The organism is Mastigocoleus sp. MO_188.B34 (assembly GCF_030065675.1).
Classification (GTDB): Bacteria; Cyanobacteriota; Cyanobacteriia; order Cyanobacteriales; family Nostocaceae; genus Mastigocoleus.
In genome coordinates this window covers 1-49181 of record NZ_JASJDK010000029.1, presented here as the reverse complement: position 1 = coordinate 49181, position 49181 = coordinate 1, and the positions used below count along the sequence as shown (strand labels likewise).

The window sequence follows — 49181 nt, the reverse complement described above, 5'->3', positions numbered from 1 at the left end:
AATACAATAAATTTGATATTGTGAAATAGTAATTTAATGAATATAGCTCAACTTTTGACAAAGCTTTTAGGAGTAAATTCTTCAACATAAGCTTTCAAATTTCAGTATATATTTGTGATTGAATTACTATCTTATAAGAGTTAAATATTGTGCAGATTCCAATTAGATTTTTGATTTTATTGGTTACTACTAGCTATCATGCGATCGCGACTATGTTTGATAACATAAAATATAAGCCTCCAGGTCAATTAATTGATGTTGGTGGTTATAAACTACATTTATATTCCCAAGGTGTAGGAAATGTTACCGTTGTAATTGAGCATAGTCTTGGTGGACTTGACGGTTATTTTCTTATTGAAAAAATTGCTAAAATCACGCGGGTTTGTATCTACGATCGCGCAGGGTATGGTTGGAGCGAACCCAGCCCCAACAAACGTTGTAGTGAAGAAATTGTCCGAGAATTAGATACTCTTTTGAGTCGAGGAGGGATTGAACCTCCTTACATTTTAGTTGGAGATTCTTTTGGTAGTTATAATGTTCGTCTATATGCCCATTATTTTCCAGAAAAAATAGCAGGAATTGTACTGACAGATGGGCTGTATGAAACAGAAATGCTAAAAATGTCACCCATGCTCATAGGGCTAAAAGTATTTTTCATCTCTGGGTTTTTGATGTCTATTATAGGTTCCATATTAGGCATCATAAGATTACTATCAAATATTGGTTTATTTGAATTAATGAAAAAAGAATTACGTAACTTTAATTATCAAATTTTACGAAAGGTAAAACGCTCTTTTTATAGTTACCAGCACTGGCTCACTATGTATCGAGAAATGTGGAATTTGAATCTAAGTGCACATCAGACCAGTAAAGCAAATAATTTAGGTAATATTCCTATTATTAGTATTAAAGCTGCCACATTTATTCGGCGAACTATCTGGAGTTTTTATATGCCGTTAAAAACAGCCGATCGACTACGAGAAAAAATGCACACTGAGCTTTTACAACTCTCAAATAACTCTATTCAATTGCAAGCAGCAAAAAGTAGTCATTTTGTTTGGGTGGATGAACCAGAAATTATAGTAAGTGCGATTCAACAATTATTACAGCATTAATGAACGGCATTTAGACATGTTTTTGTTAGTTATTGTCTGAACCCCGTTAAGTTACTTACAGGAATTTTTGATTAATAGTAATCTAAAAAATCAATACCAAAAACATATCTTGAGAACATCGGATATTTAATCACCATCTACTGTCACTACAATCATTTTGTCTGGATCAAATAGATTCTTTGCAACTTGATTGACTTCTTCCCAAGTAACTCTTTGGATGTCATTGGGTATTTGACGAATAAATTCAGGTGGATTTCCAGATATGTGGTTGTTAACAATGATGCTTGCTAGCATGTCAGGATCTGTTAAAGACAGTTTATAGGAACTGATTAAACTTTGTTTCGCAGTTTCAACTTCCCCTTTAGTAACACCTTGTTCTTGTAGATTTTCGAGCACCTTCAGAGTACTACTAATGACTTTCTTAGTATATTTTGGCATTGTTTGCATTCTGATAGCCAAAACTCTGCTATTCATTGTGGAGTGAAAATTACTTTGAACCTTGTAAGTTAACCCTTGACGATAGCGAAGTTCACTTCCCAAACGGCTACACAATGGATTTCCAGCAATAATATTATTAAGTATCAATGTTGCGTAGAATTGGGAATCGTTCGAAAGTGTAATGGGATAGCCTATGATAATCAGAGACTGAGTTTGACCGGGAACAACTTTACGCAAATGTAAGGCTTTATCGGGAGGTGAGACAGGAGGTAAATCCGACCTCAGTTTATTGTCACTACTTTGCCAGTATCCTAGTACAGTTTTCAAATGTGTTTTTACTTCTGAAGGGTTAAAATCTCCTACTAGAGCTAATATTGTTCTATCGGGTCGATAGTAAGTTTGGTGAAAATTGACAATATCCTCTTCAGTAATTGCCTTGAGAGTTGCTTCAGTGGGAACATGATGTAATGGATGATTTTCTGGGTAGATTGCTTGTGCAAAGGTTTGTTCGGCTACTAAAGCAGGATCGCGACTGATAGCGTTGAGAATAGTAAGATAAGATTCCCGGTAAAATTCTAAAGGTACTGTTTTAAACGTAGGATATTGCAAAAAATCTGCTAAGTTTTCCATTAGGAAAGGTAGATTCTCTGCGATACTTACACCATGAATTTTTACCCCTTCTCGATCTGGTTGTAATTTGAGTACTATTCCTTTTCTACTCTCAAGCTGTCGTATGCGTGAGATTGATGTGATAGATACCTTCATTGCTGTCAAAGTAGCTAAACCAACTTTTTCTCTGGGTTCAAATTCTTGTCCCGCGCGGATAAAACCACTTAGAGAAACAGATGGACTACTGGAGTCAGGTAACAGCAAAACTTGTAAGCCATTAGGTAAGGTAAGCTGTTCTGGAATTGGTTGTTGATGATTGTTACTTGGAGGTGGGAAAGATGGTAAATATTGAGCTACTTCTGCAAGAGAAAAAGGTTTTTTAGGAAGAAAGTCTTCAGTTGTGCGATCAAAGTTAATATTTTTCGGGTTACTTGCTCGTTTTGTTTTTTGAGTTGGTTTCAAAAATCCTACTGTACGATTGTTTGGATTAAGATATTTATTCACCACTCTTTGTACATCAGCTGTACTTACTCGATCTATTGCTGCTAACATTAAGTCCGGATAGCGATAGTCACCTGTAAGCGCTTGATTGTAGCCCAATAGAGTTCCTTGGCTGTGAATATCTCGGTATTTGAGGATATAGTTACCTTGGATTTGCCTTTTTGCGATGTTGACTTGTTCTGTTGTCACCCCTTCAGTTTGTAAATATGCGATCGCCGATTGAATAACTTTTTCAATTGATTCTAGCTGCCGATCTGAGTTTGTTGTTACCCACAATATATACGATCCTCCATCACTCCAGATAGTTTGATCCCCCATAACATTATCAGCCAAACCTAAACTGATTAAAGCTCTTCTAAGATAGGAATTTTGACCATAAGTTAAGATGTAATCCACCACTAATAATGCAGGTAAGTCGGGATGGTTAGGTTCTGGTAAAGGATAAACAACCCCGACCGAGGGAAATCCCCCAGGTTCTCGGCGAATTATAACTTTGGAAGAATCAGTATTGGCAGTTTTGGGAGCTATCGTACCTGTTATCCTACTTGATTTTTCCCCATTTATCTGTTTAACCGAAGGAATCTTACCAAAGACTTCTTGAATTTTTTTAAGAGTCGGTTCGGTTTTAAAATCCCCAACGATGACTAGAAAAGCGTTGTCTGGTCGGTAGTTTTGGCGGTAAAAATTACGTACTTGCTCAGCAGTAATTTTTTCAATATCAGACTTTGTGGCGCTCATACCATAAGACTGATTGGGAAATCCTGCTTTCATCAGAGAGTTGTATAAGCGGTAGTAAGGATTATTCTCCGTACCTTGGATTTCGGCTATGACAATTTTTTTCTCTTCAGCAAGTTCATTTTCATCAATTATGGAATTCTCCATGCGATCGGCTTCTAAAACCAACAAAGCATCCAGTTTATTCGACTCCACATTAGCAAAGTAAGATGTAAATTCACGAGTAGTAAAGGCATTAAATTCACTACCGAGGGCTGCGAACAAGTTGCTAAATTTAACTGGACGTTTTTTTGTTCCTCTAAACAGCATGTGTTCCAGGAGATGAGCTACCCCCTTTTCTCCAGGTGCTTCATCGCGGGAACCAACTTTATACCAAACTTGCATTGTAACTACTGGTGCGGAATGAACTTCTTTTGTCAGAATGGTCAGTCCATTTTCTAGCACTGTCTTACGGACTTGGGCAGTAAGATGGGATTGTTTTAATGCACGCGATCGCAGGTTTGATGATTTCTGAACCTCATCCCGAGCGGTACGATTTAATTGGGAAGAATTTACCGGATCTGAAAAAGATTCTTTAAGCTTTGTTAATGATTCTGCTTTGACTAGGGCTATAGGTGTTTGTGTTCCTGTCACCACTATTGCTGATAATAATACTGCTGTTATTCCTCGCAACAGACGTTTTTGAATTATTTTATGATTACAAAATAAGATTTTGTTTTGTGTTGTTATTTTCATTAACTTTACCTACCATAATTATTATTTTGAATAGTTTTTCCTTCATGAGTCGCAAGTAAGTTCTATATTTCGATAAAGTAAATTTTGCCAAACCAAAGTTTGACAAACAAAATATTCAATCTAACATTCTGGGGGAGGGGTGAAAGAAACAAATCATTCCTTCTTCCCCTCTGTTATTTATTCTCTCTATAAATTGAGAGTAATTTGGCTGTTGTTCAATGAAAATTTAAAAGTTTAATTTGATAACGAGCAGCTATATACTCGCTATAACCAAAAACTTTCATGTCCAAAGTTTTCTGGAAATATTCACGAGCTTTACCCTTATCACCTACAAGTAAATATTGATGTGCTATATAGAAAAATGCCTCAGATTTATGACATTTGTGTTTGGTTTTGCTAATCAATTCTGATTTAGAAAGTTTACCTAAATGGAAATTCAACAAATGTAATCGCCATGGTTTTTCTGCAAAGATTTTTGCATACTTTTTGAGAACTTTTTCTGCCTCTTCATCCTTACCAATATGCTTAAGAGCAAGATGATAATCTAAAATTGCATATGGATTGGGTGAATCTTCCTGTTCAATATACTTTTGATATTCTGGGATTGCTCGTTCAAATTTATTTTGCAAGAAGTAAGCAAGAGCTAGTGAACTACGTGCTAGCGGAGATGAAGGTTCTTTGTGTAGAGCCTCATTCAATTCTTTAATTCCCTGCTCGTAATCTCCAACATGTAACAATGTGGATCCTAATCTTGCACGGGTGTAGTGGGTATCATATAAATTTACTGCTTCTTTGCTTTCTTGAATTGCTAGGTTATATGCTCCCCGATGGATATACAAATTACTCAACCCTAAATGTGCATAGGGATGATTTGGTGCTAGTATCGTAGCCTCTTTATATGCTTGAATCCCCTGGGTAATCGCCCGATCATCCCAACAATTTTCTGCCCGGTGAATATTATCTTGATGAATATCCCCCAGTAATAAATAGTTATCGGGATCCCGTGGTTCTAGCCTAATAGCTTCTTTGACTTCCAGCAGAGCTAAATCATTCTTATTCTGGTAATAGTAAATTCTTCCCAGAAGTAGATGATAGATTGAGACATCTGGGTGGATACGAATAGCTTTTCTGAGTTCATTTATAGCTTGATTTTCGTATTTTACTTCTTCAGGAGTTCCAGTTTTATCTGCACTGATTCTATAGTAGACAAGAGCTGCTAAAAAAGAAGGATGAGGAATATTTTTTAGTTGTTTTGGTTTCAGAGAACTCTGCGAAATTGCCTGATATTGTTCATTAAGTTCGCTAAATAATGTTACATCTCGCTGTTGTATTGCTTTCTGGCTTAGCAACATATACAGAAGCATATTAGCAGGAAGAAATTCTGATTCGATCTGAACTGCCTTTCTACCCTTCTCAATTGCCAAATCTAAATAACGTATTTCTTTAGTATCACTATATTTATTTGCATATGCTGCTGCTAATCTAAGATTTCCTTCTAGGCTATTGGGTTTATGCTTTAGGAAACGTTCTATTTGCTCAATAGTTTCATTTACGTCCTCAGCAAGAGCTAAATATGAGCTATTGAAAGCAGGAGAAATCAGTAAAATACTAGTTAAAGTATAAATAAATATCTTCGTGAGATTTTTTCTGACATGAGTCCTTGACACGACCTTACCTCCACACTAACTGTCAGGACTAATATCAAGTCCGGTTGAATAATTACCACTGATTACAACCGTGGAGAAGTCAAGATACTGAAATTGGAAATAACTTTATGATTATCGCTCAAACGGATTTGATATAAATAGTTCTCTATACTTAAATTATAAATATGTATTTTCGTTTTGTTCGGTAAATGAAATAGTTCTTAAATACCGATATAGCTTCCTTATCAAAATGTACTGAACTTCTTTACACCTGCTTACAATTCATAGAACTTGACAATAATACTCTTACTTTTTTTCAACAAATAAAATACTAAAATAATTGCAGTAAAAACTTTAAGCAATAATCAATATTTCAGGATTTGTAAAATTATTAATTTGCATAATCTGGAAGTGTTCGGAATTCTTCCTTTAAGATATTAATCCCTAAAGTCTCACCGGTTTGAGTCCCATAAAAAGTTTCCTTACCAAACCAACCTTGATCGATACGGTTAGAGAGTACAACCACCAGGGTATTATTAGAATCGCCATACTTTATAAATATGGCATTTTGCGAATCAGTCGCACCATCATGGGAAATCATTTTGCCATATCCTGGCATTTCTTCGATCGCCCATCCATAACCGTAGTAGCTTTTTCCATCTTCATTTTCTTTGATATGAGGTGCAAACAACTTCTTAGTGGATGTTCGAGAAAGAATCAAATTCTTTTCCAGAGCAATATTCCATAAATAGAGATCCTCTACTGTCGTTAATACACCACCGAAACCAAGTAATCCCCAGTAAGGACCAGGTCGTTTTGCAGCAGAACCAAAATCTTTTCCATTTGCATAACCATTTGCTACTGTCACTTGGGACCATTGAGGATCGTTATAAAAACCCGTATTAAGCATATTAGCGGGCTTAAATAAATTATCTTTTAGATAATCTTGAAAAGACTTACCAGAAACAACTTCAACAATTATTGCAAGTAACCCATAACCAGTATCAGAATATAAATATTTTGTTCCTGGTGAAGTTTTTAATCTAGCTTTGAATACTAGTTTTTGTGCTTTTTGACGGCTAAGTTTAGCAAAATCACTGTTAAATGCATATTCTGGAAGACCAGATGAATGGGTTAAGAGTTGATGCAGAGTAATATTGGCTTTATCTGAAGGAACATCATCAAAAAATTTAGTTAATGTATCTTCAACTTTTAATTTTCCCTGTTCTTCTAGATGTAGAATAGCTGCTGCTGTAAATTGTTTTGAAAGAGAACCTGAATCGAAAACTGTTTTAGATGTAATAGGTATCCTGTTTTTCCGGTCAGCTAAACCATAACCATTTTCCAAAATGATTTTGTCATTTTGACTTACGAGTACTGCACCTGAAAAACCATTTTCTTTAAGTCGTTCCATATACGAACTGATTTGGTATTCCAGTCGTTCTGCAGTAGTTTTTTTTGTCTCAATACTGATAAATTTATTATTGTTTAAGCCAGTCTGATTTTTTGAACTAGTTTGATTCTCAAGCGGATTATTTTCTTGGAAACCACATCCATATAGCGGAGCAAAAAAGCTGAAAAAAATCACGAATACCAACTTAATAAAGTAGGATTTTAATGCCATTTTTATTCCAAAACCTAATTTACTTGGTAGTTATTACTGACAATATCAACGGACCATGCTTTAATCTAAATTCAAATTTATGTATAGTCGAATTTAAATAGTAAGTAAAATATGTATTTACATTATAAATATTTAAATAAATCCTCCTTAAAAGTAGGGTCAACAAGGAGCAAAAATATGAAATAGTTTATTACTCTAATTACTTGATTAAAAGTACTCAAGATGTAAATAGGTAATAATATAATTTTGCTTAAAAAGTTATTTAAAAATAACTAAAAGTATTAAAGCATAAATTTATTGGTTAGTATATTGTCTAAAGTAATGAATAGTTATGACCTTAGTCATACTATAAGCCCTATAAATTTATGCACGATAGCAATTAATAATTTAAGAATCCTGTGTTCTAGGTTTAGCATGATTGATTTAGTAAAAACACCTGACTCTATTCGTCGAACTGTACGCTATATAGAATGGACTTTGATAGTTGTATACTTTTTATTATTCTTACTAAATCGCCGTGATAGCAACTACTATTCCCAAATAATACCCACTTATGCAAATATTATTTATCTAACTTTCTGCTTATTTTTAAGTTTTATATTTCCCATTAATCACCCCAACTGGCAAAGATATATTTATATATTTTTAGAAATAACATTTATTATTTTAGCCAGAGTATTTGGAGCAGACTTTGAAATCTTACTTTATCTTGTATTAGTCAAAAGTTGTTTTCTTGTAAATAGAAAAAAAGTTATTGTTATTGCATTTGTATCAGGCATATTTTGGAATATCGCCCTAGGTTTGAGCTTACCTGATATATTAAAATTTCAGTTCAAAAATATTGACAAAATTCTCAATGAACTCTCTGACACTAATTTTATTATCATCAGGAGTATAATTAACAATACTGGTGTTTATCTAGCTGCGAGTACTTTTGTTATATTATTTAGTTTTGTGATATTAGCAGAACAAAAAAGTCGCCAACAGGCAGAAGAATTAGCAAAAAGAGTTGAGAGTCTGGCTGCAAATTTAGAACGTAACCGTATTGCAAGAGAAATTCACGATTCATTAGGTCATTCTTTAACAACTTTAGACGTACAGCTAGAACTTGCTCAAAGATTATACGAGCAAGATCCAATCAAAGCAGCCAAATCTCTAGATATAGCAAAAGAATTAAGTAGTCAATGTTTAGATGAAGTGCGACGTTCCGTGCAAACTATGCGCCAGTCAAATTTTAATTTGAGCGAAGCACTCAAGACATTAGCGCAAAAAATAGAACGAAATCAATCCTTTGTAGTGCGAGTAAATGTAAAACTACCATACTTACCCGTTCAAATTAGTCATCAACTTTATTGCATTGTTCAAGAAGGATTCACAAACATCCAAAAACACGCTGAAGCTAAGTTAGTTACTCTGAATGCAAATACAGATTCTGATGGAATACTCTTGGAACTAAGAGATGATGGTCGAGGTTTTAATGTTGATGCACATCATACAGGTTTTGGATTGCGAGGAATGCAAGAAAGAGTAAGCATTTTGGGTGGAGAATTGACAATTAAAAGTTATCCCGAACAAGGGACAAAAATTCTGGTTTGGATTCCTGTTTGAGGATTTTAGCAAGGAAGAGTAATATATGTCACCCTTATAATTCCTCAATAACTTTAGAATGGTTCAAAACAAAATAACTCGACTAGAACTTACGTACTTATCAGCAATTTTTAATGTTGGAATTTCTAATATTCGGAAGTTGTGATTTTATGTGCGTAAATTTTCGCTAATTTTACATCTTAATGACTGCAATTACCTTGTATGCAGACAATTTTTGTTAATTACAAAACAAATTCATATTGGCTGTGAGTATAAAGAAATATTCTCATTTTACCTGTACATTCATAAAAAATCTGGAGTATAAATGGGAACTACTAATGATACACAAACATTATTTCAGAAAGTCAAAGTCAAAAGCGATCGCTCACAGAATATATATTTGATGTTCTTCATACAACAAGGTTTCCAGAAAATACAGAAAAATGTATTTGTCAAGGGCTAAAGTTCTAAGGGCTAAAGTTTTGGATCTTTGATTATTTCAAGTTTTAAGTAACAAGGTTTGGGTGTCATCAGAGCCAGGTTTCCCATATTTCCCATAATTGAATTTACATAGGATTTATGAAAATAAAGCAGATTTTTGTCTCTGGGATTCGTAATACTCTTGCTTTGAGCATCGCATCGACCACAATCGGAGGAATAATATTAGGGATTGCAATCTCTTCCTCTGATGCACAAACAGCAGTTCTCACTAGTAAAAATCCTACAAGTCAGATAAATCTTCGTTTAGCACCTAGCACTCAATCCGATGCTGTTGACTATGGTAGATCTGGCGATCAGATAACCATCCGCAATAATACAGAGGGAACGGATGGTTTTATTTGGTACTATGTCAAGTTGCAGGAAACTGGTATCACAGGTTGGGTCAGAGGTGATTTAGTTGCAAAGGGAAAGCGGAATAAAAGTATTCAAAACAGAAGGAATATGATTCCTATCCCACCTGAAAATTACTATGGAATAAATAGACACGAAATAAATGTACAAGCAGCAAATAGTAGCTTTGGTAGAGGAGAAAATACTTCGAGATATACACAACCAACAGTAAGTATTTATAGAAACGAGCAAGATTATCAACAAGCTTACGTTACACCAAAAAGATATACAGCCGAAGAAATCAATTATTTTCTTGAAATTGCACTTGGAGCTGAATTTTCTGCAGGTTCTAACCTGATTAGAAAATGGGATAGGGATTTAAGAATCAAAATCACCGGTTCTCCAACCTCTGAAGACCTTAATACTTTGAGAAGTGTAATTTATGAGCTGAATAATTTAGTATCCGGAATCAAATTGAGCATAGTTGACGATAAACCGAATGTGAAGATCCATTTTGTTCCCGTATCTCAGTTTCAGCGATATGAACCTAATTATCAACCAGGAAACTATGGCTATGCTTGGACTAACTGGAATCAAAATCATACTATAAATAGCGCAAACATTTTGATTGCGAGTGCTGGAGTCAACCAAAAAGAACGTTCCCACTTAATTAGAGAAGAATTGACCCAATCTCTAGGACTTCTGAGAGATTCTTATAAATATAAAAATAGTATTTTTTATCAACCTTGGACTGATACAAATAGATATTCTCAAATTGATAAAAAAGTTATACAAATACTTTATCAACCACAAATTCGTCCTGGGATGAATAAATCACAGGTTATAAACTTTTTTAAAAGAACTTAAGAGTTGACAATAAAAAGAATTTAATAGGACTATTTAGTTGTTGTTATTACACTAATAGTTACTAATATCAATCCTAGCTTCATTAAAGATTTATTGCGAATAGCTTACAGATCGATTCGCACGCAAGGATTTTCGCTGGAAGATGGAGGATCGGGAAAAACAGCCATAGTATTGTATTCTGGCATTCCGTCTCCATAAATTACTCGGAAAGTATATAGTTTTCTTTTACCTCCTCCTTCCGTAATCACAGTTAATAGAGTTTTGGAATCATCAATTCTAGGGGGAAGACCGGGAATATCAAGTTTTGGGATCCGTCGCATGTGAATTACAGTAGCTGCTGAGTTTTCACAATTTCCTGTTTCTTGTCCAGCAATATTTACACACATGGGACCATCAAAGTCTAATGTGACCTGTGAGATGTCATCTATCCAAACTCTTTGGATAACTTCATTCGTAGGAATAAAGCTTAAGTTTGTACCATTTTGGTACCAAACTTTTACAGTGGGTATTGCTCCTCCCAAACCCTGTGCTTGACATGAGAAAATGGAGCGAAGGACAGCATTATTAGCAAATACGCGATTGGTAGTGCACAATCCTACTATTAAAAAAAAGAGAGATGTTAATGGGAGAAAATAAGAACTTTTGACTATATTCCGGCAAAAATTAATGTGTTTTTTCATCGGTGTGATCTAGATTCTACCCTGTATTTTTCTAGTTGTTATTTCCCAAGCATTTAAGTCAGTGAGGTAGGGGATAAATAATGAAAACCATATATCAAAATGTTTAACTCCCTATTCCTAGCTCTTGACTTTTGTTATTACGGCGTGACTGCAGTTCGTATTCTGCTGTGTTTTCTTAATAATTATTTTTTAAGCTAGAATTTTCATTAATTATTAAATCATTCCGTAGGGGCACACCAAAGTGTGCCCTAATTGGCAGCATACTTCTTTGTGTGTAATATCATGTCGGCTTGATTAGCAATAAAAAAATATTTGTTTGTAGTTGCGCTATGTCCTGACGGAAATGCTAGCTTCAATAGCACAAAAATAAAGCTATGAGGCTAAAGCTCAACTACCAACCTTACCGTAAATATTTTACTGGACATGATATGACTCCTTTATTCAGAATTGAACTTCCTTAGAGGATGTTTCAAAAGTCATATTATTTACCTAATATATCTTGGATCCCCCTAAATCCCCCGCTGTATTGGGGGACTTTTGCCCCCTTTTTAAGGGGGTTGGGGGATCTCAACAGTGAAAATTAGTAATAAACAATACTTTTAAAACATCCTCTTAAACAATAAACCCAAATTGCCATAGCACTACAAACTACAACGAAACTTCTTGGTTGACATAAACCTCAACTTCTTTACCTGCTTTGAGAAACCAGATATCACTTTTTCGACTCATGCGCGAAATTGCTTGTTGGTTGCGACGAGTAACTTGGGGAACTAAACTTCTCATCCCACCTTCTAAAATCCCAGCGGTGATGTTGGGATCGTTATTGTTAGTTTCTGAAAAAACAGCACCTTCGTCACGAACAATTCTAGTTTCAGTACGGTTAAATAATTGAGCTGCTCTTCCCAATCCACCCAAACCAAATGTTAGCGCATCCCTTCCAGCAATTGATGAACCCTTGTTGGGATAACTCTTAGCCATTAAAGGTTTACCTTCAGGAGCGCGAATTGTTAGAGCATTTGGTGGTAAGCTTTTTTCAATTAATTCATCTTTATCCTTAACTAACAATTTGGTGACATTAAGTCGCATTAAACCTCTGTCTGATATAGAACTCACTTGAGTGAGAATTTCGCTACCTGCGGGTACTACAACCTCACCATCTCTTGCTTTTAGTGGTTCTTCTAAACGTACAACAAATACATTGCTGTCTGTACTGGAATTATCATTGTTTCTGCTGTTTCTACTTCTTCTGCGGGATTTTGTTGTTTCGCCAAAAATAGCAGTTGCAATTACACCTTCAGCACTACTACCAACCACTGTACGTTTACCACTTCCCGATCTTCTTTGACTTGCAATTGATGTGCTTGGTTTTGGCGTTACATTTGATTTAGGACGACTTACGAGGGGTTCAACTTTTCTTTTTGGTGCAGATGCTGTTTTGACAGTACTTTGCTTGCTAATATCTTGATTTACCATCCCATAACTACCCAACTTCGCCAATTTTTGCCATTTCTGCATTGGATCTGGTGTTGCTTCTGGTTCTGGGGGTGGAGGTTCTGGAAGTGCAGGTTGAGTTTGATTAATTTCAACTGGTCGGGGTTCTCGTATGATTCGGGTAATAACTTCGGGTGGAGAAATATTTTGTGTGGGTTTGGGGGGAGTTGGTGGTGAAGGTTTATTTACAACTTCAGATTTTGGTTTGCTTCTTCTAAGTTGTTGCTGTGCATTTTTGACTGCTTCTGCTTGTTTTGCAAGTGCAAGTTTGGTTTTGAGTGTATCTACTTCTGTTTCCAGTTGTTCAAGACGATTTGGGGTTTTAACTGGAGGTGGTTGAACAGTAACATTTTTTTTAACTTGGTGTTTTCCACCCCCACCCATAATTTGTGATAAAAACCCTCCAGCAAATAGGACAGCAACTAAAGTACTAGCACCAACTAAACCAGCTTTAGCAAAAGGATTTGCAGACAGGGGTTGTTTGGTACGAACTGAGGTTGGATCTGGAGTTTCTTTGCTGACTTCTATTAATTGGTTTTCTGATATCCCTTCTGTTGGGGATATTTCCTTGATTTGGGAACTGGGTGGTGTTACTTCTTCTTCTAACCCAACTAATTTTGCGATACGCGATTCCCATTCAGAAATATCTGTATTTGAAGGAGAATTATCAATATCGTTCACAGCTGAATTTCGGGAAGATATAGAGGTAGAGATTTGATTTTTTTGCTTCATAATGAGTTCTTATTGATTTATTTAATTTCTTATTTGCTTGCTTTATATTTTTTTACTCGTAGAACATTTTTTATCTTTTAGTTCGCAGATGTTATAAATTTCTAGTCTTGCTTCCCGTAAGCCACTAATTGCTAACTTAGCTGGTATCCCTGATTGATCTGCAGCGACTTTAGTTGTTTCTATTGCTCGTACAAAAATTTGTTTATTAAAAGGAATAGAAGTACCTGTTTTTTCTGCACCTTTAAAAGTTAAATGATTTGCATAAATATCGACTTTCCAGTTCCCCTGACTAACTTCTTCTGGTTGGGATATTCTTGCGATCGCTAAAACATTTTCTGTATTTCGCAAATTCCTATCTAACCCATAGTCAAAGCCTATATTATTATTCTTAGAATTTAATTTTTGCCTCAAATCTTTACTTAGTAGTGGAGAAGTTATTTCTTTAATTAAGCTTGGAGGTAAATTATTGGAAGAAGTCAACATTAAAGTCATAGCTTCACCCACAAAGCGACGAATAGTTTGTTGATTGCGTTCTAAGTTACCGGTAGCAGCTACCGCAATTGTTCGACCATCAACTAATTGAACTAAAGTTTCCGGCAAGGTTTTACGTTTTACCTGCTGCAACATTGTGTTATGGAACATTAATATTAGCACCGTTAACAAATGTAAGCTAAAAGTTCCAATTACAAATAAAGGGATAAGATTATTGTTATTTTTTTTAGGATTTAAAGAACGCATCTGATATACTCCTATCGACCCAATTTTTAAGAATTTATAGTAGTAAGTAGTAAGTAGTAAGTATATGGCTAGGAGATTAAATTTTACTGAGAATAGAACAGGAAACAGGGAAAAGGGAACAGAGGTAAGTAAAAATTATCTAGAACAAAAACTTAGTAATAATCTTAATAAGAATAATCATATTAAACAAAATGCTTTGATTTTCAGTGACTCAGATTTAAATAAATAAAACTTCAGTTAAATAAAACTTCAAGTAAAACTTAAACTCAAACCCAGAATCAAAATTTAAATATTGATGGTAAATTTGAAACTAAAATTTCAATTTACAGCGCAACCATCTTTGTTTAGCGGTTTTATCATATTCATCAGTAAGACATAAATCGCGAATTTCATAGATTTCTAAACTATCCGAACGCACGCTATAAATAGCTTGTTGTAAATCCGTAATTTGTTGTGTCAAAGGATGTTTAAAACTATCTATTGATTGCACTATTACATCTTTATTAAAAGGAACTATAACTTGTTTGCGATCGCTACCTTTGGTTTGGATTAAATTTGCAACAATTCCTACTCGCCATTTATCCGGTGCAATTTTTTCTGGAGGATAGATTTGAGTAATATCTAACTTGGCTGACATTTTTCGTTCTGGTCGGTCGGAAAAGACTTCAGGTGGAGTCATCTCAGCAATTTGGCTTAAAAAACCTTTACGAAAATCCTCTGCGAATGCAAAACTAGCTAACCAACTACTAGTCGCAACTCTTTTAACACCTCCAGATGGTGTCTTAATTAAAATTCCCGAGTCAGATTGAGGTCTTGAAACTTGTTCAATGGTTTGGGGAGGTAAATTTCCCGACCAATTAAACATTGATACCATTGTTTTGCTAACAAATTGGCGGATTGCTTCTGGTTCCCTAACCAGAGGGTCGATAGTTTTTATCGGCTTTCCATTGACTAATTGTACGAAAGTAGGCGGTTTTTGTAGACTTAACTGTCGAACAGTCAATCCTTGCGAAATTAAAATAAGTAAAGTCAATAAATGTAAGCTGAACGTTGCGATCGCAAATACAGCCAGAACATTTACTACTTGTTTTTTTTGTTTTAGTAGTTGCACCATTTTGATTTGGAGTTGGGGACTTGGTACTAGGGATTGGGGATTGGAGATTGGGGACTGGAGATTGCTTAGTTCCTTACTTTTAAATGTTGAATGTTGAATGTTGAATTTTGAATGTTGAATTTTGACTTTTTGTTATCACTTGGTGGTAACCTACCTTGGGTATTACTATATTGAATTGCAAATGAGTAACTAATTACCTAATCGCTAATCCCCAATCCCTAAGCTCTAAACTTTCTCACTAACCCAAGAACTTGTATTACTAATTGCGTTAAAAACAGCAAATCCCCCTGACGCTGCAATTAACAAAGATAAAATCGGTGCTAAAACTCCCAGGAAAATCATAAACCACATCAAGTCTATATTGGTATTGGGATTTGAAGATGTTCCATTTACAATCGCACTTGAAGTTAAAATAGCAATAATATTGAAAGAAATTTTGGCAATCCCCATAGCGATAAATCCTGTGATCCATGCAAAGATTGGTTTTCCAGCGACAGGTAATAATGAACCACCCACAGCTAAAGGACCCAATGCTGCTACAAGTAACATTGTAACTTCTATCAAGTTTTGAAAGGCAGACTGTAAAGAAATCAAAAAGCTTTTTATACTTGGTTGAATAGTGGAACCAAGGAGAGAGTTAAAGGCAAATTCTGAAACATTATTGGGATTTAAGATAATTTGATTAACCTGTTCTTCCAACCTCACAATCCAAGGGCGATCGCCATATAAATCCCGGTATTCTTGCCAAAGAGTATCAGTTTTTTCAGTAGCTTTAGCAAAACACTGAACTCTCTGTTCGCCAGATAAAGATTGACAAGGACGCAAAAAAGAAGCTACAACCTCTTCGGCGACGCTCATACTTAATGCTTGTTGATAATATTGATCTGAATCTCCAATTCTTACCACCTGTTGATTAATAGTATTGATGTAATTTCTAACACCTAAGGTTAAGCTAGAAAGAACTGAACCGTTACCAGTATTAGTTAATAATAGAACTACAATAAACGGCCAAATTAAACTCGATATAGGGCGGGAATATTCGCTGTAAATTAAATCTTTAAGCCACTGCATCATAAAAAATAGCAGGGTACCCACCGCAAAAAATACACCAAGATTTGTTAAAGAACCATATAAATTTTCACTGCTATTATTTTGCAATAAATTTAACCATTGTTCGTCCCAAGCCTCAGCGATACTACGTGCAGTTGTTGCACCATCACCAATAATTTCATCAACACCAGTTTGAGCCAATATCTTGATATACATTTTGGGGAATTAGGGTTGAGGACAAGTCAAAAGTCAAAAAAATAATTGACCAATTAACCATTACTCCTTACTTCTTACTTCTTACTCCTTACTTCTTACTCCTTACTTTTTACTTTTTACTTCTTACTCCCTACTCATTCTCTACCAAATAAATCTGATTGGGAACTAGCTCTTAAAAGTCTTGCAACAGATGCAGCTGAGTCCAAGCGACGCGCATTATTTGCTTCTTCTACTTGTTGGGAAATATTTGCCAAGTTTAAATTAGAATACTGTAGATATTGATTTTGTTTAATATTTTGACCTAAAGATTCTGCAATCATTCTTGATTGCTGTCTATTAATTTGTAGCTGTAGATTAGTTTGATTTGAAATTAATCGTCCTAGAAAATTTTGACCGGTTGCTGCTTGACCTAAACCTGCTAATTGATTGAGGATATTCTGATTACTTTCACGGGCTTCATCAGCTTCGCGATTAATATTTTCAATGAGATTTTGAACAGTTTCGAGCTTTATTTGTAATCTTTCTTGTCCTTTTGCACCAAAGTATGATTCTGTTGCAGCACGGGTTAGTTGACGTTCGATTTCATTTCCAATTAATTTACCTTGAACTGCTGGATTATTTTCAAAAATATCAGAAAGTGAATTGTCTGTTATGTCTTGAATGACCTGTTGTCTTACATCAATTGGGTTGGGTAAATTGAGTGCACCTGTAGAATTATTAATTGCGGTAAAACTTCCTTCTCCTGCAGGATTTACAGTTTCGTCAATATTATTTGTTAAGTAATCTTGAAAATCGACAGCGTAGTTTTGAAAATCTGTCCATATATATCCCAATCGCGCCATCGCTGGTAAGCTGACTAAAAATGTAAAACAGATAGTTAAAAAAGTAGTTTTTCGCATAATTTATTAGTATTTATAGTTTGTTAATTTTTAATGGGTAATTGGTAATTGGTAATTGGTAATTGGTTACTCAATTTTTCATTCCTAGTCGCCAATCCCTAATCCCCAGTCGCCAATCCCTAATCCCCAATCCCCAGTCCCTAATCCCTAATCCCTAACCTCCCCGCAAAGATGCAACTAGTTGACGTGCAAAGGTGGAAATCGCTTCATATTTATCTTCATACTTTTGCATACTTTTTTGACGAGCGCTTTGTTCGTCAGGGTTATTTGCTACCACTGCAAGTTGCTCGTAACCTGGATAATACCGACAAAAAGTGTAAATTCCGTTGTCATCAAGTAACCATTGACTGTAAATACCTTCTTTACGGGGAAAAAAGCTTTCTGATGCATTACGTCCAATAATTTGACGGGGATATTTTAAAATATCGACAAAACTATCCACTGCGACTGGTTGAATCCTTCCAATTAACCTAGTAGTTAAGTTTTGCAAAATTTTCGATGCTGCTTTTGATTTTGCGATCGTATCCGGGTCTTGGGCTGATAAAATTACCCTCACACCTGCTTTGGCTCCGTTGGCGCAAATTCTTCCCACTAAGTCAGAAATTTGGTCGAATTCAAATAAAATTGGTGCTTCATCAATAAAAAATATTGAAGCCGGACTGCTAAGGGCGCGGCGTAATGCGGCAGAATAAGCACTTAACGATAGAACTGCTGCATCTTCACTATCCGATAAGTTTCTCAGAGCAAATACCAAAAGCTGAGCATCAGTAGGAAAGCTTGAAGGATAGGAAATAGCTTTACCCACACGACTTGATAACCAAAATCTTAATCTGAGGTGAATTTGACTCAGAGCATCTTCTACTCTTCCACCTAAGGTTTCCATATGTAAATGTTCGGGAGAACAAAATATTAAAAAGTCGTGTAATGTGGGTGTTTTATCCCAAGCATGACTTCCGAAACCACCCTTGATCGCATCTCGGTATCTTTGATTGATTCCCGTATCTTGAAAGAAAGCTGTTAGAGCTAAGTTGAGAACCGAACGTACTGTTTGTGATAGCAGTTGGTCTTGGTTCGATGAACCTAAAACCATGGTCATCAAAGCTGATTCTAAAAAACCAACGTAATCTTGAAAGCGATCGCGTTGTTCCTCAGGACTCAGGAAACGTAAATCTGGTTGTTCAAATAGGTTATTTGATTGCTTTGAGATATCAAAATAAGCTCCCCAACCTGACATAAATTCCGTATAGTCGGTAAAAGTAGATGTACCATCAGGCTTGGGAAAATCTAAGGCGATGACCGGAATATTATGCGCTAGGGCTTGGGTTAAAATTCCCGATACTAATACTGATTTTCCCGCACGGGTAGTAGCAAATAATGCTAAATTTTTATGTTGCTTAAATAAGTCTAAATGTACCGGCGTTCCACCTTCTTCAGCAATCAACTCAAACCCTTGGCGATCGCCCCCGCGAGTATGGACTAGAGGTATTAGTCCCGGTACTTCATTTGTTAAATATAGTTGGCGACGATTAAAGGGTTTTGCTAATAAAACTTCCCAAACTATAGGTAAAGTTTGCAACCATATTTTCCAAGCATATTCTGTTTCCCTTATTACCTGTGCTGGACGTTGAAAGCTGTTCTCAATATATTTTGTTGCTTCGTCTAGCTTTTCTGTACTGTCTCTGTGTACTAAAACCGTAATTCCGGTATAAATAGGCACTGCGCCTTCATAAATTTGTTCTTGTGCTGCTAAGGATTTTTTCAGTTTTAACTGGGCGTTAACATCGATAGTTTTACTTTTCGATTGCGCCATCGTAGCAGTCATATTCGATTGTTTGAGGACACGTTGTAGTGTATTTTTAACCAAGCTCGGATTTGCTGCGCTCAACTGACAAAAAATTTCTGTGTCAACAACCGCTTCCCGGGCGAGTAACTCCCACAAATAACGCAATTGGGATTGTTTATTTTGCCAACCTCCGGGTTTCTCTAGAAAAGTTAATACGCCAATATAACGATTTTTTACATGCACCCAACGGCGATCGGCGCAAGGAATGTGGGATTCCATCAGCAAAGTTGTACTGTGGGGATTATCTATCAGTAACTTGCTGCTAGCTAGATCGGAATAAACCTCTTCGTGCAATCCTTCCTCATTTAAGGTTAGTAATTGGGGAATCTCAATTGCTGATCTATGGTTAAACCGGTACCAAATTTCTTCCCATAGCTCACCTGCATTCATGGCTTTGACATCCAAGCCCATTTTATTGGATAGGATCTGTTCCCAACGGCGAAAACCTTCTTTATAAGCATTAAGGATAACCGTTTCCAAATGCTGGTTTGCTAATACTGTGGCGTCCCCTTTAAACCTCAGCCACCAATCTTCACCCTTTGCAAGTAACCTCTCAATCCAATCATCTGTTTCAGCTGTGTTGGGTTCAACTGTATAGGTCACATAAATTCGTAAAAACTTGGGTTTGCGAATACCATCCCGGGTTAATTCTCTCACCCTGGCACGCTCCGCCATTAAAAGATATTTGATGTCAACTGAAGCCGCATCCTTAACTAGAGATGATAATTCCTCTTGACGCCGAGTTTCCGAGCTAAAGGAGCTTAAATGAAACGTCAGCCTTTCCCCTGCAGGAATATCTTTTAAGCCTGCTTCGATATTATTACAAATCGTATCAACTTGCTCTGGTCTGAGGGTTGTATGAATACCCTGACAATCAAACCCGAAAACAAAGCAAAATCTATCTTTTTGATTACCCTTGGTAAGAACATAAGCTCCCACTTCCCTACCATCCAAACTGACTTGCAGCATGGTAGCAAGATGGAGAGAATCCTCAAAAGGAGTTAATCTAACGTCGCTTCCTGCGAGACCGACGCTTTGTTTTCCGATTTTTTCCTTCATGTTTTACTTCCAGAAAACTTCGATAACGGGCTACACCTCTAGTCCAAGTCGGAACACCAATAAACTTGCTAAGAAACCGCCAACTCCTTCCACCAGTTAAAATCCACCATGTTCCCATACCCCAACCGGTAATTAATGAAGTCCACAGCCATTTTTGAAAATCATCCTCAAAAGCTCCTCCAAAAACTCCATTGACGACAAAATAAGAAGCTAAAGCAATAACCGTCCAAGGAAATACTTGATCTGCGGGTAAGGGTCCTAATGATGGTTGAGTTCCCAATATCCGGTTTACAGGTCGAAAATCCTTATCTCTTTCTTCAGACATTTAGTGTTAATGGGTAATGGGTAATTGGTAACTGTTAACTGTCAACTGTCAACTGGTAACTGATTCCTCAGCTACCACTGGTATCACCAATGATAAAGCCCGTGAGGACGTCAGCGATTGTAACTGCAACAACAACTAGTAAAGGTGTTCTAGCAACAGTTTGCCAATCTTCATCCTTACGAACTGCATTGACCACACCAATTAAAGCAACTGCAATGTATAGCAAGTAAAGGGCTCTTAAAACATTAAACACCAAACTGACTGCGGGTTGCGTGTTTCCTGCATCGGCACCTTGAGTTAAGGTATTTTTAAAAAAGTCTTCTGCCTTACCAAAGAATTGTGCTTGTGCTGGTGCAGCAAAATAATCCAGCCAAAATGCGCTTAAAATAACTGCAACTGCTAAAATTTGACATATTAATAACCATTTTTTGGGTAAATGCACCTGATTTCCAACTTGTCTGATAATGATGACGAGTAAACTTCCCATCAGCAAACAAAACAGCAATATTGGATTTTTAAGACTAACCGCAATTAGAAATACGGCTATCGTTAGTAAAAATGGGATAGATTCTTGCCACCTCATACTTGCCGTTGATTGTATTTTTTATAACTTGGTTTTACGATCTAAATTATTTACTAGTTAAATAATTAATATGTAACTAGGAATTGTCAATTCTTTATATTTAAGAACAGCTTTAGAAATTTTTACCTTCTGTATTTAGATCTTTTTCAATTTAACATTACTGTCAATAAATTTTCGCGTTTCCAGGCGGTATATCGATCTTGGAGTTATCCAAATACACCACCTTGAATTCTCTATCTTCAATGTACTATCAAAAACACGTAAAAATAAATACTTTATATTGAAGGTGTAGTATGTCTAAAATAGTTATTTTTTCAACTGCAAACCGACTACAAAAAATCATCAAAGTATCATTTTTTGCTTGTTCTACCCCTGATTTCAGAAAGTTTATTAATTGAAGATAGAATATCTTTGTATACGGATGGATATTGATGTGAATTAAATATAATTATTTTGGTGAACTTAATTTAATTGTTGTTAACAACCCTAAAGAATTTTATCCTCATATTATCCTCAAAATTAAAGTAGTGGATTTTTTGGTTGTGGATTTACTTTGTTGCACTCATATTTATACTTTGTAGAAAAAATAAATATAGACGGTATTTATGAAACTGCAAGTACCCAAAGCTGAAGCCCAATGAAAAACTGTATCTAACCAACTGTGTGTAACCACACAGGAGAACCAAAATAACTATAATTTATTAATTTATTAATTTATTAATTTATTAAACTATTAAACTTAAAAAACCCACTCCAACAGCTAAAAATAGCCATAATACTTGATGTTGATTATCGCTCCATAATGCAGATAAACGTCCTTTAACTAATAACTAAAGGATGTTTAAACTGATTTGTTTGTAAGTTTTAAGACTACGGCGATAAAATTATCTGGTTCGACTGGTTTGGCGATGTGAGAATGAAACCCGACGGATAAAGCTTGTTTGCGATCCAATTCTCCTGCATATGCAGTCAGGGCGATAGCCGGAATATTTCCTCCTGCTTCGGGTTGTATTTTTCTAATTTCGCTAAGTAACATATATCCATCCATTTCTGGCATTCCGATATCACTAACTAAGATATCTGGTTGTATATTGGGGAATATCTGCAATGCTTCAATCGCAGATGGAACTTGGATCACTTCAGCACCATCTTGTTCTAAGACAAAACTAATAAATTCCCGAGAATCTAGCTCGTCATCTACAACTAAAATCCGAAGACCTTCTAGATTATGTGATTCGATTTCATATGCTGATAAATTATCATCTTTAGATTTAGTTTTATCAGTTTCTAAGAGTGGTACAGATACCGTAAAAGTTGCACCTTTATCTTTACCTAAACTATCAGCTTTGACAGTCCCACCATGCATTTCGACTAAATAGCGGACAATTGCTAATCCTAAACCCAAACCACCAAATCTTCTAGTTGTGGCGCTATCAGCTTGACGAAAATAATCAAATACATGGGGTAAGAATTCTTGAGTAATTCCCTTACCAGTGTCGGTGACTGTAATTTTAGCCTGACTTTCAATCGCTTCTAGTTTAACTGTAAGTTTTCCACCTTTAGGTGTAAATTTGACGCCATTAGAAAGTAAATTCCAAACAATTTGCTGTAATCTTGCTGAGTCACCTAATACTAAATATTTAGGATAATTCGATTCAATTCCAGTTTCCCATAACCCCAAATCAGTATCGATAACTTCAGTGAGGTTGTTTGAATTTAGCTGCTGTGAAGTATCAACTAAAAATTTCAAATCAATGTTTTTAGCTTCTACGGATAATCTAACCGTTTCCAATGCTGATAATATTACATTAACTAGGCTGACTTTTTCGGCTTCTAATTTGAGCTTACCGCGTAAAATGCGAGAAATATCTAATAGGTCTTCGATTAACTGGGACTGAACTTTGGCATTTTTCTCGATAATTTGTAGAGCTTGCTTTTTCCTTTCTTCGTTGAGTTTGCGGTCTTTTAAGAGGATGTTTGACCAGCCTAAAATTGGATTGAGGGGAGAACGTAATTCATGGGAAAGAACAGCTAAAAATTCATCTTTAATTCTATTTGCTTTTTCTGCTTCTTCACGTAAAAACTTTTCACGCTGCAATGAACTTTCTAGCGCTTGCTGTGTTTGTTTGCGCTCATTCAATTCAATTTTTACTCGATCAAACAGCAATGATTGCTGAATTGCAATTCCGACTTGAGTTGCTAACTGTTTTAATAAACTAATTTCTAAATCTTGCCATTCCCGAGGTTTAGAACATTGATGTGCAATCAGTAGTCCCCATAAATTTTCAGCTTCTAAAATTGGTACTACTAAATTAGCTTGAACCTGAAATTGTGTTAGTAAATCAACATGACAAGATGTTAACTTCCCATCATGAATATTTTCTACCTTTTGAACTCTACCTTGTTTATATTTTTCTACCCAATTGCTTGCAAAGCAAGGATCGTAAATCTCTTTTCCCAATATTGCTAACCAATCTAAACCAACTGACTCTGTAAGTACCATACCGTTCCAATCTGGAACTGTAAATTGAAAAATTACTACCCGATCGCAATTTAAGAAGAATCGAACCTGATTTACAGTTGTCTCTAATATTTCTTTTAAATCAAGAGATTGACGCACCTGTTGAGCTATTTGGTACACTAACCTTTCTTGTAAAAAGAACTTTTGAATCTCCTGTTCTTGATTTTTTGCTTCAGTTATATCCGTGAATGTTGCGATCGCTCGCAGCAGTTCATTTTTGCGATCGCAATAAATTTTTCCTCTGCTCTCAATCCAAGCAATGCTACCATCTCGACGGAGATGACGAAATTCTAATTGATACTCACTTTTATGAGAAATTGCGTATTTTATCGACCGGTCAACAATGTCTCTATCTTCTGGGTGAATTATTTGTAAAAAGCTTTCATATGTTGCTAAACAACTATTTTCGGGTATGTCTAATACCTGCGCTAACAACTGGGAACAAACAAAGGTATTTTTTTGAAAATTCCATTCCCACGTACCCATCCCAGCTGTATCGAGTGCTAACTCAAGGCGATCTTGACTTTTCTGTAATTGAGCGCGCAAATTGAATTTGTCAACCGCTGAATTAATAGCCAAACGTAATTCTTCGGCTGTGATTTTTCCCTTTACAATATAGTCTGAAGCTCCCGCTTTCATTGCTTTAACTGCAATTAATTCATCTCCCTGTCCTGTCAACATCACTACAGGAAGATTAGTTGATTGAGTTTCTCTTTGTAATTCTTCAAGAAATTCAATACCGTTAATATCAGGTAATAAGTAATCTAACAAAACCCCATCTAATTGATGATTTAGCCATAGTTCTAAACCTTCAGAACCCAATTCTGCTTCCAAAATTGTGTAATCGTAATTTTTGTCTCTGGTTAGATAACGGCGATAAGTTTCTCTATCTTCTAGACAATCATCAATAATTAGAATCGTCCGTTGTGTAGTCTTACTCATGCTCTGAAGTTATTAATATATTTTATTATCTCGCATACCGAACAAACGTATTATCTTGCATCCCGACCAAAATAATTTCGATTAAATAACAGAAGTGAGTTTTTATCTCAACCTATAAATTCCAAAATCAAAAATCCCAAAATCAAAAACAATTAAGAAAATATTAAAATTGACGCAGGCAAAGAATATTAACATTAATATACATATATATATACCATAGTAAATATTATTAAAAATAATAACAATAATTGGGTACGCAGACAGCTGATGATTAGAAATTAATAATCATCTCGAGGCTATACGAGTTAGAGGATATTATTAAATCGAAAAAATAACTGTAACAGCTAATTCTAAAATACATGAAGAGGTGGTCGATTGATATCAAACCAATATTGACCTAAAGTTTTGACTGTTTCCATTAATTTCTTTACATCAATAGGTTTGATAATGTAGCTATTAGCCCCTTTTTGATAGCAAATCTCCAAATCCTTCGGGTTTGAAGAAGTTGTGAAAATTACTACCGGGATGCTCCTCATGTTCTCATCTGTTTTAATTTCCTCCAAAATTTCCCTTCCATCGGTTCCAGGTAAATTGAGGTCGAGTAAAATTAAGCATGGACGAGGAGAGGAAATTGTATCTGTGTATTCACCGCGATGATAGAGAAAATCTAAAGCTTCGTCACCACTTTCACATCGATATAGCGAGTTTGTTGCACCCGATTTGCGCCAACCACGACTAAATGCTTCAAAATCTTCATCACTGTCTTCGATTACTAATACTGGACAAGTTTTATTTTCCAACTCTGTAATCAATAGATTTGTCATCTTAGAACTTCCATAAATTCTACAACTTACATAAATCTTACAAATTCGATATTTAGACGGCTTAAACTGGTAAGCTTAAATAAAACGTCGTGCCTACTCCTACTTCTGATTTTAGCCAAATTTCTCCTCCGTGACGCTCAACAATTTTTTTGGCGATAGTTAATCCCGCACCCGTACCACCACCATACTGTTTTTTCCCATACAGTCGTTTAAAGATGCGGAAAACATTCTCGTGATGCTTTTGGGGTATTCCAATACCATTATCCTTGACATAAAGCACTACTTGATTTTGAAGTTGTATTTTTTGCTGCAGATTAGGGTCTAATTCTTCCGGTGTATCGAGAAACCCAATTTCAACCTGTTTGCGATCGTTTTTGTTATATTTGATTGCATTACTAATGAGATTAGTCAAAAGTTCGTTAATTTGGATGCGATCGCAATTCACTTTTGGTAATTTACGAGGGACGGAAATTTCAATTGAATCCTCCGCATTACTCATTTTGATAACGTCTATTGCACCGTCTAAAATTTCGTTTAAATCGTTATTTTCCAAAGATAAATCAACTCTTCCCAAGCGAGAAAAATGCAATAGAGAATCAATTAAATCTTCCATTCGCTGAGTCAAGCGAATTAGTGTTTGCAACTTTGATATACCTTCTTCATCCAAGACTTCTGCGTAATCTTCCATCAAAAAAGACGAATAATTATGAATTCCTCGCAACGGTTCTTTTAAGTCATGGGATGCAATATAAGCGAAGGAATCTAATTCGTCATTACTACGTTCCAACTCCAGATTTACCCTTGCTAATTCATCTGCCTTACTTAAAACAATACTAATAATCGCACTTCTTAACTCTGCAACCACTTCTATTTCGCATTTTTTCCAAGGTAAAGCACTATTTTTAACTGTTTCTTGCCATAATTCAAAGGATTTGCGCGGATGAATACGCACTTCACCATCAGGTAGGTTTTCCACCTGTTTAACCGGATTTCCACCCCAATTAACAGTTTGAATAACTTCTGGACGAAACCACAATATATAATTGCGCCGAATTTTGGAAATTGTTAAAGCAAGTAATCCACTGGCAATTTTTTTATATTGCTTTGCCTGTGGATATAGAGTTGGTAAACTATTTGTGTAATAGATATTATCTTCAGTTTGATATTCTAGCCAATTTAATATGTTTTTTATTTCGCTTTTTTCTGGGACTTTTCCTATAGAAATTAAATCATCATTATCACAAATAACTACTCCCGCTGCACTGACAATATCTAATAGTTTTTCTTCTTCTTGAACTAAAGCATCAATAAAATTATTATTTTGGGCAATAGATTCAATAAAATACTTTGGAATATTTTGAATTCTAATTTTATAATCTAGTTCTTCATTATCTTGCTTTTCTAGTAACTCTGCAGACAAAATTTTTCCTAAAAATTCACATGCTGTTCTCACTTCATAGGAAACATGTTGTGGTCGAGAATCATGACAAGCAATTAATCCCCATAATTGTTTGTTACGAATAATTGAAATTGACATGGAAGCTGTCACTCCCATATTCTTCAAATATTCTAGGTGAATTGGAGAAACACTGCGCAGGGAAGAAAAGCTTAAATCGACAACTTTATGGGTCAGGGGGTTAAGTGTGGGGGTAATTTCTATGGGTTCATAATTAACATTACTAATAATCCTCAACCAATTATTAACATACAATTTTCTCGCGGGTAGAGGAATATCAGTTGCAGGATAACGTAAACCCAAATAAGGAATAATTTTATCAGTTTTACTTTCAGCAATGACGTTACCCGAACCATCATCATTAAAGCGATATACCATTACCCGTTCAAAACCCGTCAATTTTCTCACTTCATTGACTATTACATTGCAGGTATCTAACAGCGAAATAGTATTTTGTAGTTTTGCAACACAGCTATTAACTAGATTATAAAATTTAATGAAGTTGACGTACTCTGTTTCTTGAGTTGGTTCTAATTCTAAAATTACTAATCCATCATAGGAATGAATAATTCCATCAAAATATTGAATCTGCTCTTGGGTTGAAAAAGAAATCTTCAGAGGATTTACATGGTCAAAATCTTCCGTCAAGCATTTTTGAATTGAACTAATTTCTGATGCAGCGAGGAAATTAGCTAATGGCTGATTTAATATATCTTCCGGATTGTAACCAAGGACTGACCTAATATTTTTACTAACCTGTAAAATCGTCAAATCCTCTGGAGCTAAGACAAAAAGTATCCCATGGGGTTGGATTGAGTTGGGAATATGGATTTGTTCGCGATCGCAATTCGTTAAGTTGACGTTTTTTGCTGTCACAGATTCTTGTTGCATCGAAACCTAATCCTTTAAAACTCAACTCTTGGAAAAGTAAATCCTCTGAGAAATTAATTCTTTGAGAATGTTAGCACTAATGATAGATAATTTTTTAAGAGTCACCTTCAATGGCTCGATTTAAGTTGTACGCAGCACTAATTAAAGCTAAATGGGTAAAACCTTGGGGAAAATTACCTAATGCTTCTCCAGATGACCCCGTTTCTTCAGCATAGAGTCCTAGATGATTTGCATAACTGAGCATTTCTTCAAACATTAATCTTGCTCGATCAAGTCGAGTGCGATCTGTTTTTCCAGCTCTAGTTAAAGCTTCTACTAACCAAAAAGTACAAAGATTAAAAGTTCCTTCCTGTGGGTCAGGTTCCTTACCACCATTGGAAGGGTCATAACGATATACCAAACTATTAGATGTTAATCCTCCTTCTTGGGGCGAACGCATAATTGCATCTAAAGTCTTTAACATCCGAGGATCGTTGGGAGACATGAAGAATACCAGTGGCATAATTAAATTGCTAGCATCAACTACTTCAGTACCGTAAGCTTGGACAAAAGCCTGTCTTTGTTCGCTCCATCCTTTGGACATTATTTCTTCGTAGATTTGGTTTCGCATTTTTAACCATCGTTCTAAATCGCCGGGGAAAGAACGCTTTTGCGCCAAACGTAGACCTCGATCCAGTGCGACCCAACACATCAACTTGGAATAAACAAAATCTTGATTTCCTTCTCTAGTTTCCCAAATTCCATGGTCTTTTCTATCCCAGTTATCGCATACCCAGTTAAGGTAATAACGCAAACGAGTCCATAAATCGTAAGAAATTGGCGCACCGTATTTATTGAAAAGGTACACCGCATCCATCAATTCACCGTAGATATCAAGTTGCAATTGATTGTAAGCACCGTTACCAATTCGAACTGGAGCGGAACCTTTATATCCTTCCAAATGGTCGAGGACTTGTTCTTCAAGGTCGCTACGTCCATCTATCCCATAAACTATTTGGAGAGCACCGTTATCTGTACATTGATGACATAGTGAGTCTATCCAATCGATAAATCTTCCCGCTTCTTCGGTAAAACCAATTCTCAACAAAGCATAAATAATAAATGCAGCATCACGAATCCAAGCATAGCGGTAGTCCCAGTTGAGTTTACTACCGACTTTTTCTGGCAAACTACAGGTGGGAGCCGCTACAATTGCTCCAGTAGGTTCAAAGGTAAGTAACTTCAAAACTAGCGCCGAACGCTCTACGGTTTCCCGCCATCGACCCCTATAATTGCATTGGGAGATCCAACGTCGCCAATAAGCCACTGTGCGATCGAATAAATCATTTGCTTCATGGGGTAATAAAGATAAACTATGCTCTTGCTCTGGTTCCAGAGAACGCAAGATAAATACAGCTGTTTCACCTGCATCTAGGGTAAACTTAGCAAAAGCACCTTTATCATCATGTTTAAGAGAAATATCTGTCATCAAACCTAATTTTAGGTTCGGCGAATCAAAATATACTCCATTCCCATTAGGAATTACCTGATGTTTGTCCTGAGCATAATTAAATGCTGGATAGCATTGGATTCTGAAAGTAATGCTGCGCCGTATTGCACTAACTTTCCGTACTAACCAATGGTATCCCCGTTCTTTTTCAGACAAGCCAACAGGCATAAAATCAATAATTTCCCCGACCCCACAATCTGCCAAAAACCTAGTTACCAAGATGTTAGTTTCTGGCCAGTAAAATTGCTTATGAGTAAAAGTACATACCATTGGCTCGATTTTAAAATATCCTCCTTTTTTTTGGTCGAGAATGGCTCCAAACACGCTGGGAGAATCGTGATTAGGAAAACAAAACCAATCAATCGAGCCATTTATACCCACCAAAGCGGTGGTGTACATGTTACCGATAATTCCGTAATTTTCAATTGGTTGATATCCCATGAGTAAAAAGTAAAAAGTAAAAAGTAAAAAGTCGTAGAGACGTAGCACGCTACGTCTATACAAAAGTAATTAGTAACCAATCACTAATCCCCAATCCTCAATCACGAATTCTGACGAATTTCTTCTGCTTCAGCAAGGGTCGATGTCGGATCTTGTTTGACTGAACGTTGGACATAATTAAGCTTCAATTCCTCTAAAAGGTCTACTAATAAAGGTAAAAGTTCTGACTGAATTTTCTCATTTTGTAGTTCTTCACGTAGTGCTTGCTGAAAATTCTTAATCGACTCGTCAACAAGTTTTCGAGTTTCGGTATCAGCGTAAGAAGCAGCTAAAACTTCATAAACTGTTTGAGTCAGAGAGTCAGCAATTTGCTCGGTCAAATCCATCGGAATCATTTTGATTCCTAATCCTTCTGGTAATGCTTGATAAAAGTTAGAACTTTTTAAAGTTTTTCTTAAACTATGACGTAACAAATCCTCCAAATTTGGTTGAACTTGGGGTAAAACTTTATATATTGATAGTTGCAATAGCCGGTCAATAATAATATCTAGTTCATCAACCTGATTAACCTCGATCCGGTCTTTTTTGAATAAAGCGCGAGTCACCTCTCCACTTGCAATCGCATCTTGGGTTTGATTAATTAATTGCACCATTAAAAATATGGATGCTCGGTTTGCTAAGTAAGCAGCTGGTTCGTGAGTAACTTGTGCTAAAGTCTGTTCTAAGTCAACTAAACCCGATTTATGCAACTTTACCGAGGTTGGAACTATTCGCAACCAACGCCAAAAAGGTAAAAATAAAAATCCTTCATACCAGTTTCTTAAAATAACATCCCACCAACTAACATCATCTCTTTTGCGAGCAATTGAGAAGGTTCTGATAAAAAATTCACAGATAAAAAAGATTATAAAATAAATATCAATTCGCCAAAAATTATCGATAAACTGACCATTTTCATCGACATTACGATAATAATTAGCTGCTAACAAAGGTTTAATTTTGCGCTCAAAAAAAGATAACTCAGAATCAAAACCTACATTTTGCAGATATTCTGTCCTCCAAAATCGATCGAATGCTTGTTTCGCAGATAAAGTATCCATATGATACTGCATCCGTCGCTTTAACTTAGCAAAAGTCCCAAACTTATTGGCTGCAAGGAAAGGGTCTTCAATTAATAAGTTAGTACTTTGTTCGCGGAGGTTTTCTAGTAATTTAGTCGTTAAAGCTGCTTCTGTTTCTATTTCTGGTATTTGCTGCTTTAATAAATCTACTGTACGTATGTAGCGTTCTGTATAGGGGTGAGGCTCAATACTTTTAACTGGGTCGTAGAAACTAACTAAGAAAGGCGAGTTACGTAAATAAACATCCCGCAAGGGAATATAACTTAAATTAAATAATACTAATAACAAATTAATTAGAGCAACAATCGCAACTAACTTATTCCACCAAGTCGGGAAAAAAGATGAAGATGAGATATTAGATTGTCGATATTGTTGTTTTTGAGGTTCTTGTTGCTCAATATTATCAGTAATATGATTCATGAAAATGAAATATAAATCCCCATAAATTAAATACACTTGACCCGAAACTTTTGTAGAGACGCGATGTTATGACGAATTGCGCGAAGCGCTTGACCTAACGGTCGCGCTCCGTTCGCCGTTAGGTGTATCTCAGACCACGTCTTTAGAACTTTCAAATTCTGCTATGGTTTAATAAACTTAAGTTTAATAAACTTAAGCTTCATTCCATAATTCTTTGATTTTACCTGGTAGAAATCCAGCAATTTCTTGGATTCTTTCAAGAGACAGTTCGTCTTTTGTCGCACTAAAAACAGCTTTAACTACAGTTTCACCTTTGGTATTACTAGGCATTCCACCTTCTTGTTCGATTCTAGTTATGAATCGTTCCTCGTCAATCCCTAAAATACCAGAACTACTAAATGGAGGACGAATTTTACTTAACCAAGAAACTATAGGATTTCTATCTTCCCATAGATCTGAAATACCATCTTGCAGGGTTTTATCTTCAGTGTATATTGTAGGTTTATCTAATTCTGAACTCACACGCTCGATTGTATTTTTCGGCATTAAATCGCGCATTGTGCGATAAACAACTTCGCTCAAGTCCCTCGCTTCATAGATATCTTGTAGATTTCCAGCACGCATTACTTTTTCTAAAAAAGGTATATTATCTTGAGCAATATCGGATGCAGACATATGTCCCCCTCTAAAATTTTAAAATTTGCAAAATAGACAAATGAGTGTTTTTTTAACACCTAAGAATTAAATTTATATTGTTTTTATTGATGTAGTAATCTTTCATCAGAAAAGTTCGACACTCATTCTCAAGATAGATTTGACTCACACCAAATGATTAATCTGTATAGCGCTACGCGCAAGTAAAAAGTAAAAAGTAAAAACAGACCGCGCCCGTAGGGTGACAAAAAGCCTAACACGTGTGGCTTTTAGGGTTAATACATGTCCTAACGTAACTTCGTAGTGCTATAAAATATAATCTATAAAATTAATTATAAAGTTAATTATAAAATTAATTTTATCTGGAGACGCGATATATCGCGTCTTTACAAATTCTAAGTGACGATAGTAAATGACAATAAATCAATTTTATTCTTTACTCCCTGCTCCCCACTCCCAGTTTTCTTTTTCCTGTTCCCTGCTCCCTGTTCTCTGTTCCCTTAATTAAATAGTTACAGGAGACTCAACATAAATGTTAGGTTCTTGCAAGTCAAATGCAATTCCATAATTTGTAAGTTTACGGGAAACTTTTTCATTCGCTAGTTCTAAGAGACGCTTTCTTAACTGAATAGAACTTTCACTGGAACCCAATATAAAAAATGTCACCCTAGCTCTACTGTTAAGGGTTTTTGCATGTTGTATTATTGCAATATTTGTACTTCCAGGGTCTATACCGAAAAGTGAATTTGTACTTTCTGCAATTATTTGTTCTACCAAAGCTTCTTCTTTCTCTCCCAACCTTTTGTTAAAGTCGAGATAGAGCAAAACCATAACTTTTTTACCCCGAGTAATATTCTCGATTTCTAATCTTGCTAAAATAGAGTTAGGTATAATAAATAAAGTACTTTTAGCTGCAGTACGAATCTTTGTAGAACGTAATCCAATCGATTCAACTCGACCATATATTTCTTCTAAAAATTCTGAAGAGGGAGGTAAGCGGATATATTCTCCGGGAACAAATGGTCGGTCTAAATATAATACCAAAGTACCTATAAGCTGCTCTAAAGTCTTTGTTGCAGCTAAACCAAGAGCAATACCACCAATTCCTAATCCGGTAAATAAACCAATTAAATCAAATCTGTCTTTAGCGTAAGCTAGAACGGCAATAAAACCAATTGATACGTTGATAATAGTTTCTAGTACTAATAGCAAATCATCAGCACTATAACCTAATTTACGAATGATTTCTATCCCGTATACTCGAAGTAATTGTCGACAAAAGCAAGAAGCTAACCAAGCAAAACTGAAAATTACAGCAATATCTGCCAAACCCCGCAATATATTATGTATTGCACCATAGCTTTTAATTATTTCTAATGATGAAGAAATGAGAATTATGGTTGCAGTCAGTCTTAGTAAATTATTAATAGGGTAGATTACTTCATCGTAAATTTCTTTTACTCTCTTAGGAAAGAACCGACGAATAATTAGCTTCAGAATGGAAGGGGTATATCTACCAATAATTAATGAAGCGACAATACAAACAAGAAATATTTCTAAGTCGCGGATATCTTTGCGTTGTAAAAATTCTAAAACTTGATTTACAACGTCCATATTTATATTTAGATCCATATCTTATTCGATTTTATCTTATACGTAATTTACTAACCTAAACTGTAATTGGTGCATCCACATATATAGTAGGTTCGTCAATATCAAAACCAATTCCATATTCTAGTAGTTTTGCAGTTATATTCTGTCGAGCAATATCTAATAATTGACGACGTAGTTCCATTGAAACTTCACCAGAACCTAAAATGAAGAAGGTAACTTGAGCTTGATTGTGAGTTGTACCATCTCCATTAGTGTTGCTTGTGAATGTAATATCCGTGCTTCGTGAGTCCAGTCCAAAAATATCAGTTGTGCTCGCTAGTATTACCTGTTTAATGAGTGCTTGTTCCTTAAGTTCAACTTCTCGGTCGAAATCTAAACGCAGAATTGACATAACTTTCTTCGCACCAGAAAAGTTTTCTATATTCATCTGGGTCAAAGAGTTATTAGGTATGATTACAACCGTACCTTTACCAGAAGTACGAATTTTAGTAGAACGCCAACCGATAGATTCTACTCTGCCAAAAGTACCATCTGATAAACCTATATAATCATCAATAATAAATGGACGATCTAAATATATAACAACGCTACCTAAAAATTGTTCTAAAGTTTTTTGAGCTGCAAATGCAACTGCTAATCCCCCAATTCCTAAACTAGCTAACAAACCAAAAACATTAATCTGATGAGTTTGGGCAAATGCAATAAAAGCAATAACAACAATTAATATGTTAGAAATTACTTTAGCAGAAATAATTAGTTCGCCATTAACTTTTCTATTGTTTTTTGTTGCAATCTCTAAAAGATAAATATCTAGAAATTGACCGGCAAGCCGAAATGAAAGCCAAGTAATTGTTAATGTTAAAGTTAAACTAAGTACTACCTCTATTAATGGAAAATATTGCTTTAAAGGCGAAACTACAGCTATAACTTCTAAAATACTTAAAGCTATAATTGCTTTAACTAGCTTTTTATAGGGTTCTATTAATTCCCGGGCTACATCTCCAAGCTCAGGTGTAATAAAGGAGCGTAAAGCTGCGTAAAATATGCGACTTAAGAAGTTATTCAAGATAAATCCTATAATTGCTCCTGCTGTAAGTATAATTAGAATTGTTAATATTCTGGCATTTAATGTTGATGTTTCCGATAAATCTAAAAATGATGTCTCGGACAAATTTATGAGCATAAAGTAATCCTCCTATATGTAATATTATTCAGGTTGTAAGCATGCTTTTATTGTTCTCTTTTTTGAAAATTATCAAAGGTAAATAACTTGGTAGTTTTAATTGTGATACTGTGATACGTAGTTATCATATTTAATTGTGAAACTTAATCTTTAGATTTATATATATAAATATATAAAATTTGTGATAATTTTGAACGCTAATTATTTAATTCTGATAAATTTATAAATCATTGAAATCAAGATGTGATGTAAACATCTTAATTAAAGACATGATTTGATTTTATATATATGGCTCGACTTATTTCACATCATAAATATCTTCCAAATTTTCATGTTCTAAATTTTCATGTTCCAAATTTTTATCTTCCAAATTTTTTGCAAAGTTAAACTCTACGTGGCAACATGAGAATAATATTGCATTACAGGTACGAAAGTATTTTAGGATAAGTATCTCACTATCTTAAAATTTGGGTAGAAAATATTCTGAAGTATACAAAAACATCTATGTGCAACCATTAAACTTATGTCATACCTTTCTATTCACGAAAAATAACTTTTAAATACTAATCTTCCGTCTATAAAACTAATAGAAGTTAAATATTATAGTTTTCATTTTTATTTGCCATATTGAAACGTAATGCTCAAACAAAACAAGTAACAGTTAATGCTCGCTACCCAAAATATGTACTACCTTACACAAGTACAAACATGCTTACATTTATTCAGTAAACATACTCAGTCAGTAAACAATAGTTTAGCAGTAGCCATAACTCAATAACTCACACGAAAAATAAGCCATTAAGAGCCAAAGATTTATTCAAATATTGAGTATAAGACTGTCATTTGTTGACTGCTTTCAAATTACACATTAATTATATATATAAAGCTGATACTAATACTTCTACAGATTGAATTAATCCTATGTAATCTTTAGGATGATTTATATAAACTATTGATTTATATCTTTAGATGGAATAAAAAAAACAAAAAAGATGATATTTTCAACTAACCGGTAGAGTAATAGTAAACAAACTACCTTTACCTAGTTGAGACGAAACATCTATATTGCCCTGATGTGACTCAATAATACAACGAGATAAATATAAGCCCAAACCACTTCCAGAGCGCTTATTTTTACCTTGACGAAAACGTTCAAATAGTTGAACTTGTTCCTCCTGAGAAATTCCCGCACCAGTATCTTCGATTGCGATCACTGCATTATTAGCATTTACTTTTAGAGATACTCCAATATGACCAGTATCAGTAAATTTAATTGCGTTACCGATAATGTTAGTGAGAACCCGCTTTAATTCTATGCGATCGCCCCATGTATTCACAGGTTTTTCCCCTGTTATATCCAGCTTTAAGGACAATCCTTTTCCCTGAGCTAATGGAGTTAACTCCTGTGCTACCCTATTCATAAGATCGCATAGATCGCAATTGGCAAAATTAAAATTTTTACACCCAGCTTCAAATTTATAAACCTCTAGCATATTCTGTACCATTGCTAGTAAGTCACGATTGCTACCAATCATATTATCAATGATTGAGTATAAATCTGGTGTAACAGTAAAAAATTGTCCATTGAGCATTAACTGCAAAATCCGATTTGATGCAGCTAAAGGAATTTTCAAGTCATGAGCAAACCTGGAAACAAAATCTTCCCGTAATTTCGCCATGCGATCGCGCTCGTCAATACTATGTTTTAGTCGCAGTAGAGAACGTACCCGTGCTTGTAACTCATCGGGGTTAACTGGTTTGCGAATAAAATCATCAGCACCAACATCAAGTCCCTCAACTACATTGGACTCATCATGGGCTGTAACTAATAAAATAGGAATAAATGGTAATGCAGAATTTTGACGAATTTGTCGAGTTAATTCATAACCGTCAACTTCTGGCATCATTACATCTAATAATAATAAGTCTGGTGAAAATTTTTCTATTAAAGTGAGAGCTTTTGTACTATCTTCTTCTAAAATAATTTCGTATCCTTCTTCTTCTAAAATAGCTTCAACGACGAGTAAATTATCATACACATCATCAACAACCAAAATTCTATCTTGTTTATTTGCTACGTCATAAATCATAGTAAAGAACGTGGTAATTCTAAACGAAACTCTGAACCTTTTCCTAACTCACTTTCAACAGATATTGAACCCTTCATCATTTTCATTAAAGAGTCCGCGATCGCTAAACCTAATCCCGTACCTTGATGTCGTCTTGAGTTAGTTTGGTTTCCTTGTCTAAATGGTTCAAATATATGCTCTAATTTTCCTGCTTCAATTCCAATTCCAGTATCGCGGACAGAAATTATTAGGCACTCATTAGAAATTTCATTGACGTTTATATCAATTTTACCAGTATCAGTGAACTTAATTGCGTTGGAAAGTAAGTTAACAATCACCTGTCTTACCCTAGTGGGATCGTGGAATACTATTGTATTTTGTATATCTATATCAATATTTATAGTTAAATTTTTGCGTTCTGCTAAGATACGTAATTCATCTGTAGAAACTTTAACTAACCGAGCAATATCAAATTTTTCTGGGACTAATTTTAATCCACCAGCTTCTATTTTTGATAAATCGAGAATATCATTAATTAATTCTAATAAATTTTTACCATTATTCAAAATCCTCTCTAGCATATCTGCTTCTGAATCAGAGAGTTTAGACTTGGTTTTCCGTAAAACCATTTGTGAGAAAACCATGATTGCATTAAGGGGAGTCCGCAACTCATGGGACATAGTTGCTAAAAAACGAGATTTTAATTCTGCTGCTTCTAGTAATTTGAGATTTTGTTGATAAATTTGCTGCTGTTTTTCCTTCAGTTCCTGATTTTTACGTTTTAGTTCCTCGTTGCTTGCAAATAATTGTTGGTGAAATAACTCAATTTGTCTTTCAGCTTCATGAATCCGGACTACATGCTGTAAAGTTTTAGCTAATAAATCAGAGTTAACTCTGGACTTATTAATATAGTCAGATGCACCAGCTTTCATTATTTCTACAGCAATTCGTTCGTCTCCTTGTCCAGTTAATATAACTAAAGGTGTTTTATTTCCAGAATCCCGTACTTCTTTAACTACAGCTAAACCATCTTTACCAGGTAAGCGATAGTCCAGAAAAATACAATCAAATTCATATTTTTCCAAATAAATAATGGCTTCATGATAATTAGAAGCTTCTAATACATTAACAGAAAATTCTATTTTGCTCAGAGCACGACAAACTGACATTCTGTCAACTTCATCATCATCTATAACCAAAATTTTCAGTTCTTTCCCCATTATGATTTTCGTTAAAAATTTAACTGAAAAAACATTGAAATTTCTGATTTAAGTTAATTACATATTTTCCAGTATAAAGTTTATTGTCATAGCTTTATGATTCTTATTATTATTTTAATATTTATGACATATTACTTCTATTAGTTTGGTATTTCTGAAAATGACCAATACTTATTCAAAGTTGTCATCAAATCTACAAAATGAGCAAATTGAACTGGCTTTATTAAATAACCAGCAACATTTAAATTGTAAGCTTCTACCAAATCACGATCTTGATTGGACGTAGTTAATACAACTACTGGGATTGATTTTAGATCGTCATCACTTCGTAAATTTTGCAAAAATTCGATTCCCCCCATTTTGGGCATATTCAGATCGAGTAAAATTAAGCGTCTTTCATGGGGAACTACTGCTGGATTATCTTTGGTATCTCTTAGCATATTTAATGCTTCTAGACCATTCTTCGCAATAAATAATGGATTGAGGATATTACCTTTTTTGAATGCACGTTGAACGTTCATAATATCCACTTCATCATCTTCTACGAGTAAAATATTTATCGGTCGATTATTTGTAATTAACATCTTTAATCTTTGAAAAATTTTTACCTTTGAAATCAGTTACCAAAAATATTATATTGTATGAATAAAAATCGCATTTATTGGGTTTTAAAAAATTATAGATTATCAATTATACCATTACCTTCATCATTAGGTATAACTTACGATGTAATTACATATTCCTTTTAGATAAATTCTTTGAAACAAATTTGAAACAAATATGTGTTATTACAGCTTATCTTCCTTGGGCCATGTAAAAATAAATTTGGCTCCATTTCCTAGCTGAGATTCTACTTTAATTAAACCTCCCATACTCTCAATAATTTTTTTCACAATTGCTAAACCAACTCCAGTACTTTCCTTAGCATCGCGAGCTTCTAGGGTTTGGAAAATGGTAAAAATTTTCTGATGAAATTCCGGACTAATTCCAGTTCCATCATCACTCACAGTAAATTCATAGAATTTTTCTTGTTCGCTCACTGAAATATTTATACATCCATTATTACTTGGATGATGCTTTATCCCATTACTAATGAGATTCGTAAAAACTTGCTGTAGAAGTAATCGTTTTGTTCTGAAAATTGGCATTTCAGATCCAATTTTGATTGTAAATTCAGGTGATGGAGCAAGGATATCAATAATTTCTTTCAAAAGGATATTTATGTTGACTGTTTGTAGTCCTACTTTTACTCTACCGACTCGCGAATATTCCAATAACCCATTAATTAAATTTTCCATGCGATTAACCCTTCCCCTTAATAGTTCAAGTTGATGTTGGTTTTCTGGAGGAAGATTTCCACATAAATCATCTTCTAACCATTGGGACAGGTTCGCGATCGCGCGCAATGGTGCTTTGAGATCGTGGGATGCAAAATAAGCGAATTGGTCAAGTTCTTCGTTACGTTTGTGTAGCTCTGCTGTAGTGTTTCTCAAAGCCAAGTTAGTTTGTGCAAGTTCTTCAACCTTTTGTTGCAGTTGTAATTCTCCATGTTTGCGTTCGTCAATGTCTTCTACTACCGCAATAAAATATATAGGTTCGCGATTGCTAGGGTTACGCATTAAGCTTGGAGTGATTTCTACCCATACTGTCGAACCATCTTTACGGATATAGCGTTTTTCCATGGAGTAATATTCAATTTCCCCCGCAAGTAGTTGACGAACATAATTTAAATCTGTTTCTAAATCATCAGGATGGGTAATATCTTGAAAAGTTAAATTGAGAATTTCTTCATAGGAATAACCAATAATTTCGCATAGTTTCTGATTTACCCGTAACCATTTCCCATCTAAATCAAGGTGAGCAAATCCTACTGGAACTTGTTCAAAGGTCGTACGAAACCTTTCCTCACTTTCTTGTAATTCTTGAGTACGTTTTTCAACCCTTGCTTCTAATTCCGTATTTAATTTATTAATTTTCGCTTCTGCTTGTTTGCGATTAGTTATATTAATACTTGTGCCGATGATACGGTGAATTCGATGATGATTTGCATCTTGTAATGGTTTGAGTGTTGTTAACCACCAAGTATTATTTTCATTTAAAAATAAATTCTCTTCGTAGGAGATTGTTTCTCCACTAGCGACACAATTTTCATACCTTTGTCTTACATCCTTGGCAACCTCAAGAGGTAAAATTTCTTCAAGTGTTTTATCTTTAATTTGTTGCGAAGAAATACCTGTTAAACGTTCGTGGGTTGGATTTAATCCAACGTACCGAAAATCTCCATCTTCTAAGACATCAACCACAAAAATTGAAACTTCTACACCATTATAGATACTGCTTAATAAGGCGTCACGCTCCTGTAGTTCTTGTAATACTTGCTTTTGCGTCGTGATATCATGCATCGCTACTACTGCGCCTAGTTTTTCCCCAGCAGAATTGATAATTGGGTCGCCGCTAGCAAGTAAAATACGAGAATTTCCTTGTTTGGGTACGATCACCATTTCCAGATCCCGCACAGATTCTCCTTGTAAGACGCGAAATAAAGGAATTTCTGCTGTAGTCATGGGAGTGGTACAGTCAGGTAAATATAAGTTGTAATATTCAGCCCACTGTTCCGGAGGGATATTTGTTACCCCAAGCCCATGAAATTTAACCGATGCTTGATTAAATAAAGTTAAATTACCATTTTTATCGCAGGCAACAATTCCATCAGAAAGATTTGTTAATAAAGCATTAATAAACTCACTTTGCTTTTCAAATTCCTGCTCTGCTTGTTTATATTTTTGAATGCTTGTGTAAGTTACGACCCATTCAACAGCTTCTCCTCGAGCATTAAAATGAGGTTGAGCAGAAGCTAAAAACCAGCTATATTTACCATCATTGAGATGAATCAATGATTCGGCTGTAAATGATTGAGATTGCGCTACAGATTCTTGCCAAAGATGATAAAAATTTTCCCGTTCTTCAGAATGGATTATATTAAATATTTTTTTGTCTAATGATTTAATATCAGTCGAGCCAGCTATCTTTGACCAATGTCGATTCACATGTTTAATCGATCCACTTACATCTACAACACAGATAGGATGAGAAACTAAATCGAAAATCATGTAATCTAAATTTGTCTGTTGTAATTCATGACTCTGTACATGGTGCTTTGAATTACTGGTATTATCTAAACTAGATTCTAAATTTTTAATCTTAGATTCTGAACTTTGCCAATCTAAGTTATTTGTATTATCCTTTTTTGAAGATTCTATATTCATAACCTAAAATTTTAATTTATTGATTTAGAGTCCAGATTTTGTTAAAAATAAATAGTAATTATTCTTTCGATAAAAATATTAATAGATATAAGAACTTTAAGTATTTCGATTCAAATATTTCTCCATAATTACAGTTATCTATCTCTTAGAATAACTATCTTCCCATTTAAAACCAATATTCTGGAGAGCAGTAAAGCCAAAAAAATAAATCTATCTAAAGGATGATGCCAGACAAACTTGTGTATCTGTCTCCAGATTCACATGTCTACATCTAGTGATGGAACCCACTATCGATTCCTTGTAGCTAGGGATGGATGCATGGTAGGGGTAAAATACCATATTTAATTAATATAGTCCTTGAATATGTATCACTTAATTGTTCACAATAGGAGAAGCAAAATAAATCGGGTAAAAAGCACAATATATGAAAGAAATAAAAGTTTTAATTATTGAAGACCATAATTTAACTCGAATTGGTTTAAAAGCAGCCCTGCAATCGAGAGAAGATATTAAAATTGTTGGAGAAGCTGCTAATGCTACAGAAGGCTTAAAGCTACTACAAATATTCAGACCAGATGTAGCAACAGTTGACATTGGCTTACCAGACTTTGATGGTATTGAGTTAACTCGCAAATACCGAGAGTTGCAGAAACAAAGCGAAGAATACCAAACTAAATTATTGGTATTAACCATGCAAAGTAGCGAAGATGCGGTAATAGCTGCTTTGGGTGCTGGTGCTGATTCATACTGCATGAAAGATATTGAAAGCGAAAAATTAATTGATGCACTAGTACAAACCTATGAAGGTAATTCCTGGATCGATCCCAATATTGCTGATGTAGTTTTACGAAAAATACGCGCAGAGACGGAAGCACAAAATAGTGAAGGTAATACAAAAAGTATTTCTATTCGTGCTGTTGACACTGACATTGAAAAAGTCATTGAAAGCTATCCTCTCACAGCAAGAGAATTGGAAGTATTGGAGTTAATCGTTGAAGGTTGTGATAACGCAACAATTGCAAAACGACTATTCCTTACTGTGGGAACCGTGAAAACCCACGTTCGTGGTATTTTGAGTAAATTATGTGTTGATGACCGTACTCAAGCTGCAGTGCGTGCATTACGTTCGGGAATTGTCTCATGAGAATCAGGACTGTTTTTAATCTAACCAAAACAACATTTACTCATTGGAAGGAAGACAATGCATCTCGAATAGCAGCAGCACTAGCATTTTATACTTCTTTTTCTTTAGCACCAGTATTAGTCATTGTAATAGCAATTGTTGGTTTAGTTTTTGGACAACAAGCTGCACAAGGACGGATTATTGACGAACTTCAAGGATTGGTTGGGAAAGAAGCTGCATCCGTTATTCAGCTCATGATTCAAAATACCCAAGATTCTGGTTCGGGTATAGTAGCAACAATAACTAGTTTAGCCTTATTACTATTTGGTGCATCTGGTTTCTTCAATCAATTACAAGATGCACTAAATACAATTTGGCGAGTTAAGCCTAAACCAAATCGAGGTGTAATTGCAATCATAAAAGACCGCTTTCTTTCCTTACTAATGGTCATGGGGGTTGGTTTTTTATTACTAGTTTCATTAGTTATCAGCGCTGTCTTAACAGCAGTTGGTAACATTTTCGATTCTTTATTGCAAGACTTTATATTTTTGTGGCAACTACTAAATTTTTTGATTTCCTTTGGTGTTGTCACTCTATTATTTGCAATGATTTATAAAATTTTACCAGATGTTAAAATCGCATGGAGCGATGTTTGGATAGGTGCAGTTATTACATCGGTGTTGTTTGCGCTCGGGAAATCTATAATTAGTATATATATAGGCAACACAAGCGTTGGTTCTACCTATGGAGCTGCTGGTTCTTTGGTAGTGATGTTGCTTTGGATTTATTATTCTGCACAGATTTTACTATTCGGGGCTGAATTTACTCAAGTCTACGCCAATAGATATGGTTCTCGAATAATTCCATCGGACAGTGCTATAGATTTAGATGATTCAGAACAATCATATCCCAAACAAAATATACAAAACTCCTCGGGTAAAAAAGTTTATAGATACAAAAATAGGTACAAATAATTTCACAAGTTGCAGCCCAGCTTTCAAAAAATTACTTCTCAATCACGTCATTTTGTCAAAGGTTTATTTCGAATTTATTTCTCTTAACTAACTTATATATTGGATTTTCTCAAACCTGGATGTCAGAGTTGTCGACGGAGGTATAACCTTCGTCTAATTTTTATATACAGCGCTAAGATTTTTAATTAGGACATTTCTTATTTCCTATTCCCTTATTAGCAAAATATAATGTCCTAACCTGTATGGTTACTACTATAAATAATATTATATCCGGCAGAATAATCATCATAAAGTTCATAGCTGTCCTATGTCCTGACGATAACGCAATACCTACAGGATCCCCGCCCGGCGGGCGACGACGGAACCTCTCCTCTGGCTGCGCTTACATCGTCAGACGCGTCCATTCGTCGTTAGACGCGTCCAACCCGGTACGCTATAGCGCACAAATTAAGCTTTGATAAAACTAATCATAAACTCACATTATTTTATTTATTATTGTATTCGAACAATTAATTTATATTCAAATTAATTTATATTCAATTTATTTACAATACAACTTTAGAAAATAAATATTTGTTCCCTAGATAGAGTAAATGATTTATCATCCTAATTTAATATAATCGTAATAGTAAATCGAAGTAAACACAAATCATCAAAAACAAGAGTAAATAATAATGATTAGCGTTATTACTTGGGTTATTTTAGGATTTATTGCTGCCACATTAGCGAAATTATTTTATCCAAGGCGTATAGTTGGGAAAAATATTTCTACAATCGGCTTAGGAATTTTTGGTGCTTTATTAGGTGGATATCTAGGTCAATTTTTATTAGAAAGTGATTCTGTTGTCTCTGCATCAGTGGGAATTTTTTCTGTTGGTAATATTTTCTTCGCTATTTTAGGTGGGATGTTTTTAATATTTATGTGTGGTTTAATAGCCCGCATTAATTAATTAGTTAGTTAATTAATTTGTTTGTTTAATTTTTGACTATTAGGATATTTATAACCAAAAAAATAATAACTATATATCTTCTCATATTTTTATCACTATTATTGATTAGAAAAGATAAACAAAACAAATTTTAAGGATAAGACTAATTCAGTAAATAAACATTATGATTACAGTTCAAAATAGACAGGCTATTGGAGTTTTTAAAAAACCTGAAGATGTCCAATTAGCGTTACAAGGATTAAAAGATGCCGATTTTCCCATAAATAAGGTATCGGTTATTGGTCAAGATGCAAAAAAAGAACATCATATTCCTGGAGTAACTAATAGTAACGTAATTGATGAATTGAATGAAATGCTACTTGATTTGGGAATTTTGGTAATTCCGCGAGTTGGACCAATTATGTTGACGGAAACAGTCTGCTCAGTTATGTTAGCGGGAGCAGAAGCTACAGTCATTGCTAGTACCTTTGCTCCATATGCTACAAAGAAAAGAAGTCTTGCTGGTGCATTAATTACCTTGGGAATACCTGATGACAAAGCAAAAATTTATAGTGAACTATTCGAGAGAGGCTGCTATCTGCTGATAGTCAATGGAAACGAGCGGGAAATTGCGATCGCCGAAATGATTTTTCGCAACCGTGGTATAAAAAAATGGGATACTTACAATGTATCTGCAGTTACTCCTTCTATTTTGAATCAACGCTATCAGTATGCAGCCGGTTTATTCTTTCTGTATCGAGATTTAGAAAATGCACTGAATGAATTGAGACAAGTTGGTTTTCCCATGGAGAAAATAACTGTGGTTGCTAAAAGTACTGCTCGCCTTCGTAATATTTACAGTGTGGGGATTACTGCTCCCGAGTATAACTTCGCAGCATTAAAGATTCCCAGTGATATTGCTAAGCATTATAACTATCGAGTTTTTCTGGGTGATTATTTATTGTTATTAAGTGGTACAGCAATTCAGCTTGCTGCTGCTGGGAAAATTTTGTTGCAGCATCAGATTCAGAATTATGCAACCTTCCATCCATCTCATCAACATTTAGCTACTTCAACTATGGCAAAAGTTATTGAAAAATGAAAAATAATCAAATTCAGACACTTATAAAAAAAGAACTTTCCCTTTAATACTAGGGGAAGTTTTAAACTGAAGTCTTAAACTATATAGCAATCATATTTGATTTGTGAACAAATAAATCCTGTAGAGACGTTGCATGCAACGTCTCTACAATATTCATTTTTAAATGAATGATTTAGGATTGCTATATTATCTCCGCTTAATTACTTGTGAAAAAATCTTTGTTTGTAGTTGCGCTTTAGCGCCACAGATTAATTTTCGCGCTATTAGGGCTGCTAGCGGTTCCGCAGACTCTAGTTATTGTGTCTCGTCTCCGTCGTTTAGGAGATAGCAATCTCAGAGTTCTTGGCGTTAGCACCCAGCGACAGCGTACCGGGTTGGACACGTCATTACGTTAGCGCTAAGCGCTAACGTAATGACGCGATTATGTTAATTTTGCGTAAATTCTACTGGAATAAACCTGCATAAACAAATTATTCAGATTTTATAGGCTTTACAACTCTTACGTTATCCATTTTCACTTCCTTGACACCTAAAATCTCCTTAGCCAAAGGTTCGACAGTTTTATATTCTCTTTGATCGGGAACTGTACCTGCGATTGTTACTACACCATCCTCTGCATCAATAGTTAGCTTGCCTCGAGGTATATTAGCTTCTAACTTAGAACGAACCTCACTTTCTAGATCGGAGTCAGCTCTATCTGTCTGGTCTCCAATTAAGTCATTGCGTTGTTCTCGCGCTCGGATATCTGAGTTAAGTTGGTTTTGACGAATTTCGCTAGCTGCATCTTCTCTCGTTTCTTCCACATTACGAGGATTTTCTACCTCACCATCCACAGTTCGAGGAGCATCACTACTAGTTTTAGCCGTACCATCACAAGCAGCTGCGCCAAAAATTAATACGCCACTTAATAAAAATAAAGTTATTTTATTCATCCATTTTCCTCCTTCTTTAAGAATTAACTAAATCAAGAACATACTTGAATATAATGAGTTTTACATCAAGAAAATAGCAAACAGAGTATTTAAGATTGGAGTTGAATATTCTGTTTGCTAATGTTTTAAGTCGCTTCTGCTAACACTTGTATTTATTTAATAGACATCTCCAGAAATGAGATATCACCCCTGACTACACAAGGCTTTTATATTCTTTTTCGGAGATGTCTAATGTTTTACTCGATTGCTATTTATATATGCATTAGTCATCTATTAAAACGCGAAATAGAGATAATCCATATTTTCTAACTCGATAGGAAGCTATTGTTTATGATGTCTTATCATTGAGAAATATTTCGATTTAACTTTGCTATGCATACTTGTATGCTCTCAGGATTAAACAAAAAAAAATTCTATCTTTTGATTAATTCGTGAGCTATTCAAAAGATATAGTTTTTCTTAAACCGAAAACCCTCATCTATTTCAGCAAAGAGAATCACGCCTACTCGACAGGGAGATTTTGAGAGGAATTATGCGTTAAAAATGAAAGGGGAGAGTCTGGAAAGTGCAGCAGGAAATTAGTGAACGCAAAAATCTAACTTACGGTATAAGAACAGTTTAATTCTTTTGAACCTCTGATAGAGAGAATATTTAGCACGTTATTTTAAAATAGATATCATGTAATAAAAAAGTATAAAACCTAAGCTTACCATTAAGCTTGCTTGGTAACGGGTGTATAACTCCGAAAAACTACACCATCATAAATTTTTATAACTTTTGTGAAAACTCCAGTTTTGATTGATATGGGAGGTCGATAGTAGTCGCTATTCAAAATACTAAAAATACAATTGCTGTTCTTTCCAGTAAAGATAATCTCAAACTCCTCAGCCAAAAACTGAAAAGCTGTTGCTTCCCAATACAACAGATTTATTGGTTTTTTTCTGATACTGGAAGCTTATCAACATTAACTTTAGAAGATTTAGGAATTCCAAGTAACCGAATAGATTTTTATATTCGACATTTTTTACTTGGTAATCATTTACTACTACTCAATTGTACAGATGAAGAAATTAGCAAAGTGAAAAGTAATATCGAACAAATAGAAATTGAATCTTGGGAAATGTATAGTCTAGAACGTACTGGATTTGCTTGATAGATAATAAATGTAAATGATAAATAATTAACTAATATCGCGTCCATTTGAACAAAAATTCTGTTATTTGAGGTGTGTTGTCGCAAAGTGCAACGCACCATTATGGTGTTGATAGAAATACTGTTATTTAATAATTTGATTGATATTAGTCAGTCTATAAGTTAGGACATCATATTTTTTTAAGGGAAAATGGGAAAAGTTCCCCTACCCAAAAACCTAGTACTGCGAGTTTAAATAAATCTAAATTTTTGAGGGGTGTTGGAAAGAATTTCGTACTGCTTGCTACATCTTTGTAGAGAAGTTGGTTTAGAACTGTAGTTCGCACAAGTGAATACTGCTGTAATAACTGTTCAAGAGGTTCTTATGACTCAGCAAAAATACTCCAACAATTCCAATAAAATGCTTCCAATGATTCGAAATTCGTTATCTCATAACTTAGGGGTGAGTCCAACTCGCAAAGAACAGGTTTATATAGACATATACAAGTCAGTAAGCTTGAAAGATGTCAGCTACTGGATTGAAGTTTTATTCTCTGCAGGTATTGCAACCGTAGGGTTAGTACTAAATAGCCCTGCTGTAATTATTGGTGCTATGTTAATCTCGCCATTGATGGGAAGTATTCTTGCTAATGGATTAGCACTAGCTGCAGGTGATGTAATCTTAGCTTGGCGAGCCCTGCTTAAACTTGTTTTGAGTTGTGCTACTGCTATTTTATTTGCATTATTATTGGTGTGGTTCCTCCCTTTTAAGGAAATGACTGCCGAAATTTTGGCTCGTACTCGACCAAATATTTTAGATTTGGTTGTGGCTTTATTTTCTGGTGCAGTTGGTTCTATTGCGATTTGCAAACAGCCAAAAGGTGTTGTCACTTCTATTCCTGGAGTTGCGATCGCTGTTGCCCTCATGCCACCCTTGTGTGTGGTAGGTTACGGTTTGGGGATCGCTGCGGCGGAAGATTTCACTAATGGGTTACAAATTGCTAGCGGTGGTGGTTTATTATTTTTGACTAATTTGGTAGCTATTACTTTCACCGCAATGATAGTGTTTCTTGCTTTACACATTGACAGCGCCCGGGTTACGCGAGGCGTTAGAGAATGGCGTCAACAAGATGAAGAAACGATATGGATGCGGAATATTCTGGGAGGTTTACCAGCATCGAAAAGAATGAGGAAGATTGGTAGCCTCCCAGCGCGATTTATGCTGATTTTTTTTACTATAGTTGCAATTTTTATACCCCTCAATGAATCATTTAGCCAACTCAAACAAGAAGTTTCCCACAAACAACGGGAAAACTCTACTAATTCAACAGTCAGACAGATATGGCAAGAAAATTTTGCTAATTTACCCAATGGTGAACCCCGTTCTTTTATTAGTAAACTAACAACTCGTCCTAGGAACCAGAGGTTACTAGTTCAGCTTCAGGTGTTTACTAGTAGACT

34 protein-coding genes are annotated in these 49181 nt (G+C 35.1%); 9 read left to right on the top strand and 25 right to left on the bottom strand.

The genetic code is table 11. The annotated features are described in order from the left end of the window. Positions 1-149: 149 nt before the first annotated feature. Positions 150-1115, top strand: a complete 966-nt coding sequence (locus QNJ50_RS09870) for an alpha/beta hydrolase (protein ID WP_300634797.1) — start codon at positions 150-152, stop codon at positions 1113-1115. 126 nt (positions 1116-1241) lie between these two features. On the opposite strand, the gene QNJ50_RS09865 is transcribed toward QNJ50_RS09870, so the two are convergent. The 3 genes from QNJ50_RS09865 to QNJ50_RS09855 all read right to left on the bottom strand — a co-directional run bounded on the left by QNJ50_RS09865 (position 1242) and on the right by QNJ50_RS09855 (position 7403). After that, on the bottom strand, positions 1242-4133 hold the full coding sequence (locus QNJ50_RS09865) for a pitrilysin family protein (protein WP_300634794.1): 2892 nt from the start codon (positions 4131-4133) through the stop codon (positions 1242-1244). 215 nt (positions 4134-4348) lie between these two features. Beyond that, positions 4349-5800: a tetratricopeptide repeat protein gene (locus QNJ50_RS09860; protein ID WP_300634792.1), complete on the bottom strand. Its 1452-nt coding sequence runs from the start codon at positions 5798-5800 to the stop codon at positions 4349-4351. 370 nt (positions 5801-6170) lie between these two features. Then, entirely contained in the window at positions 6171-7403 is a 1233-nt protein-coding gene (locus QNJ50_RS09855) for a serine hydrolase domain-containing protein (protein ID WP_300634790.1), read from the bottom strand. Positions 7404-7817: 414 nt separating this feature from the next. Here QNJ50_RS09855 and QNJ50_RS09850 point away from each other — a divergent pair, with 414 nt between their 5' ends. The 3 genes from QNJ50_RS09850 (at position 7818) to QNJ50_RS09840 (ending at position 10688) form a co-directional block, all read left to right on the top strand. Continuing rightward, a complete protein-coding gene (locus tag QNJ50_RS09850) occupies positions 7818-9011 on the top strand; it encodes a sensor histidine kinase (protein ID WP_300634788.1) in 1194 nt (397 codons plus the stop codon). 304 nt (positions 9012-9315) lie between these two features. Beyond that, positions 9316-9453 carry a hypothetical protein gene (locus QNJ50_RS09845; RefSeq protein ID WP_300634786.1) on the top strand — a complete coding sequence of 46 codons (138 nt, stop codon included), beginning with the start codon at positions 9316-9318 and terminating at the stop codon, positions 9451-9453. A gap of 116 nt (positions 9454-9569) precedes the next feature. Next, on the top strand, positions 9570-10688 hold the full coding sequence (locus QNJ50_RS09840; protein WP_300634784.1) for a DUF2927 domain-containing protein: 1119 nt from the start codon (positions 9570-9572) through the stop codon (positions 10686-10688). A 104-nt stretch (positions 10689-10792) separates the two neighbouring features. Here the strand turns inward: QNJ50_RS09840 and QNJ50_RS09835 are convergent, their stop codons facing one another. From QNJ50_RS09835 to QNJ50_RS09735, 21 genes are all read right to left on the bottom strand, one after another. Further along, positions 10793-11368, bottom strand: a complete 576-nt coding sequence (locus QNJ50_RS09835; protein WP_300634783.1) for a hypothetical protein — start codon at positions 11366-11368, stop codon at positions 10793-10795. 648 nt (positions 11369-12016) lie between these two features. Then, complete coding sequence (locus QNJ50_RS09830; protein ID WP_300634781.1) at positions 12017-13591, bottom strand: TrbI/VirB10 family protein; 1575 nt, start codon at positions 13589-13591, stop codon at positions 12017-12019. Positions 13592-13633: 42 nt separating this feature from the next. Continuing rightward, complete coding sequence (locus QNJ50_RS09825; protein ID WP_300634778.1) at positions 13634-14233, bottom strand: hypothetical protein; 600 nt, start codon at positions 14231-14233, stop codon at positions 13634-13636. A 406-nt stretch (positions 14234-14639) separates the two neighbouring features. Beyond that, a complete protein-coding gene (locus QNJ50_RS09820) occupies positions 14640-15443 on the bottom strand; it encodes a hypothetical protein (RefSeq protein WP_300634775.1) in 804 nt (267 codons plus the stop codon). A 225-nt stretch (positions 15444-15668) separates the two neighbouring features. Continuing rightward, positions 15669-16709: a hypothetical protein gene (locus tag QNJ50_RS09815; protein WP_300634772.1), complete on the bottom strand. Its 1041-nt coding sequence runs from the start codon at positions 16707-16709 to the stop codon at positions 15669-15671. Between the two features lie 134 nt (positions 16710-16843). Next, positions 16844-17608, bottom strand: coding sequence for a hypothetical protein (locus tag QNJ50_RS09810; protein WP_300634770.1), 765 nt, complete (start codon positions 17606-17608; stop codon positions 16844-16846). Positions 17609-17762: 154 nt separating this feature from the next. Further along, positions 17763-20510, bottom strand: coding sequence for a hypothetical protein (locus QNJ50_RS09805; RefSeq protein WP_300634768.1), 2748 nt, complete (start codon positions 20508-20510; stop codon positions 17763-17765). Beyond that, on the bottom strand, positions 20458-20835 hold the full coding sequence (locus QNJ50_RS09800) for a hypothetical protein (protein WP_300634765.1): 378 nt from the start codon (positions 20833-20835) through the stop codon (positions 20458-20460). The genes QNJ50_RS09805 and QNJ50_RS09800 overlap by 53 nt, the downstream gene beginning before the upstream one ends. Before the next feature lie 67 nt (positions 20836-20902). Next, entirely contained in the window at positions 20903-21418 is a 516-nt protein-coding gene (locus QNJ50_RS09795) for a hypothetical protein (protein ID WP_300634763.1), read from the bottom strand. An 841-nt stretch (positions 21419-22259) separates the two neighbouring features. Continuing rightward, positions 22260-24881 carry a response regulator gene (locus QNJ50_RS09790; protein WP_300634760.1) on the bottom strand — a complete coding sequence of 874 codons (2622 nt, stop codon included), beginning with the start codon at positions 24879-24881 and terminating at the stop codon, positions 22260-22262. 350 nt (positions 24882-25231) lie between these two features. Further along, entirely contained in the window at positions 25232-25705 is a 474-nt protein-coding gene (locus QNJ50_RS09785; RefSeq protein ID WP_300634757.1) for a response regulator, read from the bottom strand. A gap of 61 nt (positions 25706-25766) precedes the next feature. Next, on the bottom strand, positions 25767-28052 hold the full coding sequence (locus QNJ50_RS09780) for an ATP-binding protein (protein ID WP_300634754.1): 2286 nt from the start codon (positions 28050-28052) through the stop codon (positions 25767-25769). A gap of 94 nt (positions 28053-28146) precedes the next feature. Further along, a complete protein-coding gene (locus QNJ50_RS09775) occupies positions 28147-29982 on the bottom strand; it encodes a glycoside hydrolase family 15 protein (protein ID WP_300634751.1) in 1836 nt (611 codons plus the stop codon). A 101-nt stretch (positions 29983-30083) separates the two neighbouring features. Next, entirely contained in the window at positions 30084-31523 is a 1440-nt protein-coding gene (locus QNJ50_RS09770) for a hypothetical protein (protein WP_300634748.1), read from the bottom strand. Between the two features lie 192 nt (positions 31524-31715). Next, positions 31716-32198, bottom strand: coding sequence for a DUF2267 domain-containing protein (locus tag QNJ50_RS09765; RefSeq protein WP_300634745.1), 483 nt, complete (start codon positions 32196-32198; stop codon positions 31716-31718). 483 nt (positions 32199-32681) lie between these two features. Beyond that, positions 32682-33791: a mechanosensitive ion channel domain-containing protein gene (locus tag QNJ50_RS09760; RefSeq protein ID WP_300634742.1), complete on the bottom strand. Its 1110-nt coding sequence runs from the start codon at positions 33789-33791 to the stop codon at positions 32682-32684. 55 nt (positions 33792-33846) lie between these two features. After that, entirely contained in the window at positions 33847-34974 is a 1128-nt protein-coding gene (locus tag QNJ50_RS09755) for a mechanosensitive ion channel domain-containing protein (protein ID WP_300634739.1), read from the bottom strand. Between the two features lie 1001 nt (positions 34975-35975). Next, entirely contained in the window at positions 35976-37064 is a 1089-nt protein-coding gene (locus QNJ50_RS09750; RefSeq protein WP_300634736.1) for a hybrid sensor histidine kinase/response regulator, read from the bottom strand. Continuing rightward, on the bottom strand, positions 37061-38263 hold the full coding sequence (locus QNJ50_RS09745; protein WP_300634733.1) for a hybrid sensor histidine kinase/response regulator: 1203 nt from the start codon (positions 38261-38263) through the stop codon (positions 37061-37063). Before QNJ50_RS09745 ends, QNJ50_RS09750 begins: the two co-directional genes overlap by 4 nt. A 140-nt stretch (positions 38264-38403) precedes the next feature. Then, on the bottom strand, positions 38404-38847 hold the full coding sequence (locus QNJ50_RS09740) for a response regulator (protein ID WP_300634731.1): 444 nt from the start codon (positions 38845-38847) through the stop codon (positions 38404-38406). Between the two features lie 204 nt (positions 38848-39051). Next, positions 39052-41529 (bottom strand): PAS domain S-box protein, encoded by a 2478-nt coding sequence (locus tag QNJ50_RS09735; RefSeq protein ID WP_300634728.1) that lies wholly within the window; start codon positions 41527-41529, stop codon positions 39052-39054. 424 nt (positions 41530-41953) lie between these two features. Here QNJ50_RS09735 and QNJ50_RS09730 point away from each other — a divergent pair, with 424 nt between their 5' ends. The 4 genes from QNJ50_RS09730 (at position 41954) to QNJ50_RS09715 (ending at position 45657) form a co-directional block, all read left to right on the top strand. After that, positions 41954-42673 carry a response regulator transcription factor gene (locus tag QNJ50_RS09730; RefSeq protein WP_300634725.1) on the top strand — a complete coding sequence of 240 codons (720 nt, stop codon included), beginning with the start codon at positions 41954-41956 and terminating at the stop codon, positions 42671-42673. Then, positions 42670-43626: a YihY/virulence factor BrkB family protein gene (locus QNJ50_RS09725; RefSeq protein ID WP_300634722.1), complete on the top strand. Its 957-nt coding sequence runs from the start codon at positions 42670-42672 to the stop codon at positions 43624-43626. Before QNJ50_RS09730 ends, QNJ50_RS09725 begins: the two co-directional genes overlap by 4 nt. A 674-nt stretch (positions 43627-44300) precedes the next feature. After that, positions 44301-44576, top strand: coding sequence for a GlsB/YeaQ/YmgE family stress response membrane protein (locus QNJ50_RS09720; RefSeq protein ID WP_300634719.1), 276 nt, complete (start codon positions 44301-44303; stop codon positions 44574-44576). Between the two features lie 163 nt (positions 44577-44739). Then, positions 44740-45657, top strand: coding sequence for a hypothetical protein (locus QNJ50_RS09715; RefSeq protein ID WP_300634716.1), 918 nt, complete (start codon positions 44740-44742; stop codon positions 45655-45657). 470 nt (positions 45658-46127) lie between these two features. Here QNJ50_RS09715 and QNJ50_RS09710 read toward each other — a convergent pair whose 3' ends face one another. Next, on the bottom strand, positions 46128-46589 hold the full coding sequence (locus QNJ50_RS09710; RefSeq protein ID WP_300634713.1) for a BON domain-containing protein: 462 nt from the start codon (positions 46587-46589) through the stop codon (positions 46128-46130). A gap of 1516 nt (positions 46590-48105) precedes the next feature. On the opposite strand from QNJ50_RS09710, the gene QNJ50_RS09705 reads away from it, so the two are divergent. After that, the coding region (locus tag QNJ50_RS09705; protein WP_300634710.1) for a DUF389 domain-containing protein at positions 48106-49181 on the top strand (1076 nt) is incomplete at its 3' end.

Coding starts and splice junctions, on each gene's coding strand:
- QNJ50_RS09725 (WP_300634722.1), top strand. CDS start 42,670: ATGAGAATCAGGACTGTTTTTAATCTAACCAAAACAACATTTACTCAT.
- QNJ50_RS09835 (WP_300634783.1), bottom strand. CDS start 11,368: ATGAAAAAACACATTAATTTTTGCCGGAATATAGTCAAAAGTTCTTAT.
- QNJ50_RS09765 (WP_300634745.1), bottom strand. CDS start 32,198: ATGTCTGCATCCGATATTGCTCAAGATAATATACCTTTTTTAGAAAAA.
- QNJ50_RS09795 (WP_300634763.1), bottom strand. CDS start 21,418: ATGAGGTGGCAAGAATCTATCCCATTTTTACTAACGATAGCCGTATTT.
- QNJ50_RS09825 (WP_300634778.1), bottom strand. CDS start 14,233: ATGTTCCATAACACAATGTTGCAGCAGGTAAAACGTAAAACCTTGCCG.
- QNJ50_RS09755 (WP_300634739.1), bottom strand. CDS start 34,974: ATGCTCATAAATTTGTCCGAGACATCATTTTTAGATTTATCGGAAACA.
- QNJ50_RS09840 (WP_300634784.1), top strand. CDS start 9,570: ATGAAAATAAAGCAGATTTTTGTCTCTGGGATTCGTAATACTCTTGCT.
- QNJ50_RS09770 (WP_300634748.1), bottom strand. CDS start 31,523: ATGAATCATATTACTGATAATATTGAGCAACAAGAACCTCAAAAACAA.
- QNJ50_RS09715 (WP_300634716.1), top strand. CDS start 44,740: ATGATTACAGTTCAAAATAGACAGGCTATTGGAGTTTTTAAAAAACCT.
- QNJ50_RS09750 (WP_300634736.1), bottom strand. CDS start 37,064: ATGATTTATGACGTAGCAAATAAACAAGATAGAATTTTGGTTGTTGAT.
- QNJ50_RS09745 (WP_300634733.1), bottom strand. CDS start 38,263: ATGGGGAAAGAACTGAAAATTTTGGTTATAGATGATGATGAAGTTGAC.
- QNJ50_RS09845 (WP_300634786.1), top strand. CDS start 9,316: ATGGGAACTACTAATGATACACAAACATTATTTCAGAAAGTCAAAGTC.
- QNJ50_RS09710 (WP_300634713.1), bottom strand. CDS start 46,589: ATGAATAAAATAACTTTATTTTTATTAAGTGGCGTATTAATTTTTGGC.
- QNJ50_RS09720 (WP_300634719.1), top strand. CDS start 44,301: ATGATTAGCGTTATTACTTGGGTTATTTTAGGATTTATTGCTGCCACA.
- QNJ50_RS09850 (WP_300634788.1), top strand. CDS start 7,818: ATGATTGATTTAGTAAAAACACCTGACTCTATTCGTCGAACTGTACGC.
- QNJ50_RS09785 (WP_300634757.1), bottom strand. CDS start 25,705: ATGACAAATCTATTGATTACAGAGTTGGAAAATAAAACTTGTCCAGTA.
- QNJ50_RS09805 (WP_300634768.1), bottom strand. CDS start 20,510: ATGAAGGAAAAAATCGGAAAACAAAGCGTCGGTCTCGCAGGAAGCGAC.
- QNJ50_RS09820 (WP_300634775.1), bottom strand. CDS start 15,443: ATGGTGCAACTACTAAAACAAAAAAAACAAGTAGTAAATGTTCTGGCT.
- QNJ50_RS09760 (WP_300634742.1), bottom strand. CDS start 33,791: ATGGACGTTGTAAATCAAGTTTTAGAATTTTTACAACGCAAAGATATC.
- QNJ50_RS09855 (WP_300634790.1), bottom strand. CDS start 7,403: ATGGCATTAAAATCCTACTTTATTAAGTTGGTATTCGTGATTTTTTTC.
- QNJ50_RS09790 (WP_300634760.1), bottom strand. CDS start 24,881: ATGAGTAAGACTACACAACGGACGATTCTAATTATTGATGATTGTCTA.
- QNJ50_RS09740 (WP_300634731.1), bottom strand. CDS start 38,847: ATGTTAATTACAAATAATCGACCGATAAATATTTTACTCGTAGAAGAT.
- QNJ50_RS09800 (WP_300634765.1), bottom strand. CDS start 20,835: ATGTCTGAAGAAAGAGATAAGGATTTTCGACCTGTAAACCGGATATTG.
- QNJ50_RS09735 (WP_300634728.1), bottom strand. CDS start 41,529: ATGAATATAGAATCTTCAAAAAAGGATAATACAAATAACTTAGATTGG.
- QNJ50_RS09780 (WP_300634754.1), bottom strand. CDS start 28,052: ATGCAACAAGAATCTGTGACAGCAAAAAACGTCAACTTAACGAATTGC.
- QNJ50_RS09865 (WP_300634794.1), bottom strand. CDS start 4,133: ATGAAAATAACAACACAAAACAAAATCTTATTTTGTAATCATAAAATA.
- QNJ50_RS09810 (WP_300634770.1), bottom strand. CDS start 17,608: ATGCGAAAAACTACTTTTTTAACTATCTGTTTTACATTTTTAGTCAGC.
- QNJ50_RS09830 (WP_300634781.1), bottom strand. CDS start 13,591: ATGAAGCAAAAAAATCAAATCTCTACCTCTATATCTTCCCGAAATTCA.
- QNJ50_RS09730 (WP_300634725.1), top strand. CDS start 41,954: ATGAAAGAAATAAAAGTTTTAATTATTGAAGACCATAATTTAACTCGA.
- QNJ50_RS09815 (WP_300634772.1), bottom strand. CDS start 16,709: ATGTATATCAAGATATTGGCTCAAACTGGTGTTGATGAAATTATTGGT.
- QNJ50_RS09775 (WP_300634751.1), bottom strand. CDS start 29,982: ATGGGATATCAACCAATTGAAAATTACGGAATTATCGGTAACATGTAC.